The following is a 55,757-nucleotide window of genomic DNA, read 5'->3' as shown; positions in this document are numbered from 1 at the left end:
GCACCCCGTTTCATGGGCTTGAATCCTTCGCGCTCCACGCGCAGATGAGAGACGTCATGCAACCACCCACTGGACAGCCGCCTCCCGGCAAGCGCTGGCACACCCGTGAGGACAGCGGCATCCGCCTCGACGCCAGGATGCGCTGGTGGCACGACGACGAGCCCATCCTCCATCCCAAAATCATCGAGCTCTTCAACGCCTCGCTCGTGCTGGATGACGCGGACCGCTACCAGCTCCGCATCGGCAACGACTGGTGCTTCATCCAGGTGGAAGGCGCCGCCTACGAGGTCCGGACCGTAGACGTCACTCCCGACGAGCGGGTGTCTGTGCGTCTGAGCGACCGCACCGCCGAGGCGCTGGACGTCGCCAGCCTGCATCTGGACGCGGACGGCGTGTTGTCCTGCCGAGTGAAGCAGGGGCGGGCCCAGGCGCGCCTCTCGCGCGACGCGCAGTACCAACTCGGACAGCTCCTGGAGGAAGGGCCTGACGGCGGGCTCGTGCTGAATGTCGGTCAGCGCAAGCTCGCCGTCCCAGTCGAGCTGGACGCGTTGGCGTCCTCCGTCTAGGCCGCGACCTCTACCGGCGCGGGCGAGGAGGGCAGGGCGGAAGTCCCCGTAATCTCCTTGCCCAGCGCTTCCAGCACGTCGGGATGTTCGCGCAGCCACTCGGCGGCGCGCTCCCGGCCCTGGCCGATGCGTTCGCCGCGCAGGCTGAAGTGGCTCCCCGACTTCTCGATGAGGCCCGTGGCCACGCCGAGGTCGAGCACTTCCCCCACGCGGTGGATGCCGCTGCCGTACATGAGGTCGAACTCCGCTTCCTGGAAGGGCGGGGCGACCTTGTTCTTCACCACCTTCACGCGCGCCTTCGAGCCCACGACGGCATCACCGTCCTTGATGTTGCCCGTGCGGCGAATCTCCATCCGCACGGATGCGTAGAACTTCAGCGCATTGCCACCCGTGGTGGTTTCCGGATTGCCGAACATCACGCCAATCTTCATCCGAATCTGGTTGATGAAGATGATGCACGTGCCCGAGCGGCTCACCGCGCCCGTCAGCTTGCGCAGCGCCTGACTCATCAGCCTCGCCTGGACGCCCATGTGCGCGTCCCCCATCTCGCCCTCGATTTCGGCCCGTGGCACCAGGGCCGCCACCGAGTCGACGACGATGAGGTCCACCGCGCCGGAGCGCACCAGGTGCTCCGTGATTTCCAGCGCTTGTTCGCCGGTGTCGGGTTGCGACACGAGCAACTCCTCCACTCGGACGCCCAGCTTTCGCGCGTAGGACACATCCAGCGCGTGCTCCGCGTCGATGAAGGCCGCCACGCCACCCGCCGCCTGCACCTGTGCAATCGCATGCAGGGTGAGCGTCGTCTTGCCCGAGGACTCGTTCCCGAAGACCTCCACCACACGGCCCCGGGGGTAGCCGCCCACGCCCAGCGCGCGGTCCACTCCCACCGAGCCAGAGGGGATGACGGCGACCTTCTGTTCGCGCGCTTCCCCGCCCAACGCCATCACCGAGCCTCGTCCGAACTGCTTCTCGATGCTCGCTACCGCCGCCGCCACCGCCTTCAGCTTCTCCGCCAGCTTGCTCATCGCGTCTGTCACTCCCTCGCCGCCCTTGCTGTGTTGGGTGCCGCATCCAGGGACGCCGTCATGGCGCCACCAGCGCGGCGGGCAGACAGGTGAGCAACACCTGTGCCGTCCCGCTTCTCCTCCTGTGAGACGGGAGTACAGGTGTCCGGGTACGTGGCTGTGTGTCCGGGAGCGTGGAGTGTGCGCGTGCCACTCCCGCAGTCGGATGAGAAACAAGCATGGGAGCCCACGCCTGGCGGCATGGCGCATGGCGCTTTGCGTTGAAGATGGGCTGGACGGGTATGACCTTCCCTGCGTGAGCCCGAAATCAAAGCGCGAAGACCTGCCCCACGTGGTCATCCTCGGCGGTGGTTTTGCCGGCCTCTACGCCGCTCGCCATCTCTACAGGGCGCCCGTGCGCGTCACGATGGTGGACCGGCAGAATCACCACCTGTTCCAGCCTCTGCTCTACCAGGTCGCCACGGCGACGCTGAGTCCCAGCGAGATTGCGGCGCCGCTCCGGGCGGTGCTGGGGCACCATCAGGTGGCGGTGGTGCTGGCGGAAGTGACGGGCGTGGATACGGCTGGCAAGCGCGTGCTGCTCTCCGACGGGGAGCTGAAGTACGACTACCTCGTCATCGCTACAGGGGCCACACACTCCTACTTCGGCAATGACGCCTGGGCTCAGTTCGCCCCCGGCCTGAAGTCCATCGAGGACGCGCTGGCGATTCGTCGGCGGATCCTGGTGGCCTTCGAGCTGGCGGAGCGGGAGACGGACCCGGAGATTCGCCGCTCGCTCCTCAACTTCGTCATCATCGGTGCCGGACCCACGGGGGTGGAACTCGCGGGCTCGTTGGCGGAAATCAGCCGGCATTCGCTTCATGGCGACTTCCGGAACTTCGATCCGCGGGACGCGCGCATCATCCTCATCGAGGGCGTGGACAAGGTCCTGCCCGTCTATCCGGATGACCTGTCACAGAAGGCCTGCCGCACACTCGAGAAGCTGGGGGTGGAGGTCCGTACGGGAGCTCGGGTCACCAACATCACCGAGCAAGGGGTCTTCATCGGGCAGGAGTTCATCCCCGCGAGGACGGTGTTGTGGGCCGCGGGCGTGGCGGCATCGCCGGTGGCGAAGTCGTTGGGCGTCGAACTCGACCGCTCCGGGCGCGTGCTCGTCACCCCTGAGCTGACCGTGCCGGGCCACGACGATGTCTTCGTCGTCGGTGACCTGTCCTTGCTCAAGGATGCGGAGGGCAAGCCGGTGCCAGGCCTTGCTCCCGTGGCCATGCAGGAGGGCAAGCACGCCGCCCATAACATCCGCCGCCAGTTGCAGGGCAAGCCGATGGAGCCCTTCTCGTACTGGGACCGCGGCTCCTACGCGGTGATTGGCCGAGGCCACGCGGTGGGCATTGCCTTCCGCCGCTTCAAGCAGGCGGGCTTCGGTGCCTGGATGGCCTGGCTGCTCATCCACATCACCTTCCTCATCGGCTTCCGTAGCAGGCTGGCGGTGCTGCTCAACTGGGCCTTCTCGTACCTGACGTTTGGCAAGTCGGCGCGCATCATCACCGGCCCTTCGCCTCGCCTGGACCGGCTCCAGCCCCCCCGCGCCTTGCCGGAGGGCGGGCAGGCACCGTCCCTCCCGGAGCCCCGCATCCAGACGACGGCGTCTCACGCGGAGCCCGCGACGACCGGGACGCACTGACGCGCGCGGTGGCCCTCAGCCATCCAGGTCCTCCAGCGGGCTCGACCTGCCGGAGGGCCCGGTGTTCCGCCAAGCGGCGTCCTCCGGCGGAGGGACAGGGCGGGCTCCGTGAAGCTTGCCTTGCATCGCCCCTCGCCGGTCCAGCATGCGGCAGTTGATGGCGAGTTGCATGTCGGTCTGCTCGATGCGGTCGCGTCCCTCGAGGTCTGCCCGCGTGAGCGCCAGTTTCATGATGCGGTCATGGGCTCGCGCGGACAGGCCGAACATCCGCACCGCTTGCTGCAGCATGTGCTCGGCCCGTTCGCTCATGGCGCAGTACCGGCGCAGCAGGTGCGCGGGAAGCTGCGCGTTGCAGTGGATTCCCGGTTCATCGCGATAGCGGACGCGTTGACGCTCGCGCGCGACCTGGGCCCGCTCGCGGTAGTAGCGGCTCGAGGGCTCCTGGACCGTCGAGCGGGCCATGTGGTGATACTCCACCGGGCGCGTCTGCAGGCTGATGTCGATGCGGTCCAACAGGGGCCCGCTCACGCGCGTCATGTAGTCGAAGACGCGCTGCTCGCCGCAAGTGCAGGAGCGGCTGGGGACGTTGTAGTAGCCGCAGGGGCAGGGGTTCATCGCGGCCACCAACATGACCCGGCAGGGATAGGTGATGTTCTGGTTGGCGCGTGCCAGGTGGATGACGCCTTCCTCCATGGGCTGACGCAGAACCTCCAGCACGTTCCTCCGGAACTCTGGAAGCTCGTCGAGGAAGAGCACGCCATTGTGCGCCAACGAGAGTTCGCCAGGCCTCGCCGAGAGGCCGCCGCCCACCAGGCCCGCGTCGGAGAGGGTGTGGTGGGGCGCGCGGAACGGGCGCTCGCGCATCAACGCGTGGCCTTCACCCAGCAAGCCCAGCACCGAGTAGACCTTCGTCACCTCCATGGCCTCGGTGAACGTCATCTCCGGAAGGATGCCGGGCAGGCGCCGCGCCAGCATCGTCTTCCCCGAACCCGGTGGCCCGGACATCAAGACGTTGTGGCCCCCCGCCGCGGCGATTTCGAGGGCGAGCTTCAGGTCGGCCTGCCCGCGGACATCGGACATGTCAGGGGCCTGTCCCGTGGGCGCCAGAAGACTGGGTTCACGTTGCCGCCTGTATGGCGTGATGCTGCATGCCCCCGTCAGGTGGTTGACCGCCTCCCGCAGGGTCTTCACGGGAAAGACGCGCAGTTCTTCGACGAGCGCGGCCTCCGCGGCATTGGCCCAGGGCACCATGACGCCTTCGAAGCCGCCGTTGAGCGCCGCCACCGCCAACGGAAGCACGCCTTTGATGGGGCGGAGCGTGCCGTCCAGGGACAGCTCGCCTCCGAAGAGAAGCCGTTCCAGCGGGGCTTCATCCATCAGTTTCGCAGCCGCCAGGACGCCCAATGCAATCGGCAGTTCGAACGCCGCGCCTTCCTTCTTCAGATCCGCGGGCGCCAGATTCACGGTGATTCGCTTCTGGGGAAGCTCGAAGCCCGTGTTCTTCAGCGCGGAGATGACGCGGACCTTCGATTCCCGGACCGCGCCCTCTGCCTGCCCCACGACGTTGAAGTAGGGGAGGCCGAGCGCCATGTCGACCTCACACTCCACCACCACCACGTCGATACCCATCAACGCCCCCGACCGCACTCTCGCCAACATGTCCCGTCCTCTCGCCGTGCCGCGCGAAGTCCTTGAGCAATGCACGTACCGGGGCCCACCCCAGGCGTAGGCCCGCGCTCGCCAATCCACGCCGTCGGATGCCCATCCCAGCCTCGGGAGCTTGAGTTTCAGCCCCGTGGTATTTGTGAAGCCAGGGCTAGCCATGCCCTGACGAGTCCGGTAGCGTTTCACCCACCTTGGGGGACGCGATGGGGGCAAAGGCCGCAGTGGAATCGGGGGTCGTTCAGCAGCGCCGGCAGGTTCGTATCCGCAGGGCGGACATCAAGCGTGGCCAACGGATGAAGGTGGCGTTTGGCGTGTTCCGCTTCTGCCTCTACGGCATGGTGGGGCTCAGCGCCGAAATCTTCTTCTACAACCTGGTGCGCATCGCCCAGCACGTGCCGTTGCTGGAGGCGCTCTTCCGCTTCCAATGGCGCGTGGATGACCGGTTGGGGCTCAACGCCATCTGGGATACGCCCATCTCCACGGCGTATGGACAGTGCTCGCTGTGGATGTTCGTCATCTACGGCGTGGCGTGCTTCTTCTTCATCGAGCCGCTCTACCGCTGGATGCTGTACCAGCACACGGGCCTGCGAGCCGCTGTGTACGGCGTGGTCATCCTGCTCTTTGAAGGCTTCTCCGGTGTCATGCTGGAGCGGCTCACGGGATACCGCATCTGGTACTACGCGGATACCGGCGCCATTCTCTGGCAGATGACCTCGCTCTACATCCTGCCCATCTGGATGGTGACGGGCCTGCTGGCGGAGTTCATCTACAGGGAGCTGATGGACCCCGACCTCCTGGCGGCCTTGGAGTCTCCGCTGCCCGCCACGCCGGAAGAGACCGAGGCCTCGTTCCAGTTGATTCGGTAGACGCAGGCGTGGCCGTCGTAGCCGGACATCTCGATGACGATGTCCTGCGCACCGGCCACCCGCAGCCCCGCGTGGATGATGCCCGCGGTGAAGGCAGGGTAGGGGCCTACCTCGTTCATCCAGAGCTCGAACTGGGTGGGCCCCAGCTCACGCAGCTTGGATTCCGTGTAGTTGTTACCAGCCCGGAAGTTCTGCGTGGCCCGCATCAGCGTCCTGCGGGGCCCCAGCACGCGAAGCAATGAGAGGACGGCGCGTCCCAGCATCGTCTCGCGGAAGCCTTCGATATAGGCCTCTCCCAGCTTCCAGGTGCCCTGCTCGAGCGGGAGTTGGGGAAAGAGCTCCTCCGACGTGATGCGAAGGAACGTCATCCACGCGTCGAAGGTGTAGGCTGGCCGGAGCTTCTGCTCCACATCGAGCCCTGCCTGCCGCAGACGTGCCTTGCACTCAGGCGTCAGGCGCCCGTGCAGTGCCCGCAGGAACAGGGCTTCGATGGTCTGCTCAAAAATGAGAAGCTCGTCGGCCATGAGGAGTGAACTCTAGCCGACGAGCTTCTCGATGTGAACCACGTACCCACCCGGAGCGTAGGCTCCGGAAGAGGAGTCTCAGGGCGTGGGTGCGGGGGGCGGAGCCGGCGTATCGACCGACGTGCCCTGGATGATGGCGTTCTGCGGCAGCTCCGTGGCCATGCCCAGCACTTTCGCACCAGCGGCCTTCGCGCCGTCCAGCGCGGTGATGAGCCGCCCGTAGTTGGTGGCGTCATCCGCCATGAAGAAGACGACTTTGTCGTCGGCCTTCTTGGCGGCGAGCATGCGCTTGAGCCGCGTCACGTAGTCGGCGGGGGCAATCTTCTCCGTGTTGATGGAGTAGCCACCGTCCTTGTCGAGCTGCACCACCAACTGCTGGTCGTTCGGGTCGGGAGGCGTCGGCTCCTGTTCGACCTCGGTGTCCGGCACGCGCACCACGATGTCCTTCTCGAGGAGCGGCGTGACGACCATGAAGATGATGAGCAGCACCAGCACCACGTCGACCAGCGGCGTGACGTTGATCTCCGAGTTCGGCTGCGCCTGGGGCTTGACCCACTGTCGTTGCTTGCGGCCGGCCATTACTTCTTCTCCTCGACGCCCAGGGAGATCTGCTTGGCCTTGGACTTGCGAGCCACGTCCAGCACCTTGCGCACGTCACCGACGCTGAGCGCGTTGTCGCCCTTGAGCAGGATCTTCTTGCCTGGATCCTTCAACATCTCCTCGGTAAGCTTCTCCTGGAGCCCTTTCTCATCCACCTGGTCGTTCTCCACGAACACCTTCTTGTCCGGGGTGATGGAGAGGATGAGCGGGTCGGATTCCTTCCCTTTTCCTTCCTTCTCGATCTCGGTGGCCTTCGGGAGCTCCACGGACTTGCCACGCTGGAGCATCGGGGTGACGACCATGAAGATGATGAGGAGTACCAGCACCACGTCGACCAGCGGCGTGACGTTGATGTCGCTCTTGACGCTCCCCTTGGGGCCTGCTGACATTCCCATGTCTTTACCTGTTTCCTGGTAAGGAGGTGCCCGCCTTCACGGTGGGCCTCCAGCGCCCCGAAGAAGAGCTGGAGACAGGGTCACCGTGAAGGGCATCGGGTCGTCCCCGACTCGCCCGGGACGGCTCAGGCGGCGTTCGAGGAGTGCGCGCCACCACCCAGGTGGCGGGCAACCACGTCCAGGAACTCGTTGGACGACTCGGAGATGTCCACCGAGCGCGCGTCCACCCAGCCCTGCAGGAAGTTGTACGCCATCACTGCGGGGATGGCCACGAGCAGACCGAAGGCCGTGGTGATGAGCGCCTCGGCGATACCGGCGGAGATCGTGCCGAGACCACCGGAGCCCGCCTGCGCCATCAGCTGGAAGGCGTTGACGATACCCATCGTGGTACCGAGCAGACCGACGAACGGCGCCGTGGAGCCGACCGTGGCCAGCAGGCCCAGACCGCGCTTCATGCTCTGGACCTCACGCTGCGCCTGACGCTCCAGCGCGCGCGCCACCGACTCCACCGCCACGTCCTTGTTGTTCGGGCTGATCCGGTACGCCGTCAGTCCGGAGTTGATCACCCGGCCCAGGTGGCCCACATCCTTGCCCAGGTTGGTGTTGGCGGCCGTGTTCAGGTCGCCTTTGGCCAGGATGGCACCCATCTTCGCGGCGAAGTTGCGGCTGTCAGACCGCGTCTTGCGGAAGACGATCATGCGCTCCGCCAACACGACCAGCGAGGCGATGGACATGATGCCCAGGGTGAAGATGATCATACGGGCGAAGAGGCCCGTGTGATCCCAGATTTCTGCGAGAGTGAATTGCATGGTTGGGTTGAGCGCTCCTCCTCACGAGCGCGGGGTAGTCAGCAATACGCCTCTAGACGACGCGCCCGGACTCAGCGCGGCAGCTTGAAGTTCAGGGTGAAGGTGTAGTCCACCTGCACAGGACGGCCCTGGAACGTGACCGGCTTGTAGCGCGACGACGCCAGCGCGTCCAGGACGGCCCGGTCCATGTGGGGCAGGGGCTTGATGATCCGGCAGTTCTCCACTCGACCTTCCACGGTGACGATGCACTTCACGATCATCGTTCCCTGGACGCGAGCCTCGAGCGCCTCACGAGAGTACTCGGGCTGAGGACCCGACAGCTTCTCCGGCCGCGTCATGCCCGCACCGAACGGAAGCACGTCGGTTCCCGTCCCGCCAAGCTGGCCGCCGACCACGCCGCCAATCACACCACCGACGACGCCACCGACGACGCCGCCCACCACGCCACCTTCCACGCCGCCCTCGACGGCTTCTTCGCTCGCCTCTTCTTCTTCAGCGGGAGGCTCTTCGGAGGGCTCCACTTCCTTCGGGACCTCCTTCGGAATCTCCTTCGGCTGGACGATGGCGTCCGGCTTCTTGGGCTTCTTGGGCTGCGTCTTCGGCTTGCTCGAAGAGGCAGGAGGCGGTGGAGGAGGAGGGGGCGGCGGAGGCGGTGCCATGGTCGCCTTCAGCGTGACCTCAATCTCCTTCTCCTCCTCGACGGGCGGTCGCGTCGACAGCCAGATGGAGAGGCCGAACAGCGCCACATGGAGGATAACCGAGACAGTAGCCCCGACGCCGAATCGCGACTTGGGCCCCTGACCACGGTCAAGGACTGAATCGAACATGCACTAGACTCCTCTTCACCAGTGGACACCCATTGGCGACGCTCCGCCCGGATGAAAGGGCGCGCTACCATACAGAAACGCGTTCCAGGTTCAAGCAAGCACGGTCGACGGACGGGGCGTGATCGCGCAATTGCCCCACTGGTTACCAAAAAGCAACGGTCTATTGACAACTGCTCGACCTCGGATATTTTCCCGGGTCATTTTCACTTGCAGCCCACCTTGGAGGGGTCTGGTATGCACTTGAACCGAGTGCTCCGGGAAACCGGAGTTGTTGTCGCCGCAGGTCTGCTGTACGGATCCGCGGCTTTCGCACAGTCGAGCACGATCATCGGTACGGTGATCGACGCTCAGAGTCGGCAGCCTGCCGCTGACGTCGTTGTGACCGCCACCTCGCCCAACCTTCAGGGTGAGCAGACGGTCGTCACCGACGCGCAGGGTAACTACCGCATCCCCCAGTTGCCCCCCGGCGACTATACCCTGCGGTTCGAGAAGGAGCAGTTCAAGCCGTACGCGCGTTCGGCCATCCAGCTGCGCCTCAACCGCACCATCCGCGTCAACGTGGAGCTGCTCCCCGAGGCGCTCGGTGAGGTGGTGGAGATCGTCGGCGCGCCCCCGACCATCGACGTGGGTTCCACGACGATGGGCGTGAACGTCGACCAGGAGTTCATCAAGCGCATCGCCGTTGCGCGTCCAGGTGGTAAGGGCGGCGCGACCCGCTCCTTCGAGTCCCTGGCCGAGCTCGCGCCTGGCGCCCAGAACGACAACTACGGCGTGTCCATCAACGGCTCGACCTCGCCTGAGAACGGCTACGTGGTGGACGGCCTGTCCACGAACGACCCGGCCTTCGGCGTGAACGCCAGCCCGTTGAGCATCGAGTTCGTGCAGGACGTGAACATCATCACCGGCGGTTACATGCCGGAGTTCGGCCGGTCCACCGGCGGCGTCATCAACGCGGTCACCCGGTCGGGCTCCAACGAGTTCCACGGCTCCGTGTTCGCGAACTGGACGCCGGGCACCCTCGAGGGTACCCGCAAGCAGGTTCGTGAAGAGGGCACGGTCATCACCGGCCAGAACCAGCTGCAGAACCTGGGCGACTTCGGCGCCACCCTCGGTGGTCCGATCCTCAAGGACAAGCTGTGGTTCTTCGCCGGCTTCGCGCCGTCGTTCACCCGCTACCAGCACACCCGCACGCTCAATGCGCTGCGCCTCGATGACGCGGGCAACCCCATCCGGGACGAGACCGACTTCTCGGTCGTGGATCCGATCCCCGGCTCGGCCACGAACTACTACGCCGACTCCCGTACCATTCAGTACATGGGTAAGTTGACGTACCTCATTAACCAGGACCACAACGTGTCGTTCGCCCTGAACGGCACGCCGACCTCGACGGGTGGCCTTGGGAAGCTGAGCGTCAATCCCCAGTCGGGAGGCCTGCCGGGCGTGCTGGCTTCCCGTCCGGGTGACTTCGGTCTCACGGAGACGAAGGCCAACACGACGTCGATGGCCCTCAAGTACGCCGGTGCCTTCGCGGACAAGAAGGTCCTCGTTGATGCGAACCTCGGTTGGTTCCATCAGACCGCGTCCACCCTGCCGGGTGACGGCAGCAACCTGGGCGATCGCACAGGCCTGGCTGGCTACTCGCGGATGGTGTACACGAGCCCGCGCCCGCTGACCCTGTTCGAGGCCCTGCCCGAGGGGCAGGAGGGTGCCTGCGGCAGCACGCCCGAAGAGCAGCTGATCCGCTGCCCGGTGACGGGCTACGCGGTGGGCGGCCCTGCCTTCATGAGCGACCAGACGCTGGATCGCTACCAGGCCAACGCGAAGGCCACCTACCTGCTGAACGCGCTGGGCACCCACGTGTTCAAGGCTGGCGTGGACGTCGAGTTGCTGTCGTTCGACCAGGTGAAGGCGTACGGCGGCGGTGTGTACTATCAGGAGGGTGGGAACTGGGCTGCTGGCCAGGGCCCCGCCGTGCACGATGCGCGTCGCTACGGGTATCAGACCGGCCCTGACTCTGCGGTGACGCAGTTCACCCAGAAGGCCAAGACGACCAGCACCACGGTCGGTGGCTTCCTCCAGGACTCCTGGTCCATCGCGAACCGGGTGACCCTGAACCTGGGCGTCCGCTACGACGTGCAGGCGCTCTACGGCGGCAACGGCGACCTCTCGCTGATGCTCGGCAATCAGTGGTCGCCGCGTATCGGCGCCATCGTCGACCCGTTCGCCAACGGCCGCGCGAAGGTGTTCGTGAACTTCGCTCGTTACTACGAGCAGGTCCCGCTCAACCTGATGGACCGCGCGTTCCCGGGTGAGAACCGCATCTCCGCGCGTCGCTCCCTCGCGGAGCCGGGCGAGGGCACGGCCACCTCGTGCGACCCGTCCAGCTTCGAGAGCCAGCAGGCTACGTGCAACACCGACGCGAACCTGCTTGCCATTCCGGAGAGCAGCCGCAACGTGAACCGCTTCTACACGGGCGGCACGGCAGGCGGCACACCGGTCGACCCGGACCTCAAGGCCCAGTCGTCCGACGAAATCGTGGTTGGCGCCGAGTACGAGGTGCTGGCGAACACCCGCCTGGGTGCGAGCTACACGCACAAGAACATGAACTCGGTCATCGAGGACATGAGCCGCGACGACGGCAACACGTACTTCCTCGGTAACCCCGGCAGCGGCTTCGCTGGTGAGTTCCCGGAGCCGGTTCGTAACTACGACAACGTCACCGTCTACCTGAACCGTACGTTCGCCGACGGCTGGCTCGCCCAGGCCAACTACACCTGGTCGCGCCTGTACGGTAACTACCCCGGTCTGTTCCGTCCTGAGACGGGCCAGCTCGACCCGAACATCCTCTCGGACTTCGACCTCATCGAGCTCCTGGAGAACCGCACGGGTCTGCTGCCGTTCGACCGCACGCACCAGATCAAGGTCTTCGGTGCGAAGGAGTTCAACATCTCGAACGCCCTGTCGGCGAGCGTGGGTGTCTCCTACCGCGGTAGCTCTGGTACGCCGATCAACTACTGGGGTAGCCACTGGGCCTACCTCCAGGACGAGTCCTTCGTCCTCCCCCGTGGTGCTGGCGGTCGTACGCCGTGGATCAACACCATCGACTCCAACATTGGCGTGAACTACCGCGTCAGCAAGGACAGCGTGGTGTCGTTCACCCTGGACGTGTTCAACCTCTTCAACTTCCAGGGCGTGAACACGGTCGACCAGACGTATACCGTGCGCGACATCAAGCCCATCCCGGGTGGCACGCCTGCTGACCTGGAGAACCTCCCGGGCCGCGTGGAGTTCCAGGACCAGGCGCCGCGTGATGAGCCCTTCGGCAGTGTCGACGGTGACGTGAACAAGAACTTCAAGAACCCGCTCTCGTACCAGGCGCCCCGTCAGGTCCGCTTCGGCATCCGGTACACGTTCTAATCCCAGGCCCAATCACGGAATCGGAACATCAGTCACATGACCAAGAACATCGTGAAAACTGCGTTGGTTCTCCTGGGCACGGGAAGCCTGTTGTCGGGTTGCAGCGTCGAGCAGCCTGACCCCGGCTGCTTCGTGCAGGAGTCTCCCCACTGGGCCGTGAAGTACGACCGGGTGGAGGCTGGCCGGGATGCTTCTGGCAATGCGTGCGACACCGTCGCTCCGACTGCGGAGATGCTGGGTGTCTACCGTTACATCGACCTGGATAACGGCACCGCGAAGCTCGCGCTCCGGCCTCAGACCCTGGCATCCGCTGGCGCTAAGGATGACACCACGGACCAGAGCGCGCAGACCGCGCTGGGCGACTTGGCGAACGACCGCGACGCCGAGGACTTCTGCAACGCGCCCAGCTTCCCGGCGGCCCGCGTCAACGTGGCCTCCCCGGCGAACGAGATCGTGTACCAGTACGCCAATGTCCGCGTGTACTCGGCGCCTGCGGCTCCGGGCACCCAGATGACGGGTGAGTTGACCTACACGAACAATGGTTGCACCTCGAAGTACGTGATGAACGCCATCTGGCCGGCGGTCGGTTGTGACCCCGAGTCGGATTCCCCGGCGGAGAACTGCGGTCCAGGCTCCGGCCTGAGCCCGGACTTTGCGGCGACGTGCATCACCACCGCGAACTGCGCCTCCGTCTACTCGGTGAGTGCGGAGAACTGCTGCGTCCCGACGAACCAGGTCCCGTCGTTCAAGTAGTCGAGCAAGTCGTCTGCTGAACCGCGCCACCCCACCTGGGTGGCGCACCTCGGCCCCGGCGGTCTCTCCCCACATGGGAGTGGCTGACCGGGGCCGCGGTGTTTAAAAGGCTGGACCTGTACTGGAGGCACATGGAGGGCCGTTACTCACTCATCGAGCGCGTTCGCAGCTTGCTGGCGGACGAACAGGGCACGCTGCACAAGGCGGCGCCCTATCGGGTGGCCCTCTGCTACCCCAGCCCCTACCACGTAGGCATGAGCTCGCTCGGCTACCAGGCCATCTACCGTGAAATCCACGAGCATCCTGGCGCGACGGCCGAGCGCGTCTTCCTTCCGGATGACGTGGACGCCTTCAAGCGCACCCGGACGCCGCTCTTCACCTGGGAGTCCCAGGCCCCTGTCGCTGACTTCGACATGCTGGCCTTCTCCGTGGCGTATGAGCTGGAGCTGACGGGGCTCTTCTCCATGTTGGAGCTGACGGGCATCCCGCTCCTGGCGGAGGAGCGCCAGGATGGCCGCTATCCGCTCGTGGTGGGCGGCGGGCCGTTGACGTTCTCCAACCCGGATCCGCTGGAGCCCTTCGTGGACGTGCTCGTCCAGGGCGAGGCGGAGGATTTGATCCACCTGCTGGTGGAGGCCGCGGCGACCATGGACCGCGAGGCCCTCCTGGCGCACCTGGCCCGCATCCCGGGCTTCCGCGTGCCCGGGCGGGGCGGAGCGCGATATCACGTGGCCAAGGCCACGGATTCACGGCTGCCTGCCCGGTCGCAAATCGTGACACCGCACACCGAGCTGCGCTCGATGTTCCTCATCGAGCCGGAGCGGGGCTGCTCCCGGGGCTGCCATTACTGCGTCATGCGGCGCACCACGAATGGGGGCATGCGCACGGTGCCGCCGGAGCGCATCTTGTCCCTGATTCCGGAGCATGCCCGCCGGGTGGGGTTGGTGGGCGCGGCGGTGACGGACCATCCGCGCATCGTCGAGTTGCTCCGGACGATTGTGGAGTCCGGCCGTGAGGTGGGGGTGTCCTCCCTGCGCGCGGACCGGCTGACCCAGGAACTGGTGGATCAGCTCCGGCGGGGAGGGGCCACCAACCTCACGGTGGCGGCGGACGGGCCGTCACAGCGCCTGCGGGACATGGTGGACCGGAAGCACTCAGAGGAACAGATTGTCCGGGCCGCGACGTTCGCCCGCACGGCGGGGATGAAGCAGCTCAAGGTGTACAACGTCGTGGGTCTGCCGACTGAAGAGGACGCGGACATCGACGAGCTCATCCGCTTCACCAGCGAGCTGTCCCGCATCCTCCCGGTGGCGCTGGGCGTGGCGCCTTTCGTGGCCAAGCGCAACACGCCCTTGGATGGCGCTCCCTTCATGGGCATTCGCGAGGTGGAGGGGCGGCTGGAGCGACTGCGCAAGGGGCTCCGGGGGCGCGCCGAGGTGCGCCCGACGTCCGCGCGCTGGGCCTGGGTGGAGTACATGCTGGCCCAGTGCGGTCCGGAGGCGGGGCTGGCGGCCATGGATGCCTGGAAGGCCGGAGGGAACTTCGCGGCCTGGAAGCGGGCCTTCGACGCCCGGGACTGCGAGCCGTACCTGGCCCGGCGGGTGGAGGACGGTCGGCGCAACCCCGTCCTGTGGCCCACCGTGCCGAGGACCGCGCCCCCGGCGTCCGCCGCCTGACGTGGGATTGCACGTGGTGGTGCACGTCCGCCCCGGCTTCCGCTAGAAGGCCGCTTGGCGCGCCGATGGCCGGCGTCCAGGGCAGCGGAGATCCAGGTGAGCACGCAGCGAGTGGACAAGTCGTGGCAGCAGAAGGGCCTGAAGGAGTACTCGACGGAGGCCCTGCTCGGGACGCTCGGCCATTACGGCATTGCCGTGGGCGAGGACGACTTCCGCAAGCTGGCGGAGACGGCCTTCCCGCTGGGCATTGCCCAGCAGTGGCGGCCGCAGTGGAAGGGCACCGGTCCCTTCAAGGACTTCGCGGTGGCGGCGGCGGTGGAGCTGTGGAGCCGCTGGCTGCCGGACCGCGTGGCGCCCATGGAGATGGCCGACACGCTGGCGAACCTGATGCAGCAACTGTCGTTCCTGTTGGGTGGGCGGCAGGACGCGGCGGTGGACGCCGCCTTCGAGAAGATGAACGCGGTGCGCGCGAAGATGCCGCTCGACGAGAAGGGGGCGCCGCAGGAGCGCTTCATGCGCGAGGCGCTGGCGCCCTTCACGGAGAAGCAGGCCGAAATCTTCGACAGCCTCGCGGAGGCGCTGGCGTCATCGGGCCACGTGGGCCACGCGGAGTCCTTCGCGGACCTGGAGGAGTTCCTCCTGCCGGACCGCCGTGGAATCTCGCGCGCCATCGTCCGCGCGGCGAAGGGCGAGCTGGGGCCTGCCACCGAGGACATGGTGAAGCTCACCGAGGACACCGAGCGCTCGCCCATCGCGCGCCTGCTGGCGGTGGACGGCCTCATCCACATCAAGGCGCACGGTCAGGCGGCGGCGGCGGCCCGCACGCTGCTCGCGGCGGCGGAGAATGGCGGTGACCTGCACCTCGCGCTGGACCTCGTCCCCCGCCTGGAGCACGTCTACAAGGCGCAGAACGACCGCGAGTCGCTGCTGGAGCTGATGGGCATCTCCGAGCGCCTGGAGGCGGCCCACGACAAGATTCACCCCGGCCACCGCCGTCACCGTCACGGTCGCTGAGGTACGTGCGTGACAGGGGGCCTGCGTGGCCTCCTGTCACAGCCCGTGGGAAGAGTGGGGCCCGTCCGCGGCTCCGCGCCCAGGAAAGAGGGGGCCTGGGAGCCGCACTTTCCGCCCCTTCGTCCTAGCCGTTCGACTCCTGTCCCTGAGGAGATTCGGGGGTGGGCGGCACCTCTTCCGCCACGTCCTTCGCGCCACCCCGGCGCTTCAGCGGAACGCGAAGCACGCCGGGGACACCTTCCGCCACGTCTCGCACGGAAACCACGGCGCCCACGGTGGTGTAGCGGATGGCGCCCGTCTGGGTGAAGGCGTGCTTGAGCGGGTACTCCTTCGCCCGGGGAAGGAACCACTCGCGCGCCGCCTTCATGGGCACGACGTGCAGCTCTCCCTGCGAGAGGAAGACGTACACCAGCAGGTCCGCGCCGCTGTAGAGGAAGCAGCCTGGGGTGTCCTTCTCCAGGTTGGACACCAGCTCGAAGAAGTAGCGCCGGCGGGTGGCGTTGCGGTCGCCCTTCACCTCGATGCCGCGCACCTCGCCCGAGGGGAGCTCCCAGAGCAGGTCCACACCCCGGTGCTGGAAGCGCGGGTCCAACTGCACGTCATGCACGCGCGAGCCCGGCTCCGTCTCCAACATCCATGCGCGGGCGTGCTGCACGGCGCGGTCCGCCGCGCTCTGCACGCCGCGCATGCTGAAGCTTCGTGCCATGTCGTCTCAGCGGCGAAGTTCGACGCCCGTGGCCACCAACTGCACCTCACGCGGCTTGCCATCGGCGCCGCGGGGGACGATGGCGCCCTCGGACTCGTAGTGCTGGGCGCGGCTGTCGGTCAGCTCGGCCACCTTCAGCACGCCTTCCACGCGCGCCTGCGCGCCCGCGGAGTCCAGGGGGACGAAGAAGCCGTAGTCCTTGAACGTCACGCGCACGCCCGGGCCTTTGTCCTGGCCGTTCGCCGCCAGCTCCATCCAGCAGCCCTTGCGCTCACACGCCTTGCGCACCTGCCCCTCGAGCAGCACCGTCTTTCCGTCGTGAGCCTGCGGCCTGGCCAGCACGTCCGCGAGCTTCACCGCCTTGGCGCCCTTGAGGGGCTCGCCGCGGGTGAGCTTCCAGCCATCGGACGCGCCTTCGGCCTTGGGCGCGGTCTGCGCCTGCGGGGCGGGCGGGTGGTGGCAGTCGGCCTCGGCGGCCTTGCCCGCCTTGGCGGACGACTTGTCACTCGCGAGGGCAACCAGGGGAACGGCGACCAGCAGCATCAGGGACGTGCGGAGCGTGTTCATACCCCGTCCGCTTAGCCAAAAGTCTTTGCTCCGGCAAGGCGACCCCCGTACTAAAGTCCATCCACCCGCACACGCTGAGGAGGTGCGCTTGAAGGTCGTCATCCCTCCCCGCAACCGCCGTTTCAGCACCGTGGACGCCATGGGGCTCGCTGGCGTGGTGGGGCTGCTCGTGGCGCGCTACATCCCGGTGGCCCGCATCATCCCCTTCTGGGGCTGTGTGCTCAGGGAGCAGACCGGGTGGCCCTGCCTCGGCTGCGGCCTGACGCGCGTGGCCGACCGGGTATCCCACCTCAACTTCGCCGGAGCCTGGGAGGCCAACCCCCTGGGAACGGTGGCGGCCATCGTGTTCGCGCTGGCGGCGGTGGTCATGGTGCTGCACCTGGTGTTCGCGATGCCCATTCCCCAGGTGGAGCTCTCCCCCCGCGAGTGGAGCGTCCTGGGCGTCCTGACGCCCATCATCATCCTGGTCAATTACGCCTACGTGGTGGTGAAGACGCGCTTCCCCCACCTGCTGCTGTAGCCTCTGCGTCGTGACTTCCGCGCTCGTCCTGCTGGGCTACCTCGCCGGCTCCATTCCCTTCGGTGTGTTGCTGACGCGGTGGCTGCGCGGGGTGGACGTGCGCAAGGGCGGTAGCGGGAACATCGGCGCCACCAACGTCACGCGCGTGGCGGGCAAGAAGCTGGGCGCGGTGGTGTTGCTGCTGGATGCCATCAAGGGGGCGTTGCCCGTGGTCCTGGCGGTGCGCCTGCTGCCAGATGCGCCCACCGTGCACGTGGCGGTGGGGCTGGCCGCGGTGCTGGGACACATCTACCCGGTGTGGCTGAAGCTCCAGGGCGGCAAGGGCGTGGCCACCGCGCTGGGCGTGCTGCTGGTGCTGGTGCCCCAGGCCGCGCTGGCGGGCGCGCTGGCGTATGTCACCGTCTTCGCCGTGTCGCGCGTGAGCTCGCTGGGCTCGCTGGCGGCGGGGGCCACGGCGGTGGGCACGTCGGCGCTCACCGCTCGGGCCGTGGAATACGCGGGACTCTCAGCCCTCCTCTTCGCCCTCATGCTGTGGACGCACCGGGGCAACATCCGCCGGCTGGCGCGGCGCACCGAGCGGCGCTTCTGAGCCGTCCCCGGTGTCACCCCGAGCGCTGCCACCGTCTGGAGGACGGTAGCCGAGCAGCGAGCAGGCGATGGGGCCGTTCCAGAGGTCCCGCTTCGCGGAGGGGCGCGCATGGAAGGCGCTCTCGAAGCCGGGGTTGCCGCAGATGACCCACACGCGCCAGCCCGGGACGCGCAGCGACTCGCCCAGCTTGAAGTAGAAGCTCTTCATGCCCTTCTGGCCGCCCGTGCCGAGCCGGTCGCCGTAGGGTGGGTTGGTGACGAGCAATCCGCCTGTCTCCGGCAGCGGCGGCAGCCGGGTCGCGTCACCTTCGGCCAGCTGGATTTCCTCCGTCAGGCGTGCGGCGCGCACGTTGCGGCTGGCGGCCTCCAGCGCCTCCGGGTCCTTGTCGAAGCCGAGCAGCGGTACTTCCACCTTCCGCTCGTTGCGGCGGGCATCCGCGCGCATGTCCGCGAGCAGCTCGCGGGCCCGGGCGCCCAGCTCCGGCCAGCGCTCCACCGCGAAGTCCCGGTTGAGCCCGGGCGCGCGCCGACGGGCGATGAGGCCTGCCTCGATGAGCAAGGTGCCGGAGCCGCACATCGGGTCCACCAGTCCCTCCGTCCCCGTGTAGTTCGCCGCGCGCAGCACCGCCGCGGCCAGCGTCTCCTTCAGCGGAGCGGGCGTGGGGCGCACGCGGTAGCCCCGGCGGTGCAGGGGCTCGCCGCACAAATCCAGGGACAGGGACAGCGTTTCACGGGCGAGGTGCGCCACCACGCGGATGTCCGGGTCGCGCGTGTTCACGTCCGGCCGGGCGCCCTTCGTGTCGCGCATCCGGTCGACGATGGCGTCTTTCACCTTGAGGGCCACGAAGCCGGAGTGGCTGTGCTCGCTGTCCTTCAGCGTGGCATCCACCGCGAAGGTGTGTTCGGGGGTGAGGTGCTCCTCCCAGGGGATGCTGGCGGCGGCTTCGTACAGGCCTTCCGCGCCCCGGGCCTCGAAGGCGCCCAGCGGGTAGAGCACGCGCATGGCGATGCGGGACCAGAGCGCCACCATGAGCGCCTCGTCCAACGTGGCCATGAAGCGGACACCGCCGCGGTCCTGGCGGATGCGGCGGGCGCCGAGCTCCTTCAGCTCGTCGGCCAGGAGGTCCTCGGTGCCGCGAGCGGCGGTGGCGAAAAGGGCAATGCGTTCAGCCATGGGATTCCGCCCATAGACGACACCGGGCCGCTTGGGAACCGGCATCGCGTTTCATGTGCCCACCACCTCGTAGAGGGCGAAGGTGGCGTCCTCCTGCTGGGCGCTCGCCTCCCGCGCCCGCTGGAAGTCCTCGGACTGAAAGTAGGCCCGCATGGAGGCCTTGTCCCGCCAGCGCGTCACCAGCATCAGCTCCGGCGGCCGTTCGAAGGAGCGCAGCACCTCCAGCCCCAGGAAGCCCGGGTATCCGTCCACCGCCCGCGTGCGCGCCTGGAAGCGGGCGACCAGGCGGTCCGCTTCCTCGGGGGCCGGCCGGAAGCGGGAGATGGCGACAATCATGGGCACGCCTCGGGTGGAAAACAGCGAGGGCGTCCGGGCCGAGCCAGGACGCCCCCGTGAAGTGGAACCGCCAGGGCCACCGCCTCCCATCCCATCCGGGAGACGGCGGCCACGTGGGCCTTACATGGCCCCGGCGCCGGGCATGTCGCCGAGGCCCCGGATGAGCACCTCGCGGGGCTTGGCACCATCCGCCGCGCCCACCACGCCGTCGCGCTCCATCCGCTCAATCATGCGGGCCGCGCGGTTGTAGCCGATGCGCATCTTGCGCTGGAGCATGGAGATGGAGACGGCCCGCATCTCGCTGACCGTCGCGAGCGCCTGGTCGTACAGCTCGTCGGACAGCTCGTCCTCCTCGCCGCCACCTTCCACGTCCTCGTCGCGCGGCTTGAGGATGGAGTCGTCGTAGACGGGCTTGCCCTGGGCCTTGAGGTGGTCCACCGCCTTCTTGATTTCGTTCTCCGACACGAACGCGCCGTGCACGCGCTGCAGGTGCGCGCTGGTGGGCGGCATGATGAGCATGTCGCCCATGCCCAGCAGGGCCTCCGCGCCGACCGTGCCCAGAATCGTCATCGAGTCCGGCTTCGAGCGCAGCATGAAGCTGACGCGCGTGGGGAAGTTGGCCTTGATGACGCCGGTGACGACGTCCGTGGACGGGCGCTGCGTGGCGACCATCAGGTGGATGCCGGCCGCGCGGGCCATCTGTGCCAGGCGCGCGACGTAGGTCTCCACCTCGCGGCTGGCCACCATCATCAGGTCGGCGAGCTCGTCGATGATGACCACGATGTAGGGCAGCTTCTTGAGCTGCTTCTTCTCCGGCTCGGTGGACTCGCTGGCCTCCAGCGCCTCGGTGTCCTCGGACTCGGCCTCCAGCTCGGGAGCCTCGGCTTCCTCGGACGCCTGCGCGTCGAGCATGTCGTCCTCGTCGTCCCGGGGGGCGGCGACGCCCAGGCTCTCGCCGCCCGCGGGCATGGAGGACTTGGGGCTTTCGCCATCGAGCACGAGCACGTTCTTCGGCTTCGCCTTCTTCTTCGGCGCGGATTCGGTGGTCGCCTTCACCTCCACCGCGGTGCTCTCCACCAGCTTGTTGAAGCCGGCGATGTTGCGCACGCCCGCCTCGGACAGCATCTGGTAGCGGCGCTCCATCTCCTCCACGGCCCAGCGCAGCGCGAGCGCCGCCTTCTTCGGGTCCGTCACCACCGGCAGCAGCAGGTGGGGGATGCCCTCGTAGACGGAGAGCTCCAGCATCTTCGGGTCCACCATGATGAAGCGGACCTCCTCGGGCGTGGCCTTGAGGAGGATGCTCATGATCATGGAGTTCACCGCCACCGACTTACCGGAGCCGGTGGTGCCGGCGATGAGCAGGTGGGGCGCCTTGGCCAGGTCGAGGACGTACGGCATGCCCTCGATGTCCTTGCCCACGCACATGGTCAGCTTGCTGGCGCCCTTGTTGAAGGCGTCCTGCTCGGCAATCTCCTTGAGGTAGACGGTCTCGCGGTCCCTGTTCGGAACTTCGATGCCCACCACGCCCTTGCCGGGGATGGGGGCGACGATGCGCACGCGCATGGCCTCCATGGCCATGGCGAGGTCGTCCGCGAGCGCGGCAATCTTGCTCACCTTGATGCCGGGTCCCGGGAGGAACTCGTACATGGTGACGACGGGGCCGGGGCGAATCTCCACCACCTCGCCGACGATGCCGAAGTCCGCCAGCTTCGCGCGCAGCTTCTCCGCCGTGGACAGGTACACGTCCTTGTCCAGCGCGGAGCGCTCCGTCTTGTCGCACTCGAGCACGTCGAGCGGCGGCAGCGAGAAGCTCTTGCGGTCGCCGACGAACTCGAACTGGTCCTGACTCTTCTTGACGGTGGGCTTGGGCGGGGCCTTGGGCTCCACGATGAGCGGCATGCGTGCCAGCGCGGCCTGCGGCGCGGGGACGATGTCGGCCGGGGCGGCGGGGGCGGGGGGCACCGGCGCGATGGGGGCGGCGGCGACGGGCGCGACAGGCTCGGCCTCCATGTCGGCCATGGGGACCGGCGCCGGGCCGGTGACGATGTTCGGCTTGCGGCGGGCGCGCGGCGTTTCGGTGGCGTCGGCGCCGTCGGCGGGAATGATGAGGTTGGGCGAGGGCGGCAGGAAGGACGCGGCCCAGGCCGGGTCGGCACCGAGGGCCGGGCGCTTCTCCGCCTTCGCCGGCGCTTTCTCCGGAAGGGCCAGCACGGGCGCGGGGGCAGGGGGCAGCGAGTCGGCCTCGCGGGTCGGCGGGAGCAGCTTCTTCTCCAGCTTCTCCGCCTTCTCGCGCTCGCGGGACTCCTTGAGCGCCAGCTTCGCGGCGGCGGCCTGCTCCTTCTCCTGCTGCTTCGACAGCCGGAAGGCCTCCTCCGCCATGGCCTCGGCCTCGGCGGCCTCGGCCTCTTCGGCCAGGCGCTCGGCTTCGGCGAGCTCTTCCTCGTCAGCCTCGAGCTGCGCGAGGAAGGCGGCCTCCTCCAGCTTCTCCTGGGCGGCGCGCTCCTGGCGCTCCTGGTAGGCCACCTTCTGCGCCTCCCAGAACACGCTGGCGGATTCCTGGACGCGGCGACCCACCACACACATCCCGGCCCACGCCAGCGAGCACAGCTTGAGGAAGGTGTACTGGGTGCCCACGATGAGGGCGGCCGCGCTGATGGCCGTCACCAGGATGACGGTGCCCACCGTGGAGAACAGGCCGGACATGATGCCGCCCAGGCTGGCGCCCAGCGCGCCACCCGGTGGGTGTGCCCAGCCCTTGTCACCGGCGAACATCAGCTGCGCCAGCACGGACACGCTGACCGTCAGCAGCGCCAGGCTGATGATTTGCGGTCCCCGCTTCCGGTCCCGGCTGCCCACGAAGAGCACCATGGCCGTGTAGATGCCGCCCACGGGGATGAGGTAGGCGCACACGCCGAGCATGCCGCGCAGCGACTCCGCGATGAGGTGCCCCATGGGGCCCACCGCGTTGTTGAAGCCCGGGCCCACCCGGTCCTTCGCGTCGAAAGTGGCCACCGCCAGCAGGGCAATCAACGACGCCGCCAGCAGGAACACGCCGGTGATGGCCCGGGTGGTGACGTCTCCGCCCTTGCCGGCCTTCATCCGCTTGTCCGCCAGCGCCCTGCGGCGCGTCGCGATTTCCTGCCGGGACAAGACCGCCTTCTCCGCCCGACCCTTCTTCGCCGTCATGTCCGTCTTCCCTCTGCGCGTCTCAGCCGCGTAGCGGGCTGTAGCAATGCCCGCAGCGAGTGTAGGGAGGGCGGGGGACCGGTCAATTTTCCAGCTCAGGACGGGGAACCTACATTTCGGCTGCACCCCTCCCCAGAGGGGGTATGGTGCCGCCCAACATCGCCGCCCGGGCGCGCATGCCGCGCGGCGGCGGGACTTCGTGGAGGAACATCACATGGCCGACGCCCGTACCGACAAGCCGTCATCCACCGAGGAGGAGTACTTCGCCCGGGAGGAGATTGAGAAGAAGCGCAAGCTGGCCCTGGAGCAGGCCGCGGCGAGCGCGGCGCAGCAGCGCGAGGAGCTCAAGAAGCTCCACTGGATGAAGTGCCCCAAGTGCGGCATGGACCTCCAGACGCTGAAGCAGGGGAATGTCGAAATCGAGACCTGCTTCAACTGCCACGGCATCTTCCTGGACGCCGGGGAGCTGGACCAGCTGGTCGCCCAGCACGGCCACGAGGGCAGTGGCAAGGTGATGGGGGCCATCCTCAACCTCTTCAAGAAGAAGTAGGCCGCCGTGGCGCTCACGCTCGAGCAGGTGCGCCATGTGGCCACACTGGCGCGGCTGTCGCTGACTCCGGAAGAGGAGCAGCGCTTCACCACCCAGCTGTCCGCGGTGCTGGACGCGGTGGAGCAGCTCCAGTCGCTCGACGTGGAGGCCGTGGAGCCCACTTCCCACGCCACGCTCACGTCTTCACGGTTGCGTGAGGACGTGACGCGGCCGTCCCTGCCGCCAGAGAAGTCCCTGGCCAACGCGCCGGCGAAGTCGGACACGTCCTTCGCCGTGCCGAAAATCATCGAGTAGTCCCGGAGGTTCCACGCCATGCAGCTCACGGACCTCACGATGCTGGAGCTGGCCGCGAAGCTGGCCGCGGGAGAGGCCTCCTCCGAGGAGGCCACCCGCGCGAGCCTGGCGCGCATCCAGCAGGTGGACCCGAAGGTGCGCGCCTTCTTGCGCGTGGATGAAGCCGGTGCCCTGGCCGCCGCTCGCGCCAGTGACGCGCGCCGCAAGTCGGGCAGTCCCGCCAGCGCCCTGGACGGCGTGCCGTTGGGGCTCAAGGACATCTTCCTCACCGAGGGCGTGGAGACCACCGCCGGCTCGCGCATCCTGGAGGGCTTCGTTCCGCCCTATGACGCCACGGTGGTGCGCCTGCTGAAGGAGGCGGGCCTGCCGCTGGTGGGCAAGCTGAACATGGATGAGTTCGCGATGGGCTCCTCCAACGAATCCAGCGCCTTCTTTCCCAGCCACAACCCGTGGGACGTGTCGCGCACGCCGGGCGGCTCGTCTGGTGGCTCGGCGGCGGCGGTGGCCGCGCGCGAGGTGTTCGGCGCGCTGGGAACGGACACGGGCGGCTCCATCCGCCAGCCCGCGGCGCTCACCAACACCGTGGGGCTGAAGCCCACCTACGGCCGGGTGTCGCGCTTTGGCGTCATCGCCTTCGCTTCGTCGCTGGACCAGCCGGGCCCCATGACGCGCACGGTGGCGGACGCGGCGGCGCTGCTCCAGGTGATTGCGCGGCCGGACGCGCAGGACGCCACGTCCGCGGACGCGCCCGTGCCGGATTATTCGGCGGACCTGGAGGCCGGCGTGCGGGGCCTGAAGCTGGGCGTTCCGCGCGAGTACTTCACCGAGGGCATGGACCCGGAGGTGGAGGCCGCGGTGCGCGAGGCCCTGCGCGAGTACGAGCGTCTGGGCGCGACGTTGGTGGACGTGTCGCTGCCCCACACGAAGTACGCGCTGGCGACGTACTACCTCATCGCGCCTGCGGAGGCGTCCAGCAACCTGGCTCGCTACGATGGCGTGCGCTTCGGCCTGCGGGCGAAGGACGCGCGCAGCCTGCGAGACGTGTACGCGCTGACGCGGGAGCAGGGCTTCGGCGCGGAGGTGAAGCGCCGCATCATGCTGGGGACCTTCGCGCTGTCCTCCGGCTACTACGACGCCCACTACCTGCGTGCGCAGAAGGTTCGCACGCTCATCCGCGAGGACTTCACGCGGGCCTTCCAGCAGGTGGACGCGCTGCTGTCGCCCACCTCGCCGGTGCCGGCCTTCAAGCTGGGTGAGAAGGTGGAGGACCCGCTGTCCATGTACCTCATGGACATCTACACGCTGCCTTGCAACCTGGCGGGCCTGCCCGGCCTGTCGGTGCCCTGCGGCTTCACGAAGGCGGGCTTGCCCGTGGGCCTGCAGATTCTGGGACGGCCCTTCGACGAGGCTGGCCTGCTGCGCATTGCCCGCGCCTACGAGCGCGAGCACGACTTCTTCCGCCGCTCCGCGCCCCTGTAGGGCCCTCGAGCGTCCGCCCTGGTGACACCGCCATGCCCGTGAGCGATTTCCAGCCCGTCATCGGCCTCGAGGTCCACGCGCAGCTCCTCACGCAGTCCAAGATTTTCTGTGGCTGCTCCACCGCGTTCGGCGCCGAGCCCAACCGCAACACCTGCCCGGTGTGCCTGGGCATGCCCGGTGTGCTGCCGGTGCTCAACCAGCGCGTGGCGGAGTTCGCCGTGCGCACGGGCCTGGCGCTGGAGTGCACCATCCGCCCGACGAGCGTGTGGAGCCGGAAGAACTACTTCTATCCGGACCTGCCCAAGGGCTACCAGATTACGCAGTTCGACCAGCCCATCTGCGAGCACGGGCGGCTCGTCATCGACACGCCGCAGGGCGAGAAGGCCATCCGCATCCTCCGCATCCACATGGAAGAGGACGCGGGCAAGAGCGTGCATGACGCCGGTGGGGGCCAGAGCCTGGTGGACCTCAACCGCGCGGGGGTGCCGCTGCTCGAAATCGTCAGCCAGCCGGACCTGCGCGACGCGGACGAGGCGGTGGAGTACCTCAAGGCGATGCGGGACGTGCTCGTCTACCTGGGCGTCAACGACGGCAACCTGGAGGAGGGGAGCTTCCGCTGCGATGCCAACGTGTCGGTGATGCCGAAGGGCTCCACCACGTTTGGCAAGCGCTGCGAGCTGAAGAACCTCAACTCGTTCCGCTTCCTCAAGCAGGCCATCGAGTACGAGATTGCCCGGCAGGTGGACGTCATCGAGTCGGGTGGCAAGGTGGTGCAGGAGACGCGCCTGTGGGACGTGAACAAGGGCGTCACCCGCTCCATGCGCAGCAAGGAGGAGGCGCACGACTACCGGTACTTCCCGGAGCCGGACCTGCCGCCGCTGCACGTGAGCGCGGAGGCCATCGACGCCGCGGCGAAGGCGTTGCCGGAGCTGCCGCGTGCGAAGCTCCAGCGCTTCACCCACCAGTACGGACTGCCCGCGTATGACGCCCGCATCCTCACCGCCGAGCGCCCGCTGGCCGACTACTTCGAGGCCTGCGCCGGGTACTACAAGGACTACAAGAAGCTCTCCAACTGGTTCCTCGGAGAGCTGATGCGCCTGCTGAAGGAAGAGGGCACGCCGCTGTCCGCGCTGCGCTTCACGCCAGCACACCTGGGGGAGCTGCTGGGCGCTGTCGACCAGGGCAGGGTGTCCGCCAACGCGGGCAAGGATGTGCTCGGGGAGATGTTCCGCACGGGCAAGGCGCCCGCGGACATCATCGCGGAGAAGGGCCTGGCCCAGGTGAGCGACACCGGCGCCATCGAGGCGGTGGTGGACGACATCCTCGCGAAGAACGCGGGGGAGATTGAGAAGTACCGCGCCGGCAAGAAGCAGGTGTTCGGTTTCTTCGTGGGTCAGGTGATGCGGGCCATGAAGGGCAAGGGCAACCCCGCCCTGGTCAACGAGCTGCTGAAGAAGAAGCTCGGCGACTAAGGCGTGCCGTGTGCCGCGGTGGGGACGGTGGCGTGCACCACGTCCTCCTCCTGCGTCGTCTGGGCATGGGCGAGCACGCGTACGTCGCCGGAGGCCGTGCGCTCCAGGATGTGTGCGGCACCTTCGAAGGTGCCGCCGAGCAGACTGCCCACCTGCTGCGCGCTCACCACGTAGCGCACGTTCCGGAGCGTGCGGAGCTGCGCGGGCAGGCCTTCGTGTTGCCAGCGCTCGCCTTGGGCAGCGCGTGCCCACGGCCCGGCGTGGATGGAGGGATGGGCGAGGACGTCCACTCGCACGGCGTCGAGGTATTGCGCGCAGGGGGCGAACCAGGGCTCGTCGCGGGTATGCGGCTGGGCGAAGCCGTCATAGCCGATGAGGGTCGCCAGCTTTCCGAAGGGCGTCTGGAGCACGGCCAGGTCCTCCGGGCGGCCAGGGCTCAGGTGAAGCCCGTCCTCCCAGGAGGGCACCAGGTTGGCCTTGCGCGCGGCCGCGACGCAGTTGCCTTCGGGCGAGAAGGTGTAGCTGGTGTTGTAGGTGCGCGCGCTGAAGGGTTCGAAGTCCGGCGAGCCCTCCCCCCGGCGGCCGGCGGGCAGCAGCGCACTGCCCGCCACCACCCACAGGCCGAAATCCCGCGCGATGCCAGAGAAGGTGTTCCACAGCGTCCGGTGCACGAGGGGCGCTCGCGCGGCGTAGATGCACTCCGTCAGCGACGGCGGCCGGAAGTTGCTCCAGGCATTCCACACCCCCCAGGCCTCGGAGAGGCGCACGCGTTTCAGTGCACCCTGGAGTGAGGTGCTTTGCCGCACGCGGTGCATGTGGCCCAGGAACAGCAGCGGTGCCCCCACCGACTCCGGCCACACGACGAGCGCTGGGGAGCGCGGCTGGCCTGACGCATCCCGGGCGCGCAGGGCATCCACCTTCGCCGCCAGCGCACGGTGTCGCGCGGTGAAGGCGGCTGGAGAGGCGTAGTCCTCCAGCGAGACGCGGGGCTGGAGGGCGAACAGTTCGACGAGGTCGGTGGCCGTGTCCACGGTGCGTTACTTCAGCAGGCCATTCTCGCGCAGCCGCTGCTTGAGGAAGGCATCCGCGGTGATGGGCGCGTGGCGCGCCGGGGTGTCCGCCGTCTGGGTGCAGGGCAGCGCCTGGAGCACGCAGTCCGCGTAGGGATGGACGAAGAAGGGCATCGAGTAGCGCACCGTGTCCTCTTCCTTGCTGCGCGGATTCACCACCCGGTGCGTGGTGGCGGGGATGATTTCGTTCGTCACGCGGCTGAGCATGTCGCCTGAGTCGACGACAATCTGTCCGCGCAGCGTGTCCACCGGCAGCCATTCCCCGTCGCGGGTGAGCAGCTCCAGGCCGGACGCCGTGCCCTCGCAGAGCAGGGTGATGAGGTTGATGTCCTCATGCTCGGCGGCGCGCACGCCCCCGGGGATGAAGCGCTCCTTCAACGGCGGGTAGTGGATGAGCCGCAGCACGGAGTTGCCGTCCGTGGCCATGCCGCTGAAGGTGTCGCGCGCCACGCCAAAGTACTCGGCCAGCGCCTGGAGCATGACACCCGCCACGCCATCCAGCGCGTTGAAGAGCGACAGCGTGTGCTCTCGGAAGGTGGACACCTCGGTGGGCCACACGTTGGGGCCGTAGAGCGCGTGGTACTTGTGGTCAGGCGGCAGCTCGCGGCCCACGTGCCAGAACTCCTTCAGGTCTCCCACCTGGCGGTTCTTCGCGTGCTCCTGACCGTAGCCGATGTAGCCGCGCTGGCCGCCGTGCCCCGCCTGGGCGTACTGGGCCTTGGTGGCCTCGGGCAGGGCGAAGAAGCGCTCCACGTCCGTGTACGTGCGGCGGATGAGGCCGTCGTCGATGCCGTGGCCTTCCACCGTGACGAAGCCGAACTCCTTGATGCCGTCGCCGAACACCTGCACGAAGCGGGCGCGCTCCTGGGGCGTGCCCGTGCGGTAATGGGACAGGTTGACGACGGGGATGCGGCGCTGGGTTGGCGACATGGCGCCGCACTTTAGCCACCGTGATGGATTGTCGGCACGCACAGCGTCCGCCAGCGGACCCTGTTCTGCGACCATGGCTTCGAGGGTGCGGCACCAGCGGACATCTGCCCTCATCCCCCGTGGAAGTCAGTGCTCCCGGAGTCCATGTTGGCGGGCAGGTTGGGGGGAGGCGGATGCCCGAGGTGAGCAGCGGTGGTGGGTGTGGGGCGTGTGGCCGGCGGCATGGGGCGGATGCCTCGTGTCCGACGCTGGTGCGCGCGGACGTGCGGGCCGGGGGGACGGCGCGTCCCAGGTGTGCCCCCGTGGTCGAGGCGCAGGACCCTCTGGTGGGCGTCCGGTGCGGCAGCTTCCGGTTGGTGCGGCGCCTGGGCCGGGGCGGCATGGGGGCCGTCTACCTGGGCGAGCACGTCTCCATTGGCAGCCGGGTCGCGGTGAAGGTGCTGCACGCCCACCTGACGATGTACCCGGAGCTGGTCCAGCGCTTCCATGCGGAGGCGCGGGCGGTGAACCTCATCGGCCACGAGAACATCGTGAGCATCTTCGACATGGATGCCACGCCGCCGCGCCCCTACCTCATCATGGAGTTCCTGGATGGGGCGCCGTTGTCCGCGTGGGTGGGGACGCCGCTGGCCGCGGGCGCGGTCGTCTCGGTGCTGTCGCAGGTGTGCGACGCGCTCCAGGCCGCGCATGCGCGAGGCATCGTCCACCGCGACCTGAAGCCGGACAACATCTTCCTGGTCCGGCGCAAGCGCAACGCGCCCTTCGTCAAGGTGCTGGACTTCGGCATCGCCAAGCTGGCGGACGCGCACATGCCCCAGACGCACGCGGGCATCATCGTGGGGACGCCCGAGTACATGGCCCCCGAGCAGTCCCTGGGGCGCGGCGTGGATGGCCGCGCGGACCTGTATGCGCTGGGCGTCATCGCCTACCAACTCCTCACCGGCCGGCTTCCCTTCAACGATGAGGGACTGGCCGCGCAACTGGTGGCCCATCAGCTGCGGCCACCGCCGCCCCCCAGCTCCGTGTACCCGGCTGTGTCCGCCGCGTTGGAGCACGTCATCCTGCGCGCCCTGGCCAAGAAGCCCGAGGACCGATACGCCTCCATCGCGGCGTTCCGGAACGCGTTGCAGGTGGCGCTCGCCGAGCACGTGCGCGTGTCGGCGCGGAAGACGCGTCCCGGAGGACTCGCGGTGCTCGAGCGGGCGCCCGCCGCGCCAGAGATGCCCACCGAAGGCCAGTCGCGGGGACGGCCTGGCGCGGACGCGCGGGCGGGGCAGGTGCCTTCGTCGCTCGCGGGCACGTCCCAGCGGCGTCTTGCCCCCGCTGTGCCGATGGCGCCCCGGGCCTCCCTCGTGGAAGTGCCGGTGCAGGTCGTGCTGCGGCCAGGGGAATGCCCTGTGCGGCTCAGGGGCAGTGGCCTCTCCCGGGGCGGCTTGTTCCTTCACGGTGGGCGCGTACTGCCGCCGTTGTGCTCGCGGCTGCCCGTGGTGCTGGAGCTGGCGTCCGGGCCCCTGTCGGTCATGTGTGAAGTGGTGCGGGTCGTTCCGCCCGCGCAAGCGCGCGTCTGGGGGATGCCCACCGGATTCGGCGTCCAGTTCGTGGAGGCCACCGCTGTGCTCAAGGCCGCCGTGGATGCGCTCCTCCAGGGCGAGCCGGTACGTGTCGTCCCGCAAGTGTTGCCCACGGAAGACCCGGCCGTGGCGCGCTTGCTGGAGACCTGGCGTCAGCGCTCGGCGGGGGACGCGTATGCGGTGCTGGCGCTGGAGCCTGATTCGGACATGGGCACGGTGCGCCTGCGGACCCGTGAGGCCTGGCGCTCGCTGGAGTCCCTGGAACAGCACGCGCTGACGCCTCCCCAACGCGCGCAGGTGGATGCGTTGCGCGTCCGCGTCCGCGAGGCGGCCGAGGCGTTGGGCGCCACGGTGCAGCGGGCCCTCTACGATGCCTGGCGCGGCAATCACCGTGGCGTGGCGAAGTGCCTGGAGGCGGGGCTCACGGCCGAGCAGTTGGAGTCCCTTCGGCGGGAGTTCCTGGCGCGCAGGCCGCAGGCCATGGGCACGGCGCGGATCCACTTCCAGTCTGGTGGCGCGCTGGAGCGCGACGGCCAGCTCCCCCAGGCGCTGGATCAGTACGAGCGAGGGTTGAAGCTCGCGCCGCTGGAGGTGGACATGCTCCAGCGCTACCGCAGGCTCCGCCGGGTGCTGGGCGGGCGGGCGACGGCGCCGACCGGACATGAGAGGGCCCGGTCACCTTGAAGAAGGAGCCGGGCCCAGGAGCACTCCCTGGATGGAAGGCCGCTTGAAATTACGGCTCTTCGTCCAGGTCCTCCAGGGAAACAGCGGTCCGGCAGGCCTGGCTGAGCCCGTAGACTTGTGCCGCGCAGCCGAACAGCTCACCAAAGTACTGCCCCTCGTTGCCCTCGGAGCAGGTGTTGATCCTGTCCAGGCACTTGATGGCTCCCTCTATCTTCTCCTTGTCGCTATCGGTGCACTTATCGAGGCTGCGCTTGCATTGCTGGATGGCGGCGTCCAGCTCATTGTCCGATAGCCCAGTCACTCCACAGGCACGGCCCTTTTTGTCGACCTCGTTGCTGCTGTTGTGCAGGTCTTCGCAAAGGTCATCATCGCCACCGCCACAGCCGGTGCCGAAGGCAAGGGCGCTGCTGGCCATGAGGCCGATCAGGAACTTCTTCATGGTAATCCCCCTTTGGACGAGGTTGTCGGGCCGGCACGCGAAAGGGCGGCCGAAAGCCCGGGTACTGAGTTAGCATTGACCCAGGGGGTGGGTAAATGGCCGGGGAGTGTCCGTCTGATCCTTCAACCACCTTGACTCCCCAGGGTATCTCCCGTAAATCCCGCCGCCTTTGGCGCGATTGGATGGTCCACCCGTCCGAAATGCGCGGTCGATTCCACGGGTTGACCCAACCCGACAGATGACAGGGGTTTGACGATGTACGCAGTGATTCGCACGGGCGGGAAGCAGTACCGCGTCGCCGAGGGCGATGTGGTCCGGATCGAGAAGATCGCGGGCGACGTCGGGGCCGAAGTGACCTTCACGGAGATTCTGCTGGTCGGTGGTTCGGAGAGCCCGAAGGTGGGCCAGCCGACCGTCGCCGGCGCGAAGGTCGTGGGCAAGGTCCTGGCTCAGGACAAGCACCGCCGCGTCCTCCACTTCCGGAAGGAGAAGGAGGGCTGGACCCGCCGCCGCGGTCACCGTCAGCCGTACACCGAGGTGAAGGTCACCTCCATCGCCGGCTAGTCCGGGCGGTTTCACCTCAAACTTCAGGAGCACGGTGTCATGGCTCATAAAAAAGGACAGGGTTCTTCGCGCAACGGTCGCGATTCCAACCCGCAGTATCGTGGCGTGAAGGTGTACGGCGGTGAGACGGTGTCGGCGGGCAGCATCCTCGTTCGCCAGGTCGGCACGGTCATCCACGCCGGCGCCAACGTGAAGCTCGGCCGCGACTTCACCCTCTACTCGGTGGTGGACGGCGTGGTGAAGTACGAGCGCCTGGGCCGCGACCGGAAGAAGGTTTCGGTCTACCCGGCCGCCGCTGAGCAGGCGAGCGCCTGACGGCTGGCTGGCCCTTGAGGCCGGCAACCGTGCGGCACCCACGAGCGGGTCGCTTCTCCAGTCCACGCGCCCTTCCGGCAGCGGGATGCGAGGGCGGCCCGCTCTTTGTTTATCCAGGAGTCCCAGATGAAGTTCGTCGACGAGGTCCGCATCTTCGTGAAGGCGGGGGATGGCGGCAACGGCGCCGTCTCGTTCCGGCGGGAGAAGTACATCGAGCGCGGTGGCCCCAATGGCGGGGACGGCGGCAACGGCGGCTCCGTCGTCTTCGTGGCGGACCCGCAGCTCACCACGCTGCTCGACTACCGCTACCAGCAGCACCACCGCGCCAAGAATGGCGAGCACGGCATGGGCAGCGACTGTAACGGTCGCGCCGCCGAGGACATGGTGCTCAAGGTGCCTGTGGGCACGCTGGTGAAGGACGCCAACACCGGGGAGCTGCTGGTCGACCTGAGCGAGACCGGCCAGCGCTGGGTGGCGGCGAAGGGCGGGCGCGGCGGCCTGGGCAACATGAACTTCGCCACCTCCACCCGGCAGACGCCGCGCTTCGCCCAGGATGGGACGAAGGGCGAGGAACTGACGCTCCGGCTGGAGCTGAAGCTCCTGGCGGACGTGGGACTGCTGGGCTTCCCCAACGCGGGCAAGAGCACGTTCATCTCCCGCGTGAGCCGGGCGCGGCCGAAGGTCGCCGACTATCCCTTCACCACGCTGGTCCCCAACCTGGGCATGGTCCAGTACAAGGACGGCCTGTCCTTCGTGATGGCGGACATCCCCGGCATCATCGAGGGCGCCAGCGAGGGCGTGGGCCTGGGGCACCAGTTCCTGCGCCACGTGGAGCGGTGCAAGGTGCTGATCCACCTCATCGACATGGGGGCAGAGGGCGAGGGCCGCTCGCCGCTGCACGACTTCAACGTGCTCAACGCGGAGCTGGGCAAGTACAGCCCGGAGCTGGCGTCCAAGCCGCAGGTCGTGGCGGCCAACAAGCTGGATCTGCCCGATGCGCAGGCCCGGCTGGAGGGCTTCACGGAGGCGCTGCGTGAGCGCGGCATCCGTGTGTATCCCGTGTCCTGCGCCACCGGCGAGGGCATGCAGCCGCTGATGGACTCCGTGGCGGAGGTGCTGTTCACGGGGCGCACCGAGAAGCTCCACGTGGAGATTCCCGCCAAGGCGGCTCGGGCGGGGAAGGCCAAGGCGAAGGTCGCGGAGAAGAAGGCGTCGGCTTCCTCGGCGGGCGCCGCGACGGCGAAGGCCGCGACGAAGAAGGCTCCGGCTTCCTTGGTGGGCGCCGCGACGGTGAAGGCCGCGGCGAAGAAGGCTCCGGCTCGCAAGGCGGGCGCAGCTGCGGCGACGAAGAAGTCTGCGGCGACGAAGAAGTCTGCGGCTGCGAAGAAGGCCGTGACGAAGAAGGCTCCGGCTCGCAAGACGGGCGCAGCGGCGAAGACGTCCGCAGCGCGCAAGGCGGGCACTGCTGCGGCGAAGAAGGCCTCGACTCGCAAGTCGGGCACTGGGACCACGAAGAAGGTCGCGACGAAGAAGGCCCCGGCTCGCAAGTCGGGCACCGCGCCCGTGAAGAAGTCCGCCGCGAAGAAGGCATCCGCGCGCAAGAGCGGCTCGTCGGGCAAGGCCGCCGCGAAGAAGGCATCCGCGGCCCCGAAGCGTGCTCCGGCGCGCAAGTCGGGCGGCAGGAGGAGCTGAGTCCATGTCGGGTGGTGGTGCGCGCTACGAGCGCTATGAGCGGGAGCAGTTCGAGCCGGAGCAGTTCCTGCTCGACGTGCGCAAGGAGAAGATTGATCGCGTCGTCAGTCACCGGACGCGCAACTTCACGGTGGTCCTGGACCGGCTGGAGGACAGCTTCAACATGGCCGCAGTGCTTCGCACCTGCGAGTCCATGGGCGTTCAGGAAGTCCACATCATCATCAACCCGGAAGCGCCCTTCGTTCCCAACTCGAGGGTGGCCCAGGGCTGCGACAAGTGGCTGGACGTGAAGCTGTACAAGACGTTCGCCGAGTGCCGCGAGCACCTGAAGTCCCGTGGCTTCTCGCTGTATGCCTCCGCCATCCAGGAGGGGGCCACCAGCCTCTACACCCTGCGCTTCGACGGGAAGATGGCGCTGGTGTTCGGCAACGAGCGGCGCGGCGTGAGCGAGGACGTGCTGGCCGGCGTGGACGGCACGTTCTGGGTCCCCATGAAGGGGTTCAGCCAGAGCCTCAACATCTCCGCCGCGGCGTCCGCCTGCATCAGCCGGGCGATTGCCTGGCGGGACGAGCACCTGGGCCAGTCAGGGGACCTGTCTCCCGAGGATGCCCAGGCCCTGCGCGAGCGCTTCTACGTGCTGGCCATCAAACAGAGGAAGCGCCTGTTCAAGAAGGCCCCGTGAATGCCGGGGCCCAGGCCCCGTCGGGATGGTTTAGATGGAGGTACGCCATGTTCTTCGAAGCCCTGCTCGCTACGCTCCTGTCCGCCCCTGCCACCCCTGCCGCCACCCCGGTGAAGCCCGCTCCGACGGTTCAGGCCGCCGCGCCCGCGCCCGCGGCCCCCGCCGCCGCGAAGCCCATGACGCCGGAAGTGAAGTCCCTGGTGGACCGGATGCAGGCCTTCTACGAGAAGACCGGCGACTTCCGCGCGGGCTTCCGCCAGGACTACAAGTACAAGACCTTCCGGCGCACGCAGACGTCCGAAGGCACCGTCACGTACAAGAAGCCCGGCCTGATGCGTTGGGAGTACCTGAAGCCCTCGCCGCGCACCTTCGTGCTGGCGGGCAGCAAGGTGTACGCGTACGACCCGGCGGCGCAGAGCCTCACCGTGGCCAACGTGGACACCAGCCAGCTCTCCGCGTCGGTGACGTTCCTCTTCGGCCAGGGAAAGCTCGCGGACGAGTTCAACATCACCAAGGGCGCCTGCAAGGACTGCAAGGGCACGCTGCTGGTGTTGGATCCGCTGAAGAACGAGCCGCGCTTCCGCCAGGTGCGCCTGGAGGTGGATCCATCCACGGCCCAGGTGCTCAAGAGCACGGTGGTGGACCCGGACGGCAGTGAGAACACCATCTCCTTCCTCAACCTGAAGACGAACGTGGGCCTCGACGCGGACAGCTTCAAGCTGGACGTGCCGGACGACACGCGCGTGGATGACTTCACGAAGGCGAAGAAGCAGTAACCTGCGGAGCGTGCGTCGCGCGTTCCTGCTGATGGGGTGGATGGGGCTGGCCGGGACCGGGTGCCACCGGGAACCGGCCGCCAGCGCCGAGCGTCCGCAAGGCTTCCATGGTCAGACGCTGCCGCTGCTGGCCTCGCCCGCGCTGCGGCTCACCGTGGCGGGCCAGCTGGGGACGCGGCCCGTGCCGGTGGTGTTGGACGTGGCGCGGCCACTTTCGCTCGTGTCGCGAGGCTGCTTCGACGGCGCGCTTCCCGCCCCCGAAGGCACCATCCGCGCGCCCGAGCCCGCTGGAGGTTTCCGCTCCTGGCCCGTGGTGCCTTTGCCCGCCTTCTCGGTGGGCCCGGTGCGGTCGCCTGTGCGCACCGCGGGCTTGTCCGGTGAGAAGGTCTGCGCCGTGACGCTGGGCGCGGATGTCCTGGAGTTCTACGCGCTCACGGTGGACCCGCTGCGGCGGGAAGTGACCTTCACCACCTCTCGCCCGCGCGCGGACTACGTCGCGGAAGCGGCGGCCACGGAGGCCTCGCGCGAGGTGCACGTGGTGGAGCTCAGCCGCGAGCCGCTGGGCGATTGGCCCCTGCTGGCCGCGCGGATGACGCAGGGCGGAGCGGAGCTCACGGGCCCCTTCGTCCTTGGCTCGCGCGAGCCCTTCTCGCGAGTGTCCGTGCGGCTCGCCGAGGCACAGGGGCTTCAGCCGCTCGAGACGGCCGCAAACCTGCCGCCGCGAACCTTCGCGCTGGACGCAGTAGAGGTGGCCGAGGGGCTCGGTGTCCGCCCACTGGTGGTGGAGGCCGCTGGGCGCTGGGACTCGCCGAGCAGCCTGGGCCGCCTGGGGCCGGATGTCTGGGGCCGCTTCACCGCGACGCTGGACGCAAAGGGCGGGGCCCTGGTGCTGCGGCGCCCCCGCGTCCGGCCGTCAGAAGGCTCCGCCACCAGCCATTGCGCCGCGCCCGATGGCTCCTTCCGTGAGGAGGCTTGCTACGGCCTGCATGTGCGGCGTGAGCCGGATGGCAGCGTCTCGATCAGCGGCGCCGTGTACCGGGACCTGCCAGAAGGAGGGCGGCTGCACCTGGAGCCGCTGGGGCCGGACGGGCAGAAGCTGGTGAGCGGTTGTGGCGTGGGGCTGAGCTTCCCCGCCACCAGCAGGGGCCTGACGACGCAGCACCGCGTGCCCTGGCGCTCCCTGGCGCAGGTGCTGCCTGCCTGCCATGCGGCGCTGTCCACCGCGCGCGACTTCACGCTGGGCCTGTTCGAGGAAGGCCGCCAGCCCGAGTGCCCCACGGCCTGTGCCTTCGTCACGGAGACCGCCTCTCGCCGCACCGTGTGTGAGTGCCAGCCCACGCCGCTGGGTGAGGGCGTGGCCATGCCGTCGCGAGGCGCTCCCTCGCGTGAGCCCCCGCCTGGGGAGCGGGAGCTGGAGCCGGAAGACCCCCGTTAGCGTTGCCTGGACAGGGGCGGGGGTGCTGCGCTCTCCTCTGGCGCACATGCGCCCGTCTCCCACCGAGTTCGACCGTCAGTACACCGAACAGCGCCGCTCCATCGAGCTGGCCCGCCGCTACCTGGAAAAGGAGGGCGTCTCGCGGATGTACGACGCCCTCTCCAAGGAAGTGGAGCGGGGCCGGTTGTCCGTGCAGGACGCAAGTGGCGCCATCCGCTTCGGATTGCTGGCCGTCATCGAACGCGTCGCGGAGCGCGTGGGCCACACGCACTACGTCGACATGTTGAAGGACGAGGAGATGCTGAATGCGCTCCGCTCCACCCTGGACGACATCTGCCGGCGCAAGGGCGTGGACACCTACGAGTTCCGCCAGCAGTGGGCCCATACCAACCTCCAGGCCGTGCTGCGTGACTGGCACCTGGTGGTGCACGAGGAGCGGGGCCGGCAGCGCTACGAGGTGGCGGCGGACCTGGCCCGGCGCCTGGTGAAGGAGACGCCGGGAACGGTGCTGGCGGAGACGCTGAAGTTGCCCGCGGACGCGTTCGTGTTGCTCGTGTCGCCCGAGGCGGGGCTCGTGGGCCTCGGTCCGGACGGCACGCCCGCGCCCGTCACCGAAATCTACGCGGTGGAGTCGCCCGCGCCGGAAGGCAAGGCGTGGTTCCTGTGGCTCAGCATGCGGGACGCGGGGAACCGCGCGGCCCGGGCGCTCATCAACGTCTACCTGCAGGACGGGAAGACGTTGGATGACGCCATCGCCTTCACCCGGGAGCAGGGCGGCCCTCAGCAGGACGCGGGCTGGGAGGACTGCTGCCGGCTGCTCGCGGGCGTGGCGCGGCACCTGGCCGAGGGTGGGCCCGTGCGTGAGGTCTGGTACGACGCCACGGCGCGCGAGCTCCACGAGAAGCTGGCGGCGACGCCGAAGTCGGCGAAGGCGGACCGGGAGAAGCTGCGCGAGCGCCTGCGCGCCGTCAGCCCGGGACGCACCCTGGTGCTGGAGGAGCCCTCGCGCTGAGGGCTCCCGCGGCGTCCGGGGCCTTCGCGCCTACTCCGCGCGAGGGGCCGGACGCTGCATCACCGACACCGGCAGCGGCGCCGGGTGCGCGTCGCGCGCGGTGTGCTCGCGCTGCTTCGGGTCCGGGCGCTCCACCACGCGGGCGACCAGGTCGTAGTCGTGGGCTTCCGTCACCTCCACGGTGACAATCTCCCCCGGGTACGCCAGGCCATCGTTGATGTAGACCATGCCGTCGATGTCCGGCGCCTGGCCCTGGTGGCGGCCCACCAGCAGGTGCTCCGTCTCCGGCGCGGGGCCTTCCACGAGCACCTCCAGGCGCTTGCCCACGAGCTTCTTGTTCTGCTCGCGGTTGATGCGCTTCTGGATGGCCATGACCTCGCGCCAGCGGCGCTCGATGGTTTTCTGCGGCACCTTGTCCGGCAGGTCGTAGGCGGCGGTGCCCTCTTCGTCGGAGTACTGGAAGACGCCCAGGCGCTCGAAGCGCTGCGTCTTCACGAACTCCTTCAGCATCTCGAAGTCCTCGTCCGTCTCACCCGGCAGGCCGACGATGAGCGAGGTGCGCATCACCAGGCCGGGCACGCGCTCCCGCAGCTTGGTCAGCAGGCCCTTGAGGAACTCCGAGTTGCGGCCGCGCTTCATGGACAGCAGCAACTTGTCGCTGACGTGCTGCACGGGCATGTCCAGGTAGCGGGCAATCTTCGGCTCCGAGGCCATCACCTCGATGAGCTCGTCCGGGAAGATGCGCGGGTAGGCGTAGTGGAGGCGAATCCACTTCACGTCCACCTGCACCAGCGCCTTGAGCAAATCATGCAGCTTCGGCCGGCCCGGCAGGTCATGCCCGTAGGCCGTCAAATCCTGCGCGACGAGGTTCAGCTCCTGCACGCCGCTGTCCGCCAACTGCTTCGCCTCGGCGACGATGTCGTCGATGGGCCGCGAGCGCTGCCCTCCGCGCAGGGTGGGGATGATGCAGAAGGCGCAGGCGTTGTCGCAGCCCTCGGAAATCTTGAGGTACGCCGTGTACTTCGGCATCGAGTTGATGCGCGGCGTGTTGGCGTCGTGGATGTAGTCCGGGTCCGGAATCACCTGACGCGGCGAGGCCTCGGCGGCCAGCAGGTCACCAATCTGGGCGTAGGCGCTGGTGCCCAGGAAGTGGTCGACCTCCGGCATCTCCTTCGACAGCTCCTCGCCGTAGCGCTGGGACAAGCAGCCCGTCACCACCAGCGTCTTGCAGGCGCCGGACTTCTTCAGCTCGGCCATCTCCAGGATGGAGTCCACCGACTCCTGCTTGGCGGGACCGATGAAGGCGCACGTGTTGACGACGATGACCTGGGCGTCGGACGCCTCCTGCACCAGCGTGTAGCCGCGGTGGCGCAGCGTGCCCAGCATCACCTCGGAGTCCACCCGGTTCTTCGGGCAGCCGAGGGTCATCATGTACAGGCTCTTGGGGGTGGTGGTTTCCACTGCGTCTACCGCTTTCCGAGTTCGGTTCGCGAGAAGTGGGTCCCACTCCAGGCGAAGTTGATGGACGTGCCGTTCGAGTAACGGATGGACAGCACGCCCTCTTCTTCCAGTTCCACCGACGACGTGCGCCCCAGCGCGCAGGTAGCGGCCGGCCACTCGAGCACCCGGCGCGCTGTCTTCCCGGTCACCAGGTAGAGGCCCAACCGCAGCTCGTCATCGGCGTCACATTGACCGGCGACGGCATACGGATTCTTCCCGCTCACCACCGTGACGACGCGTCCGCCGTCCTCCAGGGTGAGCGTATCCGGCACGTTCAGGTCCACGGACGAGGGAACGACGGCGTCCGGCGCCACCAGGCCGCGCAGCGAGGCAGGCGTCAGCTCGTCGTCCGCCTGAGCCCAGGCGGGGTAGCTCATGTAGTCCCAGCCCAGCAGCCCGTCCTCCCTGGGCTCGAGCGAGGTGACGTTCTCCGGCAGCTTCAGCTTGAGGCCCTTGCGAGGCTCGTCCGGCAGGCGCAGCGCGTCACCTACCATGGTGCCGCTCTGGCAGTTGGAGATGGACGTGGCCTTGCCGTCCGCGCTGTCCCGGTCCTCGTAGGTGAGGCACAGGTCCATCACCAGCGGGTCCACGGCGGGAAAGCGGGGGAAGGCGCGCACCGGCACCGACGCCATCAGCAGCAGCGTGTTGCCCTGGCGCTGCACGGCGGCCGTCACCAGGTCCTGCGCGAACTGCGGCGTGCCGCTCTCCGCCCCGGACGCGCGCTTGCCATCGAAGGCGAAGCGCCACGTGTAGCCGGTGGCGGTGGGGCCGGTGCCCGGGAAGTAGAGGAACAGGGTGAGCAAGTCGCCAGCCTGGAGCTGGTCGTCGGTGGCTTCCACGCCGACGTACAGCGTGTCCTTGCGCGCGCCCACCTTGGCGGTGAACGAGGCGGTGGCGCCCTCCACGGCGACGGGCTTGAGCACCATCGGCGACGCGAAGGCCTTGAGCCCACCCTGGATGCGCGGGGGCTTGGCAAGGGAGGGAACCGGCTTGGAAGGACGGTCCGCCTGGGCGGACGCCACGCCCGGGGCGCAGAACAGGAGGCAGAAGGACAGGGCGGCAGCGCGCATGGGCCTCTTCAATCGCGGAAGTTGGTGAACTGCATGTCCAGCTTCAGCCGGTCCTGCTCCTTGCGGAACAGGGCGATGGCCGCCTGGAGGTCGTCCCGGTTCTTGCCCGTGACGCGAAGCTGGTCGGCCTGGATGGAGCCCTGGACCTTCATCTTCGAGTCCTTCAGCAGCTTCACCAGCTCCTTGGACTTCTCCACCGGGATGCCCTGCTGGAGCTTGATGACCTGCTTCACGTTGTGAAGGCCCGTCTTCTCGACGTCGCCGTACTCCAGGGCGAACAGGCTGATGTTCCGCTTGGCCAGCTTCGTCAGGAGGACTTCCTTGGCGGCCTGGACGCGGTCTTCGCTGTTGGCCTTCACGGTGATGGCGGTATGGTCCGGGGCCAGCACCACGTCGGCATGGGTGCCCTGGAAGTCGTACCGCGTGCTGAGCTCCTTCTTGGTCTGGTTGACCGCGTTGTCGAGCTCCGCGAGGTCGATTTTCGAGACGACGTCGAAGGATGGCATGGGCAGCGGCCCTTACCATACCTACACCCGGACGACCAAGGGCACCACCAGGGCACGCTTGGACGTGTGCGCCTTGAAGGCCCGGCGCACGGCCCGGGTGAGTTCCTCTCTCACCAGGGCGTCATCGCCCCGCAGGACGGGGGACAGTTCCTCGAAGAGCACTTGCGCGTCCTGGGCCACCCGGGGGAGCAGGACCTGTTCGTCCAGGGAGAGCCCCTGGCCGGACAGCTGGGGCCCCGCCACCAGCTTCTGGGTCCCCCGCTGGAGGACCACCACCGCGGCCACCATGCCCGTCTCCGACAGCCGGACGCGCTCCTGGAGCGTGTCCGGCGTCACCAGGCCAGGGCCGAACCGGTCCTTGAGGATGCGTCCGGACGGGACGCTGCCGGTGAAGCGCCCCCGGCCTTCCTCGAAGGTGACGACGTCGCCGTCCTGCGCCAGCAGGCACTGGGCGGGCTCCAGCCCGGCCTCGCGCGCGGTGAGCAGGTGCTTGTGCAGATGGCGGCCCTCGCCGTGGACGGGGATGAAGTGGGCTGGGCGCACCAGGTCCAGCACGCGCCGCTGCTGGGGCTGGCTGGCGTGGCCGGAGACGTGGATGCCCGGCTCCACCTGGGCGTAGGCGACTTTCGCCCCGCGCCACTGGAGCGCGTCGATGAGCGCGCCCACGGAGCGCTCGTTGCCGGGGATGGCCCGCGAGCTGAGCACCACCAGGTCGCCGGGATTCAGCCGCACGGGGCCGTCCCCTGACGCGAGCTGGGACAGTCCGGCCCGGGGCTCGCCCTGGGCGCCGGTGGTCAGCACCAGCACCCGCTGCGCGGGCAGCGCCGGCACCGTGTCCAGGTGGACGAAGAGGGAGTCGGGCACGTCCAGGTAGCCCATCTCCCGCGCCATCTCCACGTTGCGCAGCATGCTGCGGCCCTGCAGGGCCACCTTGCGCCCCAGCCGCTCCGCCAGCGCCAGCAGGTGCCGCACCCGGTGGAGGTGGGAGGAGAAGAGGGCGACGATGATGCGGCCGGTGGCGCCCTGGAAGAGGCGCTCGAAGGTCTGCTCCACCACGCGCTCGCTGCCCGTCTCCTCCGTCACCTCGGAGTTGGTGGAGTCGGAGAGGAGGCAGAGCACGCCCTCCTCGCCGGCCTCGCCCCAGCGCTCCAGGTCCGTGCGCAGCCCGTCGATGGGGTCCGGGTCCAGCTTGAAGTCGCCGGTGTGGATGAGGGTGCCTTCGGGCGTGCGCAGGATGTAGCCCACCGCGTCTGGCACGGTGTGCGTGACACGGCTGGCCTCCACGCGGAAGGCCGTGCCCACGGGGAAGGGCTCGCGCGGCTCGATTTCGCGCAGGTCCGCCTCGATGCCCAGCTCCTCCAGCCGGTGGCGCGCCATGGCCAGCGTGAAGCGCGTGCCGTAGACGGGGACAGGCACCTCGTTGAGCAGGTAGGGCAGGGCGCCCAGGTGGTCTTCGTGGCCATGGGTGAGCAGCACGCCCTTGAGCTGCGCGGCGTTCTGCTTCAGGTGGCTGAAGTCCGGAATGATGATGTCCACGCCGGGCATCCCCGCGGAGGGGAACATCAGCCCGGCGTCGATGAGCAGCATCTCCCCACGGCAGGCGATGACCATGGAGTTGAGGCCGATTTCGCCCAGGCCGCCCAGGGGAATGACGTGAAGCATTGGGCGAAGTCTAGCGGTGGAAAGTGACGGAAGCCCCCGAGAATGGGCGTGAGCCGCGTCCGCCTGTCTGGCGGCCCTCGGGGTGACTTCATCGGATGCGGTTGGAGCGCTCCCTGGCGTTGTCGCGTCCCCGCTCGAGGATGTGTGTGGAGGGGCGTGATTTCGGTGGATGTGGGCCCTGGCGGCGGCTCAGCGCCTCCGTCGCCGGAGGTCCTGGAGCCAGTTGCGGACGGAGCTGGCCTCCAGGGCGTAGGTGGGCTCGTCGGCTGCGTAGAAGTGCAGGGCCTGGTTGGCCAGCCCCCGGGCGCGCGGGCCGTCCTGCTTCACCAGCGTTTGGGCCAGGGCGAAGCGGGTGCTCGCGAGGTCCTCGGCCGGGCCCGGATGGGCGGTGCGAAGCGCCAAGGCGCGCTCCAGCATGGCGCGGGCCTCGTGGCTCTTGCCCAGGGCGTGCAGGGCCAGGCCCAGCGTGGTGAGCGGAGCGGCCGTGTCCAGGTGGTCCTTCTGGAAGGCCTCGTAGGCCGCGATGCTCCGGCGGGCGTAGTCCATTGCGTCGCGCGGCTTTCCCTCGCGCAGGGCCAGCGCGCCGAGCAGGGCCAGGTCGGTGGCGGTCTCCGGATGCTCGGGGCCGTAGGCCTTCAGGTCCACGGCGAGCGCGCGCTCGCGCAGGGGGCGGGCCTCTGCGTTGCGGCCGAGCGCTTCCAGGGCCTCGGCCAGGTTGTTGAGCGGATAGCTCAGCGTGGCGCTGTCGTGTCCCAGCGACTGCTCCTCCAGGTGGATGGCGCGCTGGAGGTAGGGGAGGGCTTCCTCGAAGCGGCGGACGATGACCAGGTGGTAGCCCATGGCGTTGGCCGCCATGGCCGTCTGAGGGTGGTCCGGACCGAGCACGCGCTCCGTCGTCTCCAGCACGCGGTGCAGCAGGCCCATGGCGCGCTCCGTCTCGGGCGTGCGGGACAGGGCCGCGGCCTGGTTGCGGAGCGACTCCAACGTGAGCAGGTGCTCGGGACCCAGCTCCTGCTCGCGCAGCGTCGCGGAGCGGCCAAAGGCCTCCACTGCCTGGGCGTACTGGCCTCGGAGGAAGGCGTTGCGGCCCAGGCTCGTCTGGAGCAAGGCCTCCAATTCGGAGGCACCACCCGCCCGTTGGATGGACGCGCGCGCCTGCTCCACCGTCCAGGACTCCAGGGTGGGGTCGGAGGAGACGGCGGTCACCAACCGCGCCGACGCGCGCGCCGCCAGGTGGTCATGGCGGTGCGCCTGCGCGGTGAAGAGGGATTCCCGCAGGGCCGCGGCGGCGCGAGCGTCATCCCCCGCGACGAGCCCGAGCCGGCCCTCCAACTCCAGCGCCTCCGCCAGCACCGGCCCGTAGCCGAGCTGCCGCGCCTCGGACAGCACCGCCTTCGCTTCTTCCTGCGCCTGGGGGTAGCGGCCGGCGTCCACCAGGGCCGTGGCCCGGTCCACCCGGGCGCGCAGGGCCTCCACCTGCTGCCGCTGCCCCTCGGGCTCCGACAGACCTCGCCAGAGCGCGTCCACGTCCGCGCAGGCGGCGATGGGAGGCAGTCGCTGGGCCGCGTCCGGTGCGGCGTTCAGCGCCTCCGCATCCGTCTGCGCGAGCACGCCCGTCAAGGCCACCAGGGCCGAGTGGCGCCGGTCCAGGCACGCCATGCGCAGCGCGAGCACGTGGTCCGACTGGTGGCCCTGAACCCGGGTGGCCTCGCAGGCCTCGCGGTGCATGCGCGTCCAATCGTGCGCGAAGCCATCCAGGGTCGTCGCCACGCGTTCGAAGGCGGCGGAGGCGTGGACCTTGCCCGTGGCGGCGAAGGCCTTCTGGATTTCCGCCCGGCGTGCCGTGTCCCAGACGCCGGTGAGCCGGGCCTCGGCATCCGGGCACGGGCCGTCCCGCTGCGAGCCCACCAGCAGCCAGGTGACGGCGACCACGCTGTTGAGCAGCATGGACGCGGCGGCCACCGCGCCACGGCGGCGCCAGGCCGCCAGCGGGTCCGCGCCCAGCGCATCCAACAGCACGCCCATGGACGGGAAGCGCGCTTCGGGAGCCGGGGACAGGCCCCGCGTCACGGCGCGCAGCACCCACGTGGGGACGCGGCTGCCCCGAGGCGGCGGGCGCACGCGGCCGGCGCGGGCTTCCTCCAAGTAGTCCTCCGGGCGCTTGCCGTTGAAGGGAAGCTGTCCATGGAGGGCTTCGTAGAGGGACGCGCAGAAGCTGAACTGGTCCCCGCGCGCGTCGATGCGCCCATCTTCGTGCTGCTCGGGCGGCATGTACGCGGGCGTGCCCATGACGAGCCCGGCCTCGGTGAGCGCCGTCTGGAGCAGGTCTTCCGGGGCGAGGCGCGGCAGCGCGGGCGTGGTGCCTCGGCCTGCCTCGGCGGCGTCGAGGTCCGCGGTGGTGCGGGCCAGCCCGAAGTCCGTCACCTGCGCCCGGCCCTCCTTGCTGACCAGCACGTTGGCGGGCTTGAAGTCCCGGTGGACCAGTCCAGCGGCATGCGCGGCGGCGAGCCCTCGGCCCGCCTGGCGGAAGATGTCGAGCACCTCTCGCCAGGTGCGGTGCTCGGCGCGGAGCCAGTGGCGCAGGGACAGGCCGTCCACCCGCTCCATGGCGATGAAGACGCGCCCCGCGAACGTGCCCGCGTCGTAGACGGAGACCACGTTCGGGTGAGACAGCCGCGCCATCGCCTGGGCTTCGCGAAGCAGCCGGGACGAGCCGTCCGAGCGCGCCGCCGGGTTGGCGTCCGGGTGTAGCAGCTTGATGGCCACGCGCCGGTGCAGCTCCGGGTCATAGGCGCTGTAGACCACGCCCATGCCGCCCGCGCCCAGGGTGTCCAGGATGTGGTAGCGGCCCACGCGAATCTGGGCTGAATCCCGGGGCTCGGTGTCCTCGACATCCTTGCGCGCGGGAGGGCGGCCCGACTTTCCGCCTCCGGGGCTCGCCAGGAGCGGCCTGGCTGGCGAGGGCGCCAGGGGCATGGACAGGGTGACTCGAGAGCCGCGTCCCTCCGCCGCGTCCGGGGTGGAGAGCAGCCGGCCGCCGCCATGCGGGAGCACATGGGCGCCCGCGAAGCGCTTGGGGCTCGCGCTGGGAGCAGGCGCGGCGTGTGCGTTGGGCAGGATGCGCGCGCTCAGGTCCTGAGGCGGTGCGGGCGGCGGAATCGAGCGGATAGCCGGTGGGGGCGGGGCGGGTGGCGCGGCGAGCCCCGCGGGGGCTGGAATCGACACCGGCGCGGCGGGACGGTGGGGGGCGACCGGCTCCGAGGGGCGGGCCTCAGCGGTCGGCACCGCCGCCATGGGGGAGCTGTCCAGGTGGGGGGCGTGCCCGGTCTGGCGGAGGGCGGAGCGGGCGGGCCGTTCGGAAGGCTTGGAGCCCGATTGCGACGACGGTGATGGCGCACGGGCCGTGGGCCGGTTCTCCACCCGGATGGGCTCGGTAGGAAGCGTGTCGTCATCACCGCGACCCGCCGTCAGGGTGGATGTGTCCGTCGAGATTTTCTGGGCGACGGCGGTGCGCTGCGCCGCCGCGCCAGGCGGCGTCACCCGCGCCAGCAACTGGGCGCACGTGCGGCAACCTTCCGCATGTCTGCGCAATGGATTGGATTCCGAAGCATGAAGCTGTCCAGCGGCGAGCGCCCGCGCGGTGATTTCGTCAAAGCAGGACACGGAGGCAACGTTCTCCCACGCTCCGTGTTCCCGAGAAAGAGGGGCTTTACATTCCAAGCGGTCCTTTCGTGGACTCTCTGCTTCACGCCGGGGGCCGCGCGTGCTGCCATGCGGTACGTCCGGCTGCGTCATCCTGGAGTCCCAACGTGTCCCACACTTCGCCCTCGCTCGAGCTCTCCCAGCCTCCGCTGCTCGCCAAGGAATTGCTGCGTGCCGCCGTGGCACGCCGGCCCTCGCGGCCCGGAGAGGTGCCCCGCCTGGATGTGCGGGTGAAAGGCTTCACCCCGGACGCCAGACAACTGGCCCGCTACCGGGAGGTGTGTGGGTTTCCCGAGGATGGCTACCTGCCGCTGCCTTTCCCTCAGGTGCTCGCGACGTCGCTGCACCTCACGCTGCTCAACCACCCGGCGTTCCCCTACCGGTTGCTGGGCATGGTGCACGTGCGCAATCACATCCAGCAGCATCACCGCCTCCACGCCGGGGCCCGGCTCTCCGTCCATGCCTGGGTCGAAGGCCAGCGTGAGGCACGGCAGGGGCGCGAGCTGGATTTGCACACCGTGGTGGAGTCGGACGGCGCGCAGGTGTGGAGCGCCGTCACCACCATGCTCCGCCGCCTGCCTGGAATGGGGGAGCGGCCACGTGAGGCGGGGCGTCCTCCCTCCACCGACGAGGCGCAGGTCTTCGCCAACAGTCGTCCGGCCAGCTGGTCCGTCCCGGAGAACGCGGGCCGCCGTTACGCCCGGGCCTCGGGCGACTACAACCCCATCCATCTGTATGGCTTCACGGCGCGCCCCTTCGGCTTTCCCCGCGCCATCGTCCATGGAATGTGGACCGTGGGCCGCTGCGTGGCGGAGATGGGCGAGGCCGCGGAGGCTCCCGCGCTCACCTTGTCCTCGGAGTTCCGCCGTCCGCTCCTGCTGCCTTCCCGGGTCATCTTCCAGACCGCCCCGCAGCCAGAGGGCGCCGTTGCCTACCGGGTGATGGCGGAGGACGGCCAGCTCCACTTGCTGGGCCGCCTGTCACCGGGCGCGTCGCCAGCGCGGTGACGATTCGCCCGGGCGCGGGACTGAGGACGTCACTGCGGCACGAGCACCACGTCATCCAGGTACAGCGCCGGCTGGTCCGTGCCGGAGTCGTCCTGGAAGTAGAGGTCCCGCAGCGTGCCCGTGGTGGCCCCGATGCTGGAGAGGGGAATCGTCACCTGTTGCCAGACTCCGGGAGCGATGGGCGCCCCCAGCGCGGTGTCCAGGCGGGTGGTGCCAAGCATCTGCGTGCCATCGTGGAGCACCAGCCGCACCGCCTGTCCTCCCGTGGTTCCGCCGTGGACCCAGAAGCGGATGGATTGATACTGCGCCAGGTCCAGCCCATGGTGGTGGAAGAGCAGGCCATTCCACGTGTCCGGCTCGAAGCGGATGGCGGCCGAGCCCGCATGGACCACCCCCGTCTCGTCGAGCGAGTGGTCCGCCCAGCTCCAGTTGGCGAAGCCGTTCTGCAGCGCGTCGGTGTAGATGAGCATGCCCGCGGTCAGGTCGGGTTCGGTGCGCCCCTCCGTCAGGGCCAGTCCTTCGGCCAGCGTCACGGTGCGCACGCCGCGCGTCTGCACGTAGTCGAGGAGGTCCGCGAAGTGGGACGTCTCGTACTGGGTGTCACGGGTCGGCGTGCCGTTGACGAACTCGTGGAAGACGAGGATGAGCCAGCTCTTCTCCGCGATGGCCTGGTCCACCCAGCCCTGGACGGTGCTGACTGGAACGGTGCGGGCCACGTCATTGGCGCGCAGTTCGTAGACGACGGTGTCGCGGAAGTTGCGGCCCGCGCTCACCGTCCGGCTGCTGGCGTAATGCTGGCGGATGAGGTCGAGCACCGGGCCGTTCTGCAGGCCATACGGCACCACGAAATTGGGGACGGCGGGCAGGCCCAGCGCGCTCTCCAGCCAGGCACGAGAGTCCTGGAGCTCGGCCGCGAGCTGCGTCGGGGACAGCGACGTCAGGTCCGGGTGGGTCAGCGTGTGGCTGGCGATGTCATTGCCCTCGGAGACGAGCGTCTGGGCTTGCGCCAGCGACATGTAGCCGCCCCAGCCTTCGTGGATGGCCAGGGTGACGAGACCATAGGTGGCGGGGATGCTCCGCGCGTTGAGCTCGGGGCGGGCCAGCGAGAACTGCGTGGCCCAGCCGTCGTCCAGGGTGATGGTGACCATCCCCTCGGTGAAGGGCGTCGCGGCGAACGCGGGGGGCGCCAGCGACAGGAGGAGCAGCGAGACGAACCTTCGAAACACCCCGTGTGGTCTGGACATGGATTTCCCCCACCGCGGCGAGTCAGTCCCGTGCGGCATGATGAATCCGATACCAGACGGAACGGACGCCAGGCAACCGGCCGGGCCCCCTGGGCAAGCGGCGTGGACCTGGCAGGTGCATCACGCCGACTCCAGGGGGAGGGAAGGGATTCGAATAGGGGTGCCCCGTGTTCGTCTGAGCCACTGTAGGCCCTTGGAAAAGGAACTCGCTGCATGAAGAAAGTCGCCGCGCTCGCATGTCTGTTGGCCTTGTTGGGAGCGATTCCCTCTCAGGCCGCCGAGCTGAAGGACGTATTCGGCCGTGAGGTCCCCGTCGGCAAGGGGCGGCCCACCCTGGTGCTGTACGCCAACCGGGGCTCTCGGGATGAGCTGCGCCAGCACGCCTACTCGTTCATCTACGACCTGCGCGAGGAGCGGCCCATTGTCCTGATTCACGTGGACCTGCGGGACGTCCCCGGCCTCTTCAAGGGCATGGCGCGGGGCGAAATCAAGAAGAGCCACCGCGAGTCCATCGAGCACATGCGGAACATCTTCCGTCAGCACGGCGAGGCGCCGCCTCCCGAGCTGGAGTCGTCGCTCTTCATGGTGGCGGACGCCAAGGGCGAGCCGCACCAGGCCATGGGGCTGAAGAAGGGGTTCGGCCAGGTCGTCGCCAAGGTGCTGAGCCCGTCGGGGCGGGAGCTGGCACGGGGCCCCTTCCCCGAGAGCGCCCGCAAGCTCGGCCAGACGATGGCCTCGGCCTCGGAGGGCCTTTCGACGCTCCGAGTCGTGGACATGTCCCGCTGACGCCCCGCGCCCCGCTCAGCTGCCGGGTGCTTGGGGCTCGGTGGGGGGCCGTGTAATCCACGCGGCGATGAAGACGTCCAGCTCGCCGCGCAGGACGTCCTTCACGCGCGGAGTGCCGGCGCCCGTGCGCGGGTCCTCCACCCGGGCGCCCCGTCCCAGGTAGTAACGCCGTGCCTCGTCTGTGTTGCTGCCCTGGCCGTAGACGACACGCGCGGCGATGTCCTTCAGTTCATCGAGCTCCGTGGCGCCAGTGAGCGTGAGCACGCGTCCGGAGGACTCGTCCTTCACCGTCACTTCGGTGCGGACGCGCTGGAGGTAGGCGCCCTCGTGGCTCTTCATGGGCCGGCCCTGGACCTCCAGGTAGGCCAGCTCCTCCTCGGAGATCGAGCCGCCGCGGTGGACGCGCACGTAGGCGCGCTGGCGCTTCTCGTCCTCCAGCCGCCGGTGCATGCCCGCTTCGCCCGCGAGGAAGCCATAGGCTCCCGGGCCGGCGATTCGTACGACGACGCGCGAGGGCTCCTCCGCCTCGGCGACTGCGACCGCCTCGTAGCCGCGCCGCTGGGCCCAGCCCAGGTACATGGTGGCCAGCTCCTGCACCCAGGTCGCCTGGGCCTCCGCTGAGTCACTGGCGCAGATGTCCACCAGGGCCTCGGTGTCCTGGGTGGTGGCTCCGGAGGCGTGCAGGGCCTCCGCCATCTGGACCTCGCGCGCCACGTCCTCCACCTGCCGTGCCGCAGAGCCGAGCTGCACCTCGTTCTTCGCCTCCCGCACCAGCCGCCGCGCGAACAGGCCCGCGGCCTCCAGCCGCTCCAGTTCGTTGAGTTGCGCCTCCACGGTGCGGAAGGCGCGGATGACCTCGGCGGCACGCGTGGGGTCATCCCAGAGGTTGGGCGCCTGCGTCTCCGCCAGCAGCTCCGCGCGGCGCTGCTCCAACTGCGGCCGGCCGGCGGAGTCCGCCAGGGCGCGCGCCTTGCCCACCAGGCGGTCCATCTCGAACAGGAGTGACTTACGGTCCAGCCGCCGCTTCACCGGCGCCGCGCGAGCGGATGGCAGCAGCAGCTGCGCGGTGGGGGAGGGCGGCGGCGCGGCGGGCTCCGCCACGGCGGTGACTCGGCCGCCCAGGCGGGTCTCGACGCGGACGGGCGTGCCCGGAGGCAGCGGCCTGCGCGCAATCTCCACGGCCAGCGCCGCGGTGAGTGTCTTCTCGATTTCACGCTGCAGGTAGCGCGCGCCGAACTGGGGCGAGTAACCCCGCTCCACGAGCAGGTCCACCACCGCGGGCGTCACCTCCACGTCCAGGGCGCGCGCGCGGATGCCCTCGCGCTCCAGCACGCGGCCGACCTCGCGCTGCGCAATCTTCCGGATGTCCACCTTTGACAGGGGCCGGAAGTGGCAGATGGCGTCGAAGCGGTTGAGGAACTCCGGACGGAACGCCTCTCCGATGCGCCGGTCCACCTCGGGGACCATCTCCTCCGCGCGGCGCGCGCCCGTGAAGCCCATGCCGGACTCGCGATACACCTCCGCGCCCACGTTGGACGTGGCGACGATGAGCGTGTTGTTGCACGACACCGTCTCGCCGGCCCCGTTGACGAAGGTGCCCTCGTCGAAGAGCTGGAGGAAGCGGTCGTGGACGCTGCGCGCCGCCTTCTCGAACTCGTCGAGCAGCAGCACGGTGAACACCTTGCCGTCCAGCAGCGCGCTCAGCTCTCCCCGCCGTGTCTCCAGTGCCGGGGCCCAGGTGGCGCCGAAGGGGACGCTCTCGTCACCGTCGTTGGGGTAGTCCGCCATGTTGAGGCGCACCAGCCTGTCCGCCGAGCCGAACAGGTACTCCGCCAGCAGCTTGGCCAGCTGCGTCTTTCCCACGCCCGTGGGACCCGCGAAGAGGAACACGCCCAGGGGGCGGCGCGGATCGTTGAGGCCGGCCTTGAGCAGCGCCACCGAGCGCAATACCGCGCCCACCGCGTCCGTCTGTCCCAGCAGCCGCTCGCCGAAGAAGCGCTCTGTCTCATCGAGGTCCAACGGCATCGCGTCGTCGACGACGAAGCGAGGCAGCCGCGTGGCCGCGCAGAAGCGGGTGAGTACGTCCTCGGGACCCACATGGTCCTTGGCCGCGCTCGCCGCCTCCGCGGCTGTCTCCTTCAGCAGCTCGATGGCCTTGCGCGGCATGCGCTGCGCGAGCAGGAACTTGGACGAAAGGCGCAGCGCCAGGTCGCACGCCGCCGGGTCGATGGGCAGCCGCAGCTCGCGCTCCAGCTCCTCCGCCACGCGGCCCAACACCCAGCGGGCCTTCTCCGTCGGAGGCTCGTGTAGGGGCAGCAGGTGGAGCCGCTCGGCCAGCGCCTCGTCGGAGCGAAGCAGCTCCTGCACGCGCTTGGGCTCTGTCTCGAAGATGAAGCGCAGGCCTCCGGTGCGCAGTCCGCGCACGGCGACGGGCGCCAGCGGGCCACCGAGGGCCGCGGGCAGGTCCCGGATGTAGACGATGGGGCAGGGGTGCCGGGAGAGGTACGCCAGCAGCTCCTCGAAGCTCTCCGCCGCCTGGCGCTGGGTACTGCGCGCCAGGATGTTGGCGACGGACACCTCCACCACTCGTGCGTTCGCCAGCTCGGCGTCCACGCGGCCTTCGGCGATGCGCCGGGCCACCTCCTGCACCAGGGCGCTCTTTCCCACGCCGGGCTCACCAGCCAGCAGGGGATGCTTGCCGCCCCGCGTGAGCAGGCCCAGCACCTCCGTCACGGCAGCGTCCACACCGTGTGCAGCCGGTAGCTTTCCCTCCCGCGCCAGCGCGGTGAGGTCGCGGTCGATGAGCCGCTCCTGGTCCTCGCTTTTCCTCGTCGCCATGTCTCGTCTGCCGCCCCCTCGCCGGGAGCGCACTCTAACCCCCTTGAACCGTGGGGGTGAGCGCGCAATCCCGGACAAATGCGTGCCCCGACGGGGACGCGGCCGTGACGGTCCCGCTCAAGGGGCTGGCGGCGGGGCCATTCCTGGCTGGGCCGGGGGGATGGCCCGGAGATATTCGTAGAGGGCTTTCAGGTCCTGGTCGCGCATCTTCGCGTAGATGGGCCAGGGCATCACCGGGATGATGGCGCCGTGTTCACGGCCTGTCCGCATCAACGCCAGGAACGCCTCGAAGGTCATGCCGCCTGGGAGGCCCTGCGCATCCGGGGTGATGTTGGAGGAGACGAGGCCTGGACCGAACGGCTTTCCTCCCGCGAGGAAGTTCGTGGTGTTGATCTGCTCGGGTTCGCCCTGATGCGGGTCGCCTCCAGGGAGATAGCCCGGCTGGGTGTGACAGTCGCTACAGGCGGCCTGGGCATTGAGGATGTAGCTCCCCAATCCCACCAGGTTCCGGTCCAGGCCTTCCAGCTTCAACGGCACGGGCGAGATTCGAAGCCCGATGTCGATGCGCTCCTGGTCCTCGGCGCCCACGGGAGTCTGGGCCTGCTCTCCTCCGGGAGGCTCCTTCTTGGCGGAGTCATCCGACCCGCAGCCAACGCCGACACCTCCCGCGACGCCCAGGAGGACCCAGCCCGCCGTCACCCACCGTCCCATCCGCGCATGCATCATGTGTCCGTCCCCTCGTTTGGCCGGTGGCCCCGGTGGCGGGAGCGTAGGGACGCCTGGGGGCACGGCCATGCTGCGTGCGGGTGTCGCATCACGTCACGCTGCGGACAGTCTCGTGTGGCCCGAGGACGGGCGGGGCATGCATAGCGGAAGCCGGAGGACTCGAACCTCGGGCCGAAGAGCGGCTCGCACCCGTTAGCAGCGGGGCCTGGCGCCATCGCCAGTTCAGCTTCCCGAAAAACCGCCAGCAGCGACATCCCGCCTGCTGGCGCGCGGGGCGGCTGTCGGGGTGGGAGCCGCCTCTGGCGGACTCCCGGACCTCCGAGTGCATCCACCGCCGGGGCGGAACACTCAGGAGGCGGAAGCCACCTCGGGTGGCTCCCCTTTCCCCACGGCCTTACTCCTGCAATTCCACGTGCCAGTAGGCGACGTCCCTGAGGAACTTCGCCCAGGACATGGGCATGCCCTTCTCGAACAGGAACGTCAGGTGCATCGCCTCGGGCACCTTCTTCGGCTTCATGGGCGCCGTGCGCAGGGCCATGCGGGCCTGCTCCGGCGTCCGGTTGCCCTTCTTCTGATTGCAGGGCACGCACGCGATGACGATGTTCTCCCAGCTCGTCTTGCCACCCTGCGCGCGCGGCAGGACGTGGTCATACGTGGCCTCCGGGCGCGTCACCTTGATGCCGCAGTACTGGCAGCGGCAGTGGTCCCGCAGGTAGACGTTCTCCCGGCTGAACTTCACGCCCTTGGGCCGTCGGCGCAGACCTCGGATGAAGCGGATGACGGAGGGCATGCGAATCTCCACTGTCACCGAGCGCACGACGCGGTCCTCGTACTCCTCGACCACCTCGACCTTGCCCTGGAAGATGAGCATCACCGCGCGTTGCCAGGGAACACGTGCGACAGGTTCGAAAGACTGACTCAGGACCAGCGTCTCCATGACACGATGCCTCGTGGGTTATGCCGGAAGCGGGAGTCGAACCCGCACCCTCCAGGCTCTCGACCTGGTGCCTCTGCCAATTGGGCTACTCCGGCGTTGGTGAAGTGGATTCGCCGGGATTCGAACCCGGATCCCTCGGGTGCAAGCCGAGTGCTCTCCCCTTGAGCTACGTACCCATGTGCTGCGAAAGCAGGCCGCCAGGGAATCGAACCCTGCATGCGCGGATTTGGAGTCCAAGCTGCTCCCAAAGCGCGGCCTATGACGAACGACTCCCCCAGGAGAGCGCAAACGCTCAGAGGGGTGGAAAGGTGGAACCGGAGGCAGGCTTTGCACCTGCACCTGCGGAGTCAGAGTCCGCCATCCTTGCTGGTTAGACGACTCCGGTATGTGTTGCTGCTTCAGATACCTCCGGAGGGATTCGAACCCTCGCCGTCCGCTTAAGAGGCAGATGCTCTACCAATGAGCTACGGAGGTGTGTTGTGTGCCGCCCCAGGAACGAGCAGACGGCATGCATTCATCACGACGATTCAATTGTCAGATAGCCTGTCTGTCGGGGTACTCGGACTCGAACCGAGATTTCTCGCGTATCAGACGAGTGCCCTACCCTTGAGCGATACCCCGTGAGGTGTGTGCGACTGGGCGTGGCGGGCCACGCTCGTGCTGCATGGGGACGCTGGGAGTTGAACCCAGCGGGCCCTGTCGGGCTCGGGCTCTACAGGCCCGCGCGTCTCCCCTAACGCTCTACGTCCCCGGAGGAGCGGGGGCCCTGAAAGCCGAGAGGCCGGGTCCCCTGGATGGGAGCCCGGCCTCTGCGTGGCTTGGCGCGCCGGTGACGGAGCGCGAGCTTCAGCAGGGGACGGGCGGATGGCCGCCAATCCGGTCAAATCCCACGATGCACTTCGAATCGAAGCTCACAAGGGCGCTGGAGGCGGCGTCGAGCTGGAACCAGAGGTTGTTGCGATAGCTGCGCTTCATCGGGTTCGTCTGCATCGTCAACGTCGTCATGGTCGCCGCTCCTTTCGAGGAGACCTTACGGCCGGTGATTTTCGTTCCTGACAAGGCTCGATGGAATGGAGTGTCGCATGGGGCTTGCGATATCGCCCGGCGCGCCTTCATGCTGCCGATGCAGAACCCCCATTGTCGGTTCTCAACCAGAAAGGTCGCCCTCCATGCGTGGTGCATTTGGCAAATCCTCGTGGGCCGGAGGTGTCGTCTTGTTGGCGGGTGCGCTCGCCTCGTGCACGGAGCAGGCGCCGCCGACATCAATGAACCTTCGAGAACTGAACATTGTGGACGCGCAAGGACAGACGCGTGTCCGCATCGGGGCCCCCCTCCCGGGGCCACGTGCCGCGCCTGGTTATGGGCTTCAGTTCCTGGACCCGTCGGGCCAGGAGATGGGAGGGATTGGAATGCTGGACGAGCGAGGCTTCCACGGACTGTGCTTCGACAGCGCGGAGGGCTATGAGGCCGTGTGTGTCTCAACCATCCACGGGAGGCCCTCGATTCAACTTCGCTCGAACGATGGGAACTCCCCTCAAGAGCGCATCACCCTCGGTGTCAACGAGAGGGGTGTCGCGACCGTGGAGATCCGTGACGCCGATGGCAAGACGCAAATCCGATTGGCGGTCGGAAAGGACGGTCAAACGCGCATCGAGGGTGTCAGCCCGCCCCTGACAAGCCAGGAGCCCTAGATTCCGCGCTGACGGCCCCCGTGCCGGTCAAGTCCCGAGTCGTGTGGAGTCGGTGAAGAGGGGCGATCAGGAAAGAGGGAAGCTTCTCGGTGAATCCGTCCGAGAAGGTCCTCTCCAGCAGCCCCGCTGAATCCAATCCCGGCGTGCGCTCCTTTGTCGACTCGGGCGGGCGGACGTGGACGCTCGGAAAGACATTCGCGGGGGGAATCAGCGCTGAACGAGCGACTC

General features: G+C 68.7%; 49 protein-coding genes and 6 tRNA genes. 24 read left to right on the top strand and 31 right to left on the bottom strand.

Features of this window, described 5'->3' with window-relative positions; genetic code table 11:
* Positions 1-56 precede the first annotated feature (56 nt).
* Positions 57-566, top strand: coding sequence for a DUF1285 domain-containing protein (locus tag BLU09_RS01155; RefSeq protein ID WP_186817702.1), 510 nt, complete (start codon positions 57-59; stop codon positions 564-566).
* Here the strand turns inward: BLU09_RS01155 and recA are convergent.
* Positions 563-1,591, bottom strand: coding sequence for a recombinase RecA (gene recA, locus BLU09_RS01150; protein ID WP_090484474.1), 1,029 nt, complete (start codon positions 1,589-1,591; stop codon positions 563-565). The two genes, BLU09_RS01155 and recA, sit on opposite strands and share 4 nt — an antisense overlap.
* A gap of 295 nt (positions 1,592-1,886) precedes the next feature.
* Between recA and BLU09_RS01145 the strand changes: the two genes are divergently transcribed.
* Positions 1,887-3,272, top strand: coding sequence for an NAD(P)/FAD-dependent oxidoreductase (locus tag BLU09_RS01145; RefSeq protein ID WP_090484472.1), 1,386 nt, complete (start codon positions 1,887-1,889; stop codon positions 3,270-3,272).
* A gap of 15 nt (positions 3,273-3,287) precedes the next feature.
* Here the strand turns inward: BLU09_RS01145 and BLU09_RS01140 are convergent, their stop codons facing one another.
* Positions 3,288-4,931 (bottom strand): YifB family Mg chelatase-like AAA ATPase, encoded by a 1,644-nt coding sequence (locus BLU09_RS01140; RefSeq protein ID WP_090484470.1) that lies wholly within the window; start codon positions 4,929-4,931, stop codon positions 3,288-3,290.
* A 197-nt stretch (positions 4,932-5,128) separates the two neighbouring features.
* Here BLU09_RS01140 and BLU09_RS01135 point away from each other — a divergent pair, with 197 nt between their 5' ends.
* Positions 5,129-5,803, top strand: a complete 675-nt coding sequence (locus BLU09_RS01135) for a hypothetical protein (RefSeq protein ID WP_090484468.1) — start codon at positions 5,129-5,131, stop codon at positions 5,801-5,803.
* Here BLU09_RS01135 and BLU09_RS01130 read toward each other — a convergent pair.
* From BLU09_RS01130 to BLU09_RS01110, 5 genes are all read right to left on the bottom strand, one after another.
* Complete coding sequence (locus BLU09_RS01130) at positions 5,704-6,327, bottom strand: DUF2378 family protein (protein WP_090484466.1); 624 nt, start codon at positions 6,325-6,327, stop codon at positions 5,704-5,706. The genes BLU09_RS01135 and BLU09_RS01130 overlap by 100 nt on opposite strands.
* Before the next feature lie 78 nt (positions 6,328-6,405).
* Entirely contained in the window at positions 6,406-6,906 is a 501-nt protein-coding gene (locus BLU09_RS01125; RefSeq protein WP_090484464.1) for an ExbD/TolR family protein, read from the bottom strand.
* Positions 6,906-7,322, bottom strand: coding sequence for an ExbD/TolR family protein (locus tag BLU09_RS01120; protein WP_090484462.1), 417 nt, complete (start codon positions 7,320-7,322; stop codon positions 6,906-6,908). The genes BLU09_RS01125 and BLU09_RS01120 overlap by 1 nt, the downstream gene beginning before the upstream one ends.
* Positions 7,323-7,447: 125 nt before the next feature.
* Positions 7,448-8,131, bottom strand: coding sequence for a MotA/TolQ/ExbB proton channel family protein (locus BLU09_RS01115; protein ID WP_090484460.1), 684 nt, complete (start codon positions 8,129-8,131; stop codon positions 7,448-7,450).
* A 71-nt stretch (positions 8,132-8,202) separates the two neighbouring features.
* A complete protein-coding gene (locus BLU09_RS01110) occupies positions 8,203-8,958 on the bottom strand; it encodes an energy transducer TonB (RefSeq protein ID WP_090484458.1) in 756 nt (251 codons plus the stop codon).
* 234 nt (positions 8,959-9,192) lie between these two features.
* Here BLU09_RS01110 and BLU09_RS01105 point away from each other — a divergent pair, with 234 nt between their 5' ends.
* The 4 genes from BLU09_RS01105 to BLU09_RS01090 all read left to right on the top strand — a co-directional run bounded on the left by BLU09_RS01105 (position 9,193) and on the right by BLU09_RS01090 (position 15,818).
* Complete coding sequence (locus BLU09_RS01105) at positions 9,193-12,375, top strand: TonB-dependent receptor (RefSeq protein WP_244171335.1); 3,183 nt, start codon at positions 9,193-9,195, stop codon at positions 12,373-12,375.
* Between the two features lie 36 nt (positions 12,376-12,411).
* Positions 12,412-13,128, top strand: coding sequence for a hypothetical protein (locus BLU09_RS01100; RefSeq protein WP_090484454.1), 717 nt, complete (start codon positions 12,412-12,414; stop codon positions 13,126-13,128).
* Between the two features lie 131 nt (positions 13,129-13,259).
* Positions 13,260-14,804 (top strand): radical SAM protein, encoded by a 1,545-nt coding sequence (locus BLU09_RS01095; protein ID WP_090484453.1) that lies wholly within the window; start codon positions 13,260-13,262, stop codon positions 14,802-14,804.
* A gap of 96 nt (positions 14,805-14,900) precedes the next feature.
* The gene (locus tag BLU09_RS01090; protein WP_228558435.1) at positions 14,901-15,818 is read left to right on the top strand and encodes a hypothetical protein; all 918 of its coding nucleotides are present in this window, start codon (positions 14,901-14,903) and stop codon (positions 15,816-15,818) included.
* Between the two features lie 124 nt (positions 15,819-15,942).
* Here BLU09_RS01090 and BLU09_RS01085 read toward each other — a convergent pair whose 3' ends face one another.
* Together BLU09_RS01085 and BLU09_RS01080 are read right to left on the bottom strand one after the other, a co-directional pair.
* Positions 15,943-16,524, bottom strand: coding sequence for a hypothetical protein (locus BLU09_RS01085; protein WP_090484448.1), 582 nt, complete (start codon positions 16,522-16,524; stop codon positions 15,943-15,945).
* 6 nt (positions 16,525-16,530) lie between these two features.
* Positions 16,531-17,091, bottom strand: a complete 561-nt coding sequence (locus BLU09_RS01080; protein WP_186817701.1) for a DUF4920 domain-containing protein — start codon at positions 17,089-17,091, stop codon at positions 16,531-16,533.
* 88 nt (positions 17,092-17,179) lie between these two features.
* On the opposite strand from BLU09_RS01080, the gene BLU09_RS01075 reads away from it, so the two are divergent.
* Both BLU09_RS01075 and plsY read left to right on the top strand, forming a co-directional pair.
* Positions 17,180-17,611, top strand: coding sequence for a DUF2752 domain-containing protein (locus BLU09_RS01075; protein ID WP_163884329.1), 432 nt, complete (start codon positions 17,180-17,182; stop codon positions 17,609-17,611).
* 10 nt (positions 17,612-17,621) lie between these two features.
* Entirely contained in the window at positions 17,622-18,200 is a 579-nt protein-coding gene (plsY, locus tag BLU09_RS01070) for a glycerol-3-phosphate 1-O-acyltransferase PlsY (protein WP_090484442.1), read from the top strand.
* Here plsY and BLU09_RS01065 read toward each other — a convergent pair.
* The 3 genes from BLU09_RS01065 to BLU09_RS01055 all read right to left on the bottom strand — a co-directional run bounded on the left by BLU09_RS01065 (position 18,117) and on the right by BLU09_RS01055 (position 22,895).
* Positions 18,117-19,418, bottom strand: coding sequence for a THUMP domain-containing class I SAM-dependent RNA methyltransferase (locus tag BLU09_RS01065; RefSeq protein WP_090484440.1), 1,302 nt, complete (start codon positions 19,416-19,418; stop codon positions 18,117-18,119). The two genes, plsY and BLU09_RS01065, sit on opposite strands and share 84 nt — an antisense overlap.
* Positions 19,419-19,424: 6 nt before the next feature.
* Positions 19,425-19,709, bottom strand: coding sequence for an antibiotic biosynthesis monooxygenase family protein (locus BLU09_RS01060; protein WP_163884327.1), 285 nt, complete (start codon positions 19,707-19,709; stop codon positions 19,425-19,427).
* 120 nt (positions 19,710-19,829) lie between these two features.
* Entirely contained in the window at positions 19,830-22,895 is a 3,066-nt protein-coding gene (locus BLU09_RS01055; protein WP_186817700.1) for a DNA translocase FtsK 4TM domain-containing protein, read from the bottom strand.
* A gap of 214 nt (positions 22,896-23,109) precedes the next feature.
* Here BLU09_RS01055 and BLU09_RS01050 point away from each other — a divergent pair, with 214 nt between their 5' ends.
* Genes BLU09_RS01050 through gatB form a run of 4 tightly spaced genes read left to right on the top strand, consistent with a single transcriptional unit; the run spans position 23,110 to position 26,690 of the window.
* The gene (locus tag BLU09_RS01050; protein ID WP_026113821.1) at positions 23,110-23,445 is read left to right on the top strand and encodes a TFIIB-type zinc ribbon-containing protein; all 336 of its coding nucleotides are present in this window, start codon (positions 23,110-23,112) and stop codon (positions 23,443-23,445) included.
* A 6-nt stretch (positions 23,446-23,451) separates the two neighbouring features.
* Complete coding sequence (gene gatC, locus BLU09_RS01045) at positions 23,452-23,739, top strand: Asp-tRNA(Asn)/Glu-tRNA(Gln) amidotransferase subunit GatC (protein ID WP_011551578.1); 288 nt, start codon at positions 23,452-23,454, stop codon at positions 23,737-23,739.
* 18 nt (positions 23,740-23,757) lie between these two features.
* Positions 23,758-25,218, top strand: coding sequence for an Asp-tRNA(Asn)/Glu-tRNA(Gln) amidotransferase subunit GatA (gene gatA, locus BLU09_RS01040; protein ID WP_011551579.1), 1,461 nt, complete (start codon positions 23,758-23,760; stop codon positions 25,216-25,218).
* Positions 25,219-25,250: 32 nt separating this feature from the next.
* The gene (gatB, locus tag BLU09_RS01035) at positions 25,251-26,690 is read left to right on the top strand and encodes an Asp-tRNA(Asn)/Glu-tRNA(Gln) amidotransferase subunit GatB (RefSeq protein ID WP_090484435.1); all 1,440 of its coding nucleotides are present in this window, start codon (positions 25,251-25,253) and stop codon (positions 26,688-26,690) included.
* On the opposite strand, the gene BLU09_RS01030 is transcribed toward gatB, so the two are convergent.
* Positions 26,687-27,721 (bottom strand): carbon-nitrogen hydrolase family protein, encoded by a 1,035-nt coding sequence (locus tag BLU09_RS01030; protein WP_090484433.1) that lies wholly within the window; start codon positions 27,719-27,721, stop codon positions 26,687-26,689. The genes gatB and BLU09_RS01030 overlap by 4 nt on opposite strands.
* 6 nt (positions 27,722-27,727) lie before the next feature.
* Positions 27,728-28,690, bottom strand: a complete 963-nt coding sequence (locus BLU09_RS01025) for an isopenicillin N synthase family dioxygenase (RefSeq protein ID WP_090484431.1) — start codon at positions 28,688-28,690, stop codon at positions 27,728-27,730.
* Between the two features lie 173 nt (positions 28,691-28,863).
* Here BLU09_RS01025 and BLU09_RS01020 point away from each other — a divergent pair, with 173 nt between their 5' ends.
* Positions 28,864-30,945 (top strand): serine/threonine-protein kinase, encoded by a 2,082-nt coding sequence (locus tag BLU09_RS01020; protein WP_186817699.1) that lies wholly within the window; start codon positions 28,864-28,866, stop codon positions 30,943-30,945.
* Between the two features lie 49 nt (positions 30,946-30,994).
* Here BLU09_RS01020 and BLU09_RS01015 read toward each other — a convergent pair whose 3' ends face one another.
* Positions 30,995-31,384 (bottom strand): hypothetical protein, encoded by a 390-nt coding sequence (locus BLU09_RS01015; protein ID WP_090484428.1) that lies wholly within the window; start codon positions 31,382-31,384, stop codon positions 30,995-30,997.
* Between the two features lie 255 nt (positions 31,385-31,639).
* Here BLU09_RS01015 and rplU point away from each other — a divergent pair, with 255 nt between their 5' ends.
* The 7 genes from rplU (at position 31,640) to BLU09_RS00980 (ending at position 37,860) form a co-directional block, all read left to right on the top strand.
* Positions 31,640-31,948 (top strand): 50S ribosomal protein L21, encoded by a 309-nt coding sequence (rplU, locus tag BLU09_RS01010; RefSeq protein WP_026113820.1) that lies wholly within the window; start codon positions 31,640-31,642, stop codon positions 31,946-31,948.
* A 39-nt stretch (positions 31,949-31,987) separates the two neighbouring features.
* A complete protein-coding gene (rpmA, locus tag BLU09_RS01005) occupies positions 31,988-32,263 on the top strand; it encodes a 50S ribosomal protein L27 (protein WP_011551586.1) in 276 nt (91 codons plus the stop codon).
* A 126-nt stretch (positions 32,264-32,389) separates the two neighbouring features.
* Entirely contained in the window at positions 32,390-33,955 is a 1,566-nt protein-coding gene (gene obgE / locus BLU09_RS01000) for a GTPase ObgE (RefSeq protein ID WP_090484425.1), read from the top strand.
* Between the two features lie 4 nt (positions 33,956-33,959).
* A complete protein-coding gene (locus BLU09_RS00995) occupies positions 33,960-34,637 on the top strand; it encodes a TrmH family RNA methyltransferase (RefSeq protein ID WP_090484423.1) in 678 nt (225 codons plus the stop codon).
* A 47-nt stretch (positions 34,638-34,684) separates the two neighbouring features.
* Complete coding sequence (gene lolA, locus BLU09_RS00990) at positions 34,685-35,413, top strand: outer membrane lipoprotein periplasmic chaperone LolA (RefSeq protein WP_090484421.1); 729 nt, start codon at positions 34,685-34,687, stop codon at positions 35,411-35,413.
* A 10-nt stretch (positions 35,414-35,423) separates the two neighbouring features.
* Positions 35,424-36,848, top strand: a complete 1,425-nt coding sequence (locus tag BLU09_RS00985) for a hypothetical protein (protein ID WP_244171334.1) — start codon at positions 35,424-35,426, stop codon at positions 36,846-36,848.
* A 22-nt stretch (positions 36,849-36,870) separates the two neighbouring features.
* Positions 36,871-37,860, top strand: coding sequence for a hypothetical protein (locus BLU09_RS00980; protein ID WP_090484417.1), 990 nt, complete (start codon positions 36,871-36,873; stop codon positions 37,858-37,860).
* A 30-nt stretch (positions 37,861-37,890) separates the two neighbouring features.
* On the opposite strand, the gene rimO is transcribed toward BLU09_RS00980, so the two are convergent.
* The 5 genes from rimO to BLU09_RS00955 all read right to left on the bottom strand — a co-directional run bounded on the left by rimO (position 37,891) and on the right by BLU09_RS00955 (position 46,261).
* Positions 37,891-39,321, bottom strand: a complete 1,431-nt coding sequence (gene rimO, locus BLU09_RS00975; protein ID WP_090484415.1) for a 30S ribosomal protein S12 methylthiotransferase RimO — start codon at positions 39,319-39,321, stop codon at positions 37,891-37,893.
* Positions 39,322-39,326: 5 nt separating this feature from the next.
* Entirely contained in the window at positions 39,327-40,430 is a 1,104-nt protein-coding gene (locus BLU09_RS00970) for a hypothetical protein (RefSeq protein WP_186817698.1), read from the bottom strand.
* Between the two features lie 8 nt (positions 40,431-40,438).
* A complete protein-coding gene (locus tag BLU09_RS00965) occupies positions 40,439-40,936 on the bottom strand; it encodes a YajQ family cyclic di-GMP-binding protein (RefSeq protein WP_090484410.1) in 498 nt (165 codons plus the stop codon).
* Positions 40,937-40,957: 21 nt separating this feature from the next.
* Positions 40,958-42,598, bottom strand: coding sequence for a ribonuclease J (locus tag BLU09_RS00960; RefSeq protein ID WP_090484408.1), 1,641 nt, complete (start codon positions 42,596-42,598; stop codon positions 40,958-40,960).
* A gap of 189 nt (positions 42,599-42,787) precedes the next feature.
* A complete protein-coding gene (locus BLU09_RS00955) occupies positions 42,788-46,261 on the bottom strand; it encodes a serine/threonine-protein kinase (protein ID WP_244171333.1) in 3,474 nt (1,157 codons plus the stop codon).
* Between the two features lie 146 nt (positions 46,262-46,407).
* Between BLU09_RS00955 and BLU09_RS00950 the strand changes: the two genes are divergently transcribed.
* Entirely contained in the window at positions 46,408-47,307 is a 900-nt protein-coding gene (locus BLU09_RS00950; RefSeq protein WP_090484405.1) for a MaoC/PaaZ C-terminal domain-containing protein, read from the top strand.
* 29 nt (positions 47,308-47,336) lie between these two features.
* Here BLU09_RS00950 and BLU09_RS00945 read toward each other — a convergent pair whose 3' ends face one another.
* On the bottom strand, positions 47,337-48,551 hold the full coding sequence (locus tag BLU09_RS00945) for a polysaccharide deacetylase family protein (RefSeq protein ID WP_244171332.1): 1,215 nt from the start codon (positions 48,549-48,551) through the stop codon (positions 47,337-47,339).
* Between the two features lie 213 nt (positions 48,552-48,764).
* On the opposite strand from BLU09_RS00945, the gene BLU09_RS00940 reads away from it, so the two are divergent.
* Positions 48,765-49,337 carry a hypothetical protein gene (locus BLU09_RS00940; RefSeq protein ID WP_090484401.1) on the top strand — a complete coding sequence of 191 codons (573 nt, stop codon included), beginning with the start codon at positions 48,765-48,767 and terminating at the stop codon, positions 49,335-49,337.
* Positions 49,338-49,352: 15 nt separating this feature from the next.
* Here BLU09_RS00940 and BLU09_RS00935 read toward each other — a convergent pair whose 3' ends face one another.
* The 10 genes from BLU09_RS00935 to BLU09_RS38630 form a co-directional block, all read right to left on the bottom strand.
* A complete protein-coding gene (locus tag BLU09_RS00935; RefSeq protein WP_090484399.1) occupies positions 49,353-52,175 on the bottom strand; it encodes an AAA family ATPase in 2,823 nt (940 codons plus the stop codon).
* Positions 52,176-52,292: 117 nt separating this feature from the next.
* Positions 52,293-52,901: a cytochrome C gene (locus BLU09_RS00930; protein ID WP_090484397.1), complete on the bottom strand. Its 609-nt coding sequence runs from the start codon at positions 52,899-52,901 to the stop codon at positions 52,293-52,295.
* A gap of 394 nt (positions 52,902-53,295) precedes the next feature.
* Positions 53,296-53,838 carry an HNH endonuclease gene (locus BLU09_RS00925; protein ID WP_090484395.1) on the bottom strand — a complete coding sequence of 181 codons (543 nt, stop codon included), beginning with the start codon at positions 53,836-53,838 and terminating at the stop codon, positions 53,296-53,298.
* Between the two features lie 21 nt (positions 53,839-53,859).
* A tRNA-Leu gene (locus BLU09_RS00920) sits at positions 53,860-53,933 on the bottom strand.
* A gap of 10 nt (positions 53,934-53,943) precedes the next feature.
* Positions 53,944-54,014 (bottom strand) — tRNA-Ala (locus BLU09_RS00915).
* A 133-nt stretch (positions 54,015-54,147) separates the two neighbouring features.
* Positions 54,148-54,223 (bottom strand) — tRNA-Gln (locus tag BLU09_RS00910).
* 18 nt (positions 54,224-54,241) lie between these two features.
* Positions 54,242-54,312: transfer RNA gene (locus tag BLU09_RS00905), tRNA-Lys, on the bottom strand.
* A gap of 76 nt (positions 54,313-54,388) precedes the next feature.
* A tRNA-Ile gene (locus BLU09_RS00900) sits at positions 54,389-54,459 on the bottom strand.
* 44 nt (positions 54,460-54,503) lie between these two features.
* Positions 54,504-54,589, bottom strand: a tRNA-Tyr gene (locus tag BLU09_RS00895).
* 95 nt (positions 54,590-54,684) lie between these two features.
* Positions 54,685-54,843 (bottom strand): hypothetical protein, encoded by a 159-nt coding sequence (locus tag BLU09_RS38630; protein ID WP_167371004.1) that lies wholly within the window; start codon positions 54,841-54,843, stop codon positions 54,685-54,687.
* Between the two features lie 404 nt (positions 54,844-55,247).
* Here BLU09_RS38630 and BLU09_RS39155 point away from each other — a divergent pair, with 404 nt between their 5' ends.
* Positions 55,248-55,529 carry a hypothetical protein gene (locus BLU09_RS39155; RefSeq protein ID WP_244171331.1) on the top strand — a complete coding sequence of 94 codons (282 nt, stop codon included), beginning with the start codon at positions 55,248-55,250 and terminating at the stop codon, positions 55,527-55,529.
* Positions 55,530-55,757: the final 228 nt, after the last annotated feature.

The sequence above is a fragment of the Myxococcus virescens genome, from assembly GCF_900101905.1.
In the GTDB taxonomy this organism is placed as follows: domain Bacteria; phylum Myxococcota; class Myxococcia; order Myxococcales; family Myxococcaceae; genus Myxococcus; species Myxococcus virescens.
This window is presented reverse-complemented; position numbering and strand designations above follow the sequence as displayed.

Bases quoted from the DNA above. Each gene is read 5' to 3' on its own strand.
- BLU09_RS01060 (WP_163884327.1), bottom strand. From the start codon at position 19,709: ATGATTGTCGCCATCTCCCGCTTCCGGCCGGCCCCCGAGGAAGCGGAC.
- BLU09_RS01065 (WP_090484440.1), bottom strand. From the start codon at position 19,418: ATGCCGGTTCCCAAGCGGCCCGGTGTCGTCTATGGGCGGAATCCCATG.
- BLU09_RS01140 (WP_090484470.1), bottom strand. From the start codon at position 4,931: ATGTTGGCGAGAGTGCGGTCGGGGGCGTTGATGGGTATCGACGTGGTG.
- BLU09_RS01125 (WP_090484464.1), bottom strand. From the start codon at position 6,906: ATGGCCGGCCGCAAGCAACGACAGTGGGTCAAGCCCCAGGCGCAGCCG.
- obgE (WP_090484425.1), top strand. From the start codon at position 32,390: ATGAAGTTCGTCGACGAGGTCCGCATCTTCGTGAAGGCGGGGGATGGC.
- rplU (WP_026113820.1), top strand. From the start codon at position 31,640: ATGTACGCAGTGATTCGCACGGGCGGGAAGCAGTACCGCGTCGCCGAG.
- BLU09_RS00935 (WP_090484399.1), bottom strand. From the start codon at position 52,175: ATGGCGACGAGGAAAAGCGAGGACCAGGAGCGGCTCATCGACCGCGAC.
- BLU09_RS01110 (WP_090484458.1), bottom strand. From the start codon at position 8,958: ATGTTCGATTCAGTCCTTGACCGTGGTCAGGGGCCCAAGTCGCGATTC.
- BLU09_RS01020 (WP_186817699.1), top strand. From the start codon at position 28,864: ATGCCCGAGGTGAGCAGCGGTGGTGGGTGTGGGGCGTGTGGCCGGCGG.
- BLU09_RS01085 (WP_090484448.1), bottom strand. From the start codon at position 16,524: ATGGCACGAAGCTTCAGCATGCGCGGCGTGCAGAGCGCGGCGGACCGC.
- recA (WP_090484474.1), bottom strand. From the start codon at position 1,591: ATGAGCAAGCTGGCGGAGAAGCTGAAGGCGGTGGCGGCGGCGGTAGCG.
- BLU09_RS00925 (WP_090484395.1), bottom strand. From the start codon at position 53,838: ATGGAGACGCTGGTCCTGAGTCAGTCTTTCGAACCTGTCGCACGTGTT.
- gatA (WP_011551579.1), top strand. From the start codon at position 23,758: ATGCAGCTCACGGACCTCACGATGCTGGAGCTGGCCGCGAAGCTGGCC.
- BLU09_RS00960 (WP_090484408.1), bottom strand. From the start codon at position 42,598: ATGCTTCACGTCATTCCCCTGGGCGGCCTGGGCGAAATCGGCCTCAAC.
- BLU09_RS01015 (WP_090484428.1), bottom strand. From the start codon at position 31,384: ATGAAGAAGTTCCTGATCGGCCTCATGGCCAGCAGCGCCCTTGCCTTC.
- BLU09_RS00940 (WP_090484401.1), top strand. From the start codon at position 48,765: ATGAAGAAAGTCGCCGCGCTCGCATGTCTGTTGGCCTTGTTGGGAGCG.
- BLU09_RS01050 (WP_026113821.1), top strand. From the start codon at position 23,110: ATGGCCGACGCCCGTACCGACAAGCCGTCATCCACCGAGGAGGAGTAC.
- BLU09_RS00945 (WP_244171332.1), bottom strand. From the start codon at position 48,551: ATGTCCAGACCACACGGGGTGTTTCGAAGGTTCGTCTCGCTGCTCCTC.
- BLU09_RS01130 (WP_090484466.1), bottom strand. From the start codon at position 6,327: ATGGCCGACGAGCTTCTCATTTTTGAGCAGACCATCGAAGCCCTGTTC.
- BLU09_RS01120 (WP_090484462.1), bottom strand. From the start codon at position 7,322: ATGGGAATGTCAGCAGGCCCCAAGGGGAGCGTCAAGAGCGACATCAAC.
- BLU09_RS00965 (WP_090484410.1), bottom strand. From the start codon at position 40,936: ATGCCATCCTTCGACGTCGTCTCGAAAATCGACCTCGCGGAGCTCGAC.
- rpmA (WP_011551586.1), top strand. From the start codon at position 31,988: ATGGCTCATAAAAAAGGACAGGGTTCTTCGCGCAACGGTCGCGATTCC.
- BLU09_RS00970 (WP_186817698.1), bottom strand. From the start codon at position 40,430: ATGCGCGCTGCCGCCCTGTCCTTCTGCCTCCTGTTCTGCGCCCCGGGC.
- lolA (WP_090484421.1), top strand. From the start codon at position 34,685: ATGTTCTTCGAAGCCCTGCTCGCTACGCTCCTGTCCGCCCCTGCCACC.
- BLU09_RS00930 (WP_090484397.1), bottom strand. From the start codon at position 52,901: ATGATGCATGCGCGGATGGGACGGTGGGTGACGGCGGGCTGGGTCCTC.
- BLU09_RS00995 (WP_090484423.1), top strand. From the start codon at position 33,960: ATGTCGGGTGGTGGTGCGCGCTACGAGCGCTATGAGCGGGAGCAGTTC.
- BLU09_RS01100 (WP_090484454.1), top strand. From the start codon at position 12,412: ATGACCAAGAACATCGTGAAAACTGCGTTGGTTCTCCTGGGCACGGGA.
- BLU09_RS01095 (WP_090484453.1), top strand. From the start codon at position 13,260: ATGGAGGGCCGTTACTCACTCATCGAGCGCGTTCGCAGCTTGCTGGCG.
- BLU09_RS38630 (WP_167371004.1), bottom strand. From the start codon at position 54,843: ATGACGACGTTGACGATGCAGACGAACCCGATGAAGCGCAGCTATCGC.
- gatB (WP_090484435.1), top strand. From the start codon at position 25,251: ATGCCCGTGAGCGATTTCCAGCCCGTCATCGGCCTCGAGGTCCACGCG.
- BLU09_RS01105 (WP_244171335.1), top strand. From the start codon at position 9,193: ATGCACTTGAACCGAGTGCTCCGGGAAACCGGAGTTGTTGTCGCCGCA.
- BLU09_RS01025 (WP_090484431.1), bottom strand. From the start codon at position 28,690: ATGTCGCCAACCCAGCGCCGCATCCCCGTCGTCAACCTGTCCCATTAC.
- BLU09_RS01155 (WP_186817702.1), top strand. From the start codon at position 57: ATGCAACCACCCACTGGACAGCCGCCTCCCGGCAAGCGCTGGCACACC.
- BLU09_RS01115 (WP_090484460.1), bottom strand. From the start codon at position 8,131: ATGCAATTCACTCTCGCAGAAATCTGGGATCACACGGGCCTCTTCGCC.
- BLU09_RS39155 (WP_244171331.1), top strand. From the start codon at position 55,248: ATGCTGGACGAGCGAGGCTTCCACGGACTGTGCTTCGACAGCGCGGAG.
- BLU09_RS01055 (WP_186817700.1), bottom strand. From the start codon at position 22,895: ATGACGGCGAAGAAGGGTCGGGCGGAGAAGGCGGTCTTGTCCCGGCAG.
- BLU09_RS01080 (WP_186817701.1), bottom strand. From the start codon at position 17,091: ATGAACACGCTCCGCACGTCCCTGATGCTGCTGGTCGCCGTTCCCCTG.